Source organism: Flavobacterium aurantiibacter, assembly GCF_002251775.1.
Classification (GTDB): Bacteria; Bacteroidota; Bacteroidia; order Flavobacteriales; family Flavobacteriaceae; genus Flavobacterium; species Flavobacterium aurantiibacter.
In genome coordinates this window covers 1-49,805 of record NZ_NOXX01000198.1, presented here as the reverse complement: position 1 = coordinate 49,805, position 49,805 = coordinate 1, and the positions used below count along the sequence as shown (strand labels likewise).

The following is a 49,805-nucleotide window of genomic DNA, read 5'->3' as shown; positions in this document are numbered from 1 at the left end:
TTGATTTTTAATCAATTATGTTTTTTGTCGTGTACTAAACCTTTTGTTCATAAAATCGCGGTTGAGTGAAATATCGAACTGTTGAATTGGTTCTGTAACTTTATAAATTTCCCAAATTCCTGTTGGAACATAGAAATAATTAAGCGTTGAAACGATATCATACGGCAATTGAATTTGCGCTTGACCGCCGTACGTAAATACTCCGTCGTTTTTAAAACCTGTTGAAAATCCGTCGGTTGTAGTTTTCTGATACGCGATATTGGCGTAGATGTAGTTCATTTTATCCGGATTTGCCATTCGGGTATTGAACTCGTTTTTACCTTTAAAGATATAATCAAGTGGGATGGGGAAATTTAGATAGGAAGAGAAGGTTTTAAAGCGATCGATTTGCACGAACGTTCTGTTGGCAACGAGTTCGCCGGGTTCGGCAGCAATTACAAACTGATTGGCGTCTTTCGAAACGCTGTAGTTTACACCTAATTGAATGTAGTTGAAAGCCGAGAATGTAGCGCTGTAGTTGTCGAAAAACACAGGTGCGAGCAGCAAGTTTCCTTCGCTGGCGTTGTAACGGTTAAAGAGCGAGTTGTTGTTTGGATCGATGTTGGTATATCCGGGCTGGTTCACTTTTCGGTTGTACGACGAGTTGAGGTTTAGCTGATCGGTAAAGCGGTAGTTCAGGGAAATACTCGGAAACAAGTTGGTGTTGGTAAACTTAATTTCGTTGGCAACGGTTGAAGCGTTTCGGGTTACGTTAAAATCTTCGAAACGAATACCTGCTGTAAATGAGAATTTCTTGATGCTTTTGGTGACTTGGGCGTAGAAAGCGAGGTTGGTTTCGAGGTAGTCGAAATCGATCGCATCGGTGAAAGTTCCGTTATCAAAAATGTCTTCGTTGGTGCTTTCAAAATTGTAGCGTCCGAAGTTTGTAACCTTTAGGTGATTGAATTTACCTCCGGTTGCGAAATTGAGTTTTAGTTTGGTAATAGGAAGGTTGAAATCGTACTTAAGATAATAGTTGTATAGATCGAAGTTAAGATCGCTGTTGTTAAAGGTACGCGCGCCGTCTTCTTGAGAAACCGACTTGTTCATGGGTGTTCTTCCGAAATAATTTCCGTAGGCGATAACATCGACGGTACTTCCGATGGTGTCGAGTTTGAGTTTGTACTGCGTACTGGCTTCGTGGAAATTGGTTTTTTCCTTAGTAAAGCCGTTGTTTAGGAAGTCGATTCCGTTGCCTGTAGCTGTATTGGTTGTGTTGTTGTCGTCTTTAGAGGCCGACATGTTGTAATTGAACAGCAAGTTTGATTTATCGTTTATGCGGTAATTCAGACCGGTTCTCCAATACAGATTTCGGTTAATGGTTTGCGTAAAGTTTTTCTGATCGAGCGTAACCGGTGGCGTTAAAGTGGTGAAGGTTTGCGTGCTGTTATTTTGGTTTTCGCTTTCGATGTAGTTTACACCGAACATGGTTTGCCAGCTTACTTCTTTAACTTTTCCATTAAGTAGGATTTGCGGGCTGGGTTTTTGATACTCGTTGAAGTTGTAATTGATGTTAAAGCTTGCGTTAACGCCTTTCATTTTGCGTGAAGCGGTAACGATATTGATGATAGATCCGCTTGCATTTGCGTCGAATGCAGCGCCCGGGTTGTAAATAAGTTCGATTTTTTCGATAGCGCCCGCTGGCAAACTGTTAAGGTAGTTTTCTAAATCCTGGCCCGTTAAGGTGCTTGGCGCTCCGTCGATGTAAATTTGCACGCCGCGTCCGTTAAGTGTGAGTCCGCCGCCGGGCGATTTCACCACACCGGGAATACGTCGAACCGCGTCCATGGCATTACCAGAATTGAGCATGCCGTTGTCTTTTACGTTGACGGTTGTTTTATCGGGATCGATTTTAATGAACTTCTTTTGTTTAGCGGTGATGGTAACTTCGGCGAGTTGCTGTGTTTTTGTTTCGAGTTTCAAGTCGGGCAAAGCGATGGTAGTTTCGCCGGCTTTGACAGCAAATTTTTGCGACTGAATGGGACTGTCGAGTGCAGTAACGTCGATTACGTAGTTGCCTGGTTCGAGATTTAGTTCGCGTTCGATTTTACAGCCGAGCACATTAAAAATAATGGGCGAAGAACCGTCGGCTCGCGCGAGCGTTACGGTTCGAAGTTCTTCGTCTTTTTCACAAGAGCGGTTAGAAAGCGGTGCGTTAACCGTAATTTTAACCGGCGTTTTCTGTGAAAACACACTGGCCGAAACGAGCAAAAATAGCCCTAGTACGAGTGATTTCATGAGGATTGATTTGATTGATGATGTGGAATAGACGCTGCGCTTTAGAAAATGTTACAGCTATTTTGAGATTTTTTTAGGAAATTTCCTCGATAGCGAATTTTGCGCAAAGTAGGCTACTGCAGCAGCCTAAGCTATTTTTTGAATATCTGAAGATTGATTTGAAGAATAGATCGCTGAATTTTAAAACCTACGAGCTAAATCAGATCTGCGTAGGCGAAAACATGTGCCCTTTTTAAAATTCTGAGGGCATGGGTGGTTGCCAAAAGACACTTTCGAAATTTTGTACTTGATTATCTACGACGCGAATTCCTTCGTTTTCAAGCAATTGTTGCATGAGATTGGATCCTGGAAAATGATGTTTCCCGGTGAGTAAACCAATGCGATTTACGACGCGATGGGCAGGAACGTTGGGCAGATTGTGCGCGGCGTTCATGGCGTAACCGACAACACGAGCCGACTTGGCCGATCCTAAACATTTGGCGATAGCGCCGTACGTACTTACCCGACCTTCGGGAATTTGACGTACAACTGCATACACACGTTCGAAAAAAGGATCGTCTTGACTCATCCGAAATAATATTCCAATATATTTATGATGGTAAAGATGGAAACCAAACCTGTTACCGAGCCAATGATGTAATTCATGTTTTTAAGAATTACTGCTGTTTTGCTTTCCAACTTCGAAAACAAACTGATGTAGCAATAGAAAGCCATAAAAGAACCAACCGCTGCTCCGGTAACAAAATTTCCAATCTCGGAGTTTTCAAAGTCAAAATACCCAAAAGACGACAAGCTAACGCTAACAATTACGTAGAACGGTATCGGAAAGAAATTGATGGCCGAAAGCAACATACCAAAAAAGAATCGGCCTTTTTTTGAACGCACTTTCACCTCTTTAGCCGATTTTGGTTTGTGCGTTCCACGACTAAAAAAATAGATGGTTAGCAGAATAAAAATAGCCAACCCGATTTCGCGCAACAGGATGACAACTTCGGGATGTGCATCGATAAAGCGTGCAAAAATCAATGCAATTACCGTTTGGAAAATCACTGTGAGTGTAGCTCCAAGCGCAAACATAACTGCACGTACTCTTCCTTCATCGAGGGCAATACGCGCTGCGGTCATGTTTATGAGTCCGGGTGGAATGATACCAATAACTGCCGCTGCAAAACCGAAAGTAATGGGTAAGACTATTTGTTGTGCTACAAATGCCGGCAATAAGAGAGGGAGTGCGGCGTACAAAATTATTGGTTATTAATGGGTTACAAGCTAAACCGAAGATACGTAATTGCTTTGTTAATTTCCAAATATTGTTGCTCGTAAAACGTCTGAATTTCAGTAACCTCTGCCGGAGCACCTTCGTTTTTATAGATATTGTGGTTGGCGTAGTGTACTGGTAAGCCGAGACCATGGAGCAAACCCAAGGTATATCCGTGCATAAACTCAGAGTCGGTTTTTAGGTTTACAAAACCGTCTTTCACGAGCACTTTGCGGTATTTTTCGAGGAAATCGCTGTTAGTCATGCGGTGTTTGGTTCGCTTGTATTTTATTTGAGGATCTGGAAAAGTAATCCATATTTCGGCGATTTCGGCTTCAGCAAAAATCTGATCAATTAATTCGATGTGTGTTCGAACGAAAGCTACATTCGGAAGGTTGTTTTCGATTGCCGTTTTAGCACCACGCCAAAACCGTGCTCCTTTCACATCTATTCCAATGTAATTCACTTCCGGATTTCGTTTGGCCAAACCAATCGTGTATTCACCTTTTCCGCAACCTAATTCCACTACAATCGGATTGTCGTTTCCGAAGAAATCTCTACTCCATTTTCCTTTCAAAGGAAAATTTCCTGCAACTACTTCTTCTCTTTTTGGCTGTAGTACATTATTAAATGTTTCGTTCTCTTGAAATCGCTTCTGTTTATTTTTGCTTCCCACGCTTTTGCTTAAAGTTTTGATAAGATTAAAGAAATGCAAAGTTATCAAAGCAAACCTACCTTTGCACAAAAATAAAGATGCCAAATACCGTAATTGTTGCACCGTTAAACTGGGGATTAGGACATGCCACGCGCTGCATCCCGATAATTAAAGCTTTGCAAGCGCTCGATTACGAACCAATCATTGCCTCCGACGGCATGGCTTTGGAACTACTGACCAAAGAATTTCCCGACTTGCAAAAGCTGGAACTCCCTTCCTACAACATTGAATACGCCAAAGAAGGAAGAAATTTCAAATGGAAAATGCTAGCGAATTTACCCGCGATGATCGACGCTATTTTAACGGAGAAGAAAATCATTAAAGCTTTTCTGAAAGAAAATGAGGTTTCGGGGATTATTTCCGACAATCGATTAGGAGTATACAGTAAAAAAATTCCGTCGGTTTTCATCACGCATCAACTGAATGTTTTAAGCGGTAACACCTCGTGGTTGAGCACGGCCTTACATAAAAATGCGATTAGAAAATTTACGGAATGCTGGGTTCCCGATTTTCAACACGGGCAAAACCTTTCGGGGAAACTCGGCAAAAGCAACGACCGTTCGCTGCGCGTAAAACATATTGGCGTTTTGAGTCGATTTGAAAAAGTGGATACTGAAAAAATCTACGATTTAGGCATAGTGCTTTCGGGTCCGGAACCGCAGCGCAGCTTACTTCAAGAACATTTGGAAAAGCAGCTTCCGGATTTCAACGGTTCGGTTTTACTCGTACGTGGCATTATTGAAGCCGAGCAAAAAACACAGATTGCCGGAAATGTGACAACCTATAATTTTATGACTTCGGAACAGCTCGAATTTGCGTATCAGCAATGTAAATTATTGATTTGCCGTTCGGGTTATACTTCGCTGATGGATTTGGCGAAGCTTGAACTTTCGGCATTTTTAATTCCAACGCCTGGGCAATTTGAGCAGGAGTATTTGGCAAAGAGATGCAAACGTTTGGGAATGGCGCCGATGGAAAAACAGGAACGCTTCGAGCTTAAACAGCTCAACGAAATAAAGTTATACGCTGGGTTTCCGAAGGTTGATGGCGACGTAAATTGGAAAAAATTATTCCGCCTTTTCGATAGTAAATGAGAACTCGGAACCTTTTCCGAATTCGCTTTCAATGTAAATTTTCTCGTCGTGTGCTTCGATGATGTGTTTTACAATCGACAAGCCCAGACCCGAACCGCCTTCGGCACGTGCCCCGCTTTTATCTACGCGGAAAAATCGTTCGAATAAACGCGGAATGTACTGCGGTTCAATGCCCTCACCATCATCCTTGATGCGAACAATAATTTTATTGTCGGTTAGGCTTTCAATGCCTACTTCGGTCGAACCGTTGACTTTTCCGTATTTGATGGAATTCACAATTAGGTTTACGAGAACTTGTTGAATTTTCTCTTGATCGCCAAAAACACGAATCGGACGCAGATATTTTCTGTCGAAAGACAAAAGAATATTCTTTTCTTCAGCTTTCATTTCCAACAGATCAAACACGTTTTGCACTAACTCGACAATATTGAACTTACTGAGATTGAGGTTTAAATCGCCCGACTCCAACTTCGAAATCATATCTAAATCTTGCACGATAAAAATGAGTCGTTCGACCCCTTTTTCGGCGCGTTCGAGGTATTTTTTGCGGATGTTTTTATCGTTCATAGCGCCGTCGAGTAGCGTGAGTAAATACCCTTGTACAGTGAACAGCGGCGTTTTTAGTTCGTGGGAAACGTTTCCGAGAAATTCGCGTCGGTATTCTTCGCGGACTTTCAAAGTTTCGATTTCCATCTTTTTGTCCATGGCAAATTTCTTCACTTCGCGCGTAAGCGTAGCCATATCGGTAGTGATGGGTTGGTTTCGAAAAGAACTCGACTCGAGAAACGACACGTCGTCGTAGATTTTTTTTACTCTTCTATAGATAAAGACTTCAACGCGGTATTGAATAACAAAAAACGAAAACGTATAAACGGCGAGTGCAAACAATAGCAAAAACCACAGAAACGGCAGCGCTTTTGGAAGGAAAAAAAACCAACTGAGAAAACCTACAAAACCGGTTGCAAATAAGGTGATGTACAAGGACGACTTACCTGCAAAGCGATACGTTTTCTTGAAAGTAAGATTCATGCTGTATTAAAAGAGTTGCTGCAAAGGTGCGAAGTTTTATTAAACCTCGAACTTGTACCCTACTCCTTTTATGGTTTTAAAGAAATCTTCGCCGATTTTTTCACGCAGTTTTCGGATGTGCACATCAATGGTTCTGCCACCAACAATCACTTCGTTACCCCAAACTTTATCGAGAATTTCTTCTCTTTTAAAAACTTTACCTGGCTTGGATGCGAGAAGGTAGAAGAGTTCGAACTCTTTTCGTGGAAGTACAATTTCTTCGCCGTCTTTCACAATTTTGTATTCCTCGCGATTAATTTCGATTCCGCCTACGTTGAGTTTTTCCGAATTGGTATCGCTTTCCTTCAATCGGCGTAACAAGGCTTTTACTTTCGAAACGAGCAATTTCGGTTTTATGGGTTTTGTGATGTAATCGTCGGCACCTGCATCGAAACCAGCTACTTGCGAGTAATCTTCGGAACGCGCGGTAAGAAAGGTAATAATTACATTGGCGAGTTCGGGAGTTTTGCGAATGATTTCGGTGGCTTCCATACCGTCCATTTCGGGCATCATCACATCCATGATAATTAAATGTGGCAACTCTTTCTTGGCTTTTGCAACAGCTTCTTTTCCGTTGGCAGCCGTACTAATTTGATATCCTTCTTGCGATAAATTGTAGCCTACAATTTCAAGTATATCTGCCTCATCATCAACGAGTAAGATTCGAATATCTTTCTTTTTCATACGTGAACTTTGGTTTTAGCGATTGTAAATGTAAAGATAAAAAAGAGCTCAGCAGAAGGCTTTACTGTAATTTAAAGACTTAACATTCTGTTAATATTTAACAAATGTATTGGTAACGCTGTCTTAACGTGGAGCTAAAACGATAAGCATTCCTTTGCACCAAATTTAAACAACACTTCCATGAGGAATTTTTTAAGCGTATTTTTTCTGTTAGTTGGAACTGTGGCTTTTGCGCAGAAAGGAACTATTGCAGGAAAAATAACCGACAAAGATGTTAACAACGAACCGATGTCATTTGCCAATATTATACTTAAAGGAACAACAATTGGAACGGCCACGGATATCGACGGAAATTTTGAATTAGCTGTTGACCCGGGAAACTATACTGTAGAGATTAGTTTTGTGGGTTACGAAACAATATTAGTTCCGGTAACTGTGGTTGCCAACCAAACGGTAACGATAAATCGCGCAATGAGTACAGGCAGCGTTAAGTTAGAGGATGTGGTACTCGTTCAGCAGGTTAATAAGCAGAAAGAAAATGCTTTATTGTTGGATCAAAAAAACGCAGTAGAAATAAAACAGAGTATTGGAGCGCAGGAATTGGCGCGAAAAGGAGTCAGCGATGTGGCTACTGCGGTTACTAAAACAACAGGGATTACTAAACAGGAAGGAAGCGGAACCATTTTTGTTCGCGGTTTGGGAGATCGTTATAACGCTACTACACTTAATGGTTTGCCTTTACCTTCGAGTGATCCAGAGCGCAAAAACATCAGTCTTGAGATTTTTGGAACCGATATTGTGGAATTCATTTCGATAGATAAAGTCTATAACTCAAAAATTTACGGCGATTTTGCGGGAGGAAACGTTGATATTGTTTCTAAAGAACACAAAGGTGCTGGATTTTTAAAATTTGATATCGGTGGTGATGTAAACTCGAATGCATTGAGTAACGAGGATTTTAGGGTGCAAAACGGTTATAACAAGAGCGGTTTTAACGATAAATCGCGTCCCGGAGGAACATTAAACAACTACAATTTCTCCACTTTAAGCAGCGAACAACCCACAGCAGTTGCCAATAGTTTTGGACTAACTGGCGGAAAATCATTTAATATTGGCGAAGTTGGAAAATTAAGTCTCTTTGGAACCGTTTCGTACGACAATGATTTTGCAGCGAAAGCCGATGGTGTTGCTCGTGGTGGCGTTAATGGAGCAGGCGTTGTTTTTAGAAATTTTCCAAGATTTTCAGAAGTTACCTATAGCACAAATACAACTGCCATGGGTAACATAGGTTACAAAATTAACTCAAAAAACAAAATCAACTTTAATTCGTTGTTTATCAACGCATCGTCGTTGTCTACACAAGAATACAGCGGCTTAATTATCGATATTGCGGATAATGGCAATGGACTTTTAAAACGATACAAATACGACCAGAACCAACTCTTTGTAAATCAGCTTTTGGGCGAGCACAAATTTACTGAGCGTATTAAATTAAATTGGGGTGGATCATTCAGCACCATTTCAGGAAACCAGCCCGATCGAGTACAGAACATTTTCCGTCAAGAAGCAAACGGATTCTTGTTGTCTAATGTTTCCTCTGCCGACAATCACCGTTATTTTCAAGAATTAACTGAGGATGAAATTGCCTTTAATGCTGCTGTAGATTATAAAATTGGAAAAATTGAGGATGGTGAATACAAAGGTAAGATAACTGTTGGGGCAAATGCACGTCAGAAAAAACGTGAATTCGAAGCGGTTCAATACAATTTAGACATCAATAATGATTTTGTTGAAACTATTGTTGACCCAAATAATCTTGACACGTTTTTCAATCAATCAAATTTGAATGCAGGTGTATTTTCACTTTCTACTTTCCGAGGAAACGCTCAAGTTCCGAGTGCTTTAGATCCGCAGTTCTATAACGGCGATTTGAACATCCTTGCAGGTTATGTTAATGCAGAATACCAATTCGGAAAACTTACCGGAGTTTTTGGTTTACGCGTTGAAACACTTGAGCAATTTGTAGAATGGAATACTTCAGTAGATCCGGCAGGTGGCGACAATACATTGGATAAATTTGCATTTTTACCTTCCTTAACATTGAAGTACGAACTGAACGAAAAACAAAATCTGCGTTTCGGCTTCAGCAAAACGTATACATTGCCTCAATTCAAAGAGCGCGCCTTCTTTGTTTATGAAGATGCTATCGAAGCAAAATTTGGTAATCCAGACTTATACGAGTCTGATGAATACAATTTCGATTTGAAGTGGGAACTTTTTCCAAAAGCGGATGAATTAATTTCGATCACAGGTTTTGGAAAACTCATTCAAAATCCGATCAACGAAATTAGTGTACTGTCTTCGACAAACGACGTTTCGTATGCCAATACTGGCGATCAGGCGTATGTAGCTGGAGCTGAACTTGAGTTGCGAAAAAACATATTTAGTATTGGAGAAACTAATGCTCGTAAATTATCGGCAGGTTTTAATGCTTCGTATTTGTATTCTCACCAAGACTTAGACGAAGATAAAGTACGTCGAGAAAACAGAACCGTAAACTTGCAAGCTGATTTTACCGACGATTCTAGCAGACTTACTGGCGCATCTGACCTATTAATGAATGCCGACATTACCTTTTCTACAGATTGGAACGACAAACAAGGTAGCTTTATGACTACGTTGGCCTACACGTATTTTTCAGATCGCGTATACTCTCTAGGAACGGTACAGCGCGGAAATCAGGTAGATAAATCATTTGGCGTTTTAGATTGGGTAACTCGAACCAAACTCACAAAGAACTTCGGAATCAATTTTATTGCACGCAATTTACTTGATCCTAAAATCGAACGCGTACAAGAAAACAAAAGTGGCGATGTAACTGTACTTAGCTACAGAAAAGGAATGAACTTTAGCTTAGGCATGAGCTATCAGTTTTAGTAATTTGAGGATTAGTTACTTAGAAAGCTGTCGGTTTCTCGACAGCTTTTCTTTTTTTCTTAACATTGGAAACATTGCCTTAATATGTTCATAGCAATTTGATAAAGAACCAATGACCTTCTGTTAACTTGGTTTTGAAGATATAGAGTCAAATTTGCAGCAACAAAATAACTATTAATAAAATCAACATGAAAAATGTATTTTTAAAGTCGGCATTAGCTCTTGCAGTTTTCGCTGGACTTTTTACAAGCTGCTCGAGCGACGACAACAACGGGCCAACTTCAACATTTGTGGTTACACCGGAAGATTTCAGAGGAAATATCAATGATGGTGAAGTAGTTTTGAACGCTAACACCGTGTATACACTAACGGGACCTCTAGTAGTAAACGACGGTGCTACACTTACAATCCCCGCGGGTACTGTAATCGAAGCAACTGGTGGTACCGCTGCTTATATTGCTGTAGCGCAAGGCGGTAAAATCTTTGTTAACGGAACAGCGTCAAACCCTGTTGTAATGACTTCGGGCTTAGCTACGCCTGCGGCAGGTAACTGGGGAGGTTTAGTAATTTGTGGAAAAGCACCAATTAACACGGTTTCAGGAGGCGCTTCAACGGCACAGTCGGAAGTAGCTGGTTTAACATACGGTGGATCTATTGCTAACGACAATTCAGGTTCGGTTCGTTACTTAGTAATCGAATACGCTGGTGCAGCATTCTCTTCTACAAAAGAATTTAACGGTGCATCCTTATTCGGTGTAGGTTCAGGAACTACATTTGAATACGTACAAGCTTTAAATGGTGCCGACGATGGTTTCGAATTCTTCGGAGGAACAGTAAATACATCTAATCTAGTTTCTTTTGGAAACCAAGACGATCAATTCGACTGGACAGAAGGTTGGAGTGGAACGAACAACAACTGGTACGGAAAAATTTCTTTTGGTCAAGGAAACCGTGGTATCGAAGCAGACAACTACGAATTTGGCTTTGCTAATACTCCTGTTTCGAATCCTACTATCAACAACATTACTTTAGTTGGTGCTGGGCCAAACGCAAGCTCACAAAGTTATGCTGAGAACCAAGCAATGAAACTACGTCGTGGAACTCGTGCTAGCTTTACAAATGTAGTTTTAGCAGATTGGGCTACAGGAATCGACATCGAACACAACGAAACTTTAGCTAACATTCCAGGTTCACTTTCGTTAACTACAGTTTTATTTACAAACATCACAACTAAATCTAAAGGAAAAGACACTGCTGGTGCTACTGTATCTGTTACAAATGCTTTTACAGAGGGAGCGGCAACGGGTGCTGGAAATGGCGCTGGAATTCCAACTTGGGCTCAAGGATGGACCAACGGTCTTAACTAAGACACATAAAATAATAATATAAGAATGGCTGCTCTCGGGCGGCCATTTTTTTTGCATACACCTTAACACGATTGCGCGCACAAACGATTGCAGTGGAAATCTTACCACGAGCAGTAGCTGCCGAGCGCTACCCCGACAACTATCTAAGGCAGTAAAAAGCGCAGTAACTCGACGCAACAGAGCGGCATGTGTCCAAAAAAACAATCAATTATTCTAAAAAATTATTTTTGGAACGGATTTTGAAATAAAAATTGTAGTTTTACATTATCTTTTACGTGATGAAAAAATTTTACTTCATATTCGTTTTCTTTTTACTTCTTGCTGCGGGCAATGTGCAGGCGCAAGATGGTAAATCGGCATTGACCAATATCGAAGGTTTGAATTTTTATCCGAACCCTGTAAGCAATGGCAAAATTTACATTACTACTGCCAAACAAAGCTTAGAGAAAGAGGTAACTATTTTCGACGTGCTAGGAAAGAAAGTGCTTAACACTACACTTACCACTAAAGAACTTAACGTTTCGTCGTTAGCACCTGGCGTGTACATCATCAAAATCAGAGAAGCTGAGGCTACTGCCACAAGAAAACTGATCGTCAAGTAGTTAGCCAACCCCTCCAAAATCATAAATAACGATTCTTTTACACGGCTTTTTTGCAGTATTGCGAAAATCGTCGTTATCTTTGCAGCATAAAATATTAATAAGTTTAAAATGAAAAAACTTTACACTTTATCTTTAGTGTTGTTTGCGGGTTTGACATCGTTTGCACAAGTTTTCTTTTCTGAAAACATGGGAACACCAACTTCAACTACAGCCATTGCAGCACATACCTTTCAAAATGCTGCACCAATTGTCTTTTCCGGTACAGCAGATGCTCGTGCTACAGTAGTCTCGACAGGATATTCTGGAGCATCGGGTTCAGGAAACATATTTTTTAATGGCGATGCTGAATTCTTTCAAATCGATGGGCTAAACACAGCTGCTTACAGTCAAGCAAACATAACTTTATCGTTTGGCTACACAGGAACTAGCGCATTGATCTTAGAGCAATCGACTAATGCAACAGACTGGACTCCTATAACCTACACATTGGCAACTGGAAGTGCTTGGCAACTTGTTGTAGCTGATGCAAATCAAATCATTCCTTCTGCTACTCTTTCACTACGATGGAGAGCTACATCAACAGCTCAAATCCGAATTGACGACGTAAAACTTAGTAACGGTGGTTCAACTTGTACGTTAGCCTTAGGAGCAACTGCTGTCAACTGCGATGATAACACTTCTGGAGTTGATACCTATACAGCGACTCTAGCCTTTACAGGTGGAGGAAGTACAGCAGTAACAATCAGCACAAACGCTGGAACGGTAAGTGGAGATAATCCTTCAACTGCTGCTACAGGAACTATTACCGTTTCTGGAGTGAACGAAGGTACTGCTCTTGTAGTAACAATTACTGGAGGCGATTGTAATTTAAGTGCAACAATTGCTAGCCCACAGTGTAAACCAATCTTAAACCTACCAGTAAATGAACCTTTTGATTACCCTGCCAATGTTGACTTAAATACAGTAGGTGCATGGTCTACATTTAATACAGGAGACAATCCAACCATTCAAGCTGGAAGCTTAGCGTACACAGGTGTTGCACAAGTTGGTAATTCAGTAACATTCGCTGGTACCGGAACTGAAGCGGATTTGCGTTTTCAACCAGTTACGACTGATTTCCTATATGCGTCATTCTTGTTAAATGTAACCGACTATTCTAACGTACCTGATACTGCAACTTCTGGAAATCCAACTTATTTTGCAGCTTTAAGCCCATCAGGAACAAACTACGTTGCTCGCGTTTTCATCCGCAAGGCCGGAACTCAGTTCAACTTAGGAGGTTCAAATTCAGGAAATATCGCTGATGGACAATGGGATGCCAACAACTACGATTTAAACAATCCTGTTTTAGTTGTTGTAGGTTACGACTTTGCTAATAACGTTATCAAGTACTGGTTTAACCCAACTGTAGCTGGTTTCAATGCGAATACGCCAGCAACTTTTGAAATCACTCCCTCTAGTGCAATAACAACTTTGAACGGATTTATCTTAAGACAAGATGGTGCTTCTTCAACCCCAACCATGACTATCGATGCACTTCGTATTGGTTTAGCTCCTGGCGATGTTCTTACAAGAAATGAGCAAACGGCTATCTCTGGCTTAAAAGTATATCCAAACCCAGTTACAAACGGTATCTTAAACATCGAAACTGCTGCTAACGCTGAGCGTAACGTACAAATTTTCGATATCGTAGGAAAACAAGTAGTAAACCTTACTACAGCTACAAACAACATCAACGTATCGGCGCTTAGAAGCGGCGTTTACGTAGCAAAAATTACCGAAGAAGGTAAAACAGCTACTGTGAAGTTCGTAGTGAAGTAATTCCTTCCCTCATAATATTTAAAACTCCGGTACGAAAGTATCGGAGTTTTTTTATGTACCCACTTAAACTTTTATAATTTTACCAGGTGAAAGAATTCCAAGGCAATCCGTTTACCCTTCGCAGCAAAAAAGAGTTCGATAAACTCGCGCTCAAAGTATTTCGGTATCAGTTCGAAAACCAGCCCACCTACCAGCAATTTTGTACGCTACTGAAACGAACACCCGATGTGGTAAAAAACGTCGAGCAAATTCCGTTTTTGCCCATTTCATTCTTTAAATCGCACCACATTATTACAACCGATTGCCAGCCGGAAATCGTTTTTGGCAGCAGCGGAACCACGCAAACCGGCCAAAGCAAACATCCGGTTGCAAAAGTCGAGATCTACCGCGAGAGCTTTCTACAAGCCTTTCAGCTGCAATACGGAAATCCGGAAGATTACATCATCCTCGCCTTGCTTCCCTCCTACCAAGAACGCCAAGATTCATCGCTCATTTTTATGGTCGACGAGCTTATCGCACGTTCGCAACAACCCGAATCGGGCTACTACCTAAATCGAAATCAGGAGCTTATCGAAAACCTATTGGCGTACGACCGTTCCGGGAAAAATGTTCTACTCATTGGCGTTACCTATGCCCTGCTCGACCTCATCGAAACGCAAACGTTCAGATTACAAAATACCATCATCATGGAAACCGGCGGCATGAAAGGTCGGCGTAAAGAGCTTGTGAAATCTGAACTACACGAATTACTCTGTGCCGGATTTGGCGTTTCGAACATCCATTCGGAGTACGGCATGACCGAATTACTGTCGCAAGCCTATTCTCTCGGAAAAGGCATTTTCGAGTGTCCGCCCTGGATGGATGTGCACATACGCGAAGTACAAGATCCGTTGCAGTTAGTGCCCTCAGGGCGCAGTGGCGGCATTAACGTCATCGATTTGGCTAATGTGTACTCATGCTCGTTCATTGCCACACAAGATCTGGGAAAAAAATTCGAAAACGGTTCGTTCGAAGTATTAGGTCGGTTCGATAACGCCGACATCCGCGGTTGCAATTTACTGGTTCAATAACCCTCAAAATCTGTGCATTCAAGGTGTTATCCATTATCGACTTTGAAAAGCGTAGAATTTTCGTGCAAACAATAAACATGTAAAATTTACGACAATTTAAAGTTGATTTGCGAACGTTCTAAAACATCGAGTAACTCGTTGGTTAGTGCGATTTTGTGACGGCGGCAACCTAAATTAACCTTGGTGTTTTCGACAATTTCGGAAACTTCGGGTTTCACATAAACGGGCGTTTCGGGTGCTTCTTCCAAGCCGTCGGATTCGATGGTGTCGTCTACAAAAACCTCGGTTGCAGCGGCAACAGCGACAGGTTCTTGTTCCATAATTTCGGCAATTTCAAAATGTATAGTTTTATCGCCGCGATTGTCGCGTACTAACTGGACGATAAAATCGATTAGCTCGTCGGTGAGTTGATTTACGTTTAGTTTAAACGTGATGCTGCTGCAAATTTCGCTGATGACATTTGCCAAAAGCGAAAAATTAAGGAAGGTAACTCGAGGTTCGCCGCGCGTGTTTGTTTCTTTACGCAGGTAACCTTCGACGATTTTGACCTTAAAGAAAACGAATTGCCCCGGAGTGAGAAAGTGTCTGAATTTCAGATACTCTTCGCCAAAAATCCTAAAATTGTAAGATGTTTCGTAGCATTCTAAATTAAACATCCCAAAACCGCGTCCTTTGCCGTCGGTACGGTGTTCTGCGGAGGCGATAATTCCGCCGAAACTCAGCGTTTTACCGATATGTGGCGTGAGTTCGTCGAGTATGCCGGCTTCGGTTTTGCAAAACGACTTTATGACTTGCTTGTAATCGTCGAGTGGATGACCGGAGATGTAAATTCCCACGACTTCTTTTTCTTTGGAGAGCTTTTCCAGCGTATTCCATTCTTCGCAAAAGGGCAAGGTGGGTTCGGGAAGTTGAATTTCGGCGGCATCGCCAAACAAACTCACTTGAGCTGCGTTTTCGTTGTCTTGGTGGCGCGAACCGTAGCGTAAGGCTTTCTCGATAACGGTGGAATTTTCGTTTTTATCAATCGTGAAATACTGAGCACGGTGCGTTCCTTCGAACGAATCAAATCCGCCGGCGAGCGCCAAGCTTTCGAAGGCTTTTTTGTTAGCTGATCGCAAATCGATTCGTTTGGCGAGATCGAACACCGACTTGTATCGTCCGTCTTTTCTTTCGGCGACTATTGTATCCACGGCATTTCGACCCAAACCTTTGATTGCGCCCATACCAAAACGAATCGCTTGATTGGCGTTTACGGTAAATTTGTAGAACGATTCGTTGACATCCGGACCCAAAACACGCAATCCCATGCGGCGGCATTCTTCCATAAAAAACGACACTTGTTTGATATCGTTCATATTGTTAGAAAGTACGGCAGCCATGTATTCGGCTGGATAATTGGCTTTAAGGTACGCGGTTTGGTAGGCAATCCAGGCGTAGCAGGTAGAGTGCGACTTGTTAAAAGCGTATTGCGCAAAAGCCTCCCAATCTTTCCAGATTTTTTCGAGTGCTTCTTGTGGATAGCCGTTTTTTACGGCGCCGTCGATGAAATCGGTTTTCATTTTCGCCAGCGTATCAATTTGCTTTTTACCCATGGCTTTACGCAGAACGTCGGCTTGACCTTTGGTGAAGTTGGCCAATTTTTGGGAAAGAAGCATTACCTGCTCTTGATAAACGGTAATTCCGTAGGTGTCTTTTAGCAATTCTTCGCAGGCATCGATATCGTACACGATGGGTTCTTTTCCGTTTTTTCGATTGATGAAAGACGGAATATACGCCAACGGTCCGGGGCGATACAAGGCGTTCATGGCAATCAAATCTTCAAAGACCGTAGGCTTGAGATTTTTCATGTGCTTTTGCATACCGGGCGATTCGTACTGGAAAATACCTACAGTTTCACCGCGTTGAAAAAGCTCGTAAGTTTTCACATCGTCTATCGGAAAGGCATCAGGATCGAGATCAATTCCGGTGCGATACTTCACTAATTTTACCGTGTCTTTAATCAGGGTTAGGGTCTTCAAACCCAAGAAGTCCATTTTCAGCAAACCTGCACTTTCCACAACCGAGTTATCGAATTGCGTGACGTACATATCTTCTTCCTTTGCTGTAATTATCGGAACGAAGTTGGTGATATCGTCGGGCGTGATAATTACTCCACAGGCGTGAATTCCGGTATTTCGGAGTGTTCCTTCGAGTTTACGCGCTTGGTTTAAGGTTCCGGCGACCGGATCGTTATTTCCCGATATCTGGCGTAAAGCTTTTACTTTTTCGAAATCTTCGGCACGTAAATCGGCTTTAAGCTTTCCTTCATCGCCGTTGAAGATTTTCTCCAGATTGAGGTTTGAAGGAATCATTTTCGCCAGACGGTCGGCTTCAAAAAGTGGTAAATCGAGTACGCGAGCGGTATCACGAATCGCCGATTTCGCTGCCATAGTACCGTAAGTTACTATTTGTGCAACCTGTTTCTTTCCGTATTTGTTGATTACGTATTCAATTACTTTGCCTCGACCTTCATCGTCGAAGTCGATATCAATATCGGGCATCGACACACGCTCCGGATTGAGGAAACGCTCAAAAAGGAGGTTGTATTTCAGCGGATCGATATTGGTAATTTTAAGGCAATACGCAACAACCGACCCAGCTGCGGAACCACGACCGGGACCAACTGCTACGCCCATTTTTCGGGCTTCGGCAATGAAATCTTGAACGATGAGAAAGTATCCCGGGTAACCGCTGTTGGCGATTGTTTGCAATTCAAAATCGATACGTTCGCGGACTTCATCGGTAATTTCGGTATACCGTTCATTGGCGCCTTCGTAGGTAAGATGCCTCAAATAGGCGTTTTCTCCGCGCTTTCCGCCGTCGGCTACATCTTCGGCAACTTGAAACGATTCGGGGATATCGAATTTTGGAAGTAAAACTTCGCGCGCTAATTGGTAGGATTCGACTTTATCTAAGACGTCTTGAATATTTAGGATGGCTTCGGGAACGTCGCGAAACAGCGTTTTCATTTCGTCGGCCGATTTCAAGTAGTATTCCTGATTTTCGAGTCCGTAGCGCGAGCCACGTTCGTTGCCGATGGGCGTACTTTTCTTTTCGCCGTCGCGAACACAAAGTAAAATGTCTTGTGCGGCGGCATCTTCTTTACTGACGTAAAATGTATTGTTGGTGGCTACGATTTTTATCTCGTGCTGTTTTGCGAATTGAATGATTTGTTCGTTTACTTCGTCTTCTGCCGGATGGCCGTGTCGACAAATTTCGAGGTAAAAGTCGTCGGCATAAAGCTGTTTCCAAGCGAGCACTGCTTCTTCGGCTTGGCGTTGGCCCACAGAACGCAATTTTGCAGCAATTTCGCCGGTCATTCCGCCGGAAAGCACTATTAAATCCTGACCGTATCGGTTGAGTAATTCGCGATCGATTCGAGGCACGTAGTAGTAACCGTCGGCGTGTGCGATTGAAGAAAGCTTAGCCAAATTATGGTACCCGCGTTTGTTTTTTGCGAGGAATACCATTTGGTAACCGTTGTCTTTCACCGATTTATTGAGGTGGTTGTCGCACACATAGAATTCGCAGCCAACGATTGCTTTTAAAGGACGCTCAGTGGCTACAGCTCCCAACTCTTCGGCTTGTTGGTTGCGAGCTTTCACTCCTTTGTTGTGATTTTCTACTTCTTGAATGAGGCGAAACGACCCCATAAGATTCGAATAATCGGTTAGCGCAATTGCGGGCATTTTGAGCTGAATTGCAGCTTTAACCAGCGCCGAAACACTGGAAGTTGATTGCAGAATACTAAACTGACTGTGATTGTGAAGATGGGCGAATTCGGCTGCTATAAATTCTTCGGAGACTTCGGTGGTAGTATGATCTACAACTTGTTTGTCGGAACCTTTTAGCTTTTTGGATTCGGTTTTGAAGTTTACGTGTTTTAACCCCAGTAGTTTTATACCTTCTGCGTTAAGCGCTTTAAAGTCCTGAAGTTCGGTTTCAGAAATTTGCAACGCATCGGGTGTAAAAAGATCTATAAAAACGAGTTGGAAGAAGCAACGCGCAGTGGCTTCAACGTCGGCAGTTGCGTTATGTGCTTCGGCAAAACTATCTGCGAAAAGGTAGTTATAGAGTTCGGATAGTGTCGGGAATTTGTATTTGGATCGACCTCCGGGAAGTTTCAGCAATTCGGCTGTTTTTTCGGTACAGGTATCTAGAACGGGTTTGGATTCGAGTACATTGGTTCGATTGGCGCGCACAAATTCGGCACCCATGATATTGAGGTCGAACTTCAGGTTGTGTCCAACGAGAAAGTTAGCTTGTGCCACAGCGTCTTCGAAGGCATCGAGTACGTTGTCAAGAGGCTTACCGTCGCGTTGTGCAAGCGCTGTTGATATACCGTGAACGCGTTCGACATCGTATGGAATATTGAATCCGTCGGGAGTGATCAGGAAGTCGCCTCGCGAGATTAGACTTCCATTACTTTCATGGAGTTGCCAAGCGAGTTGAACGCAGCGTGGCCAGTTTTCAACGTCGGTAATTGGGGCGTCAAAATTCTTAGGAAGTCCGGTGGTCTCGGTATCAAAAATGAGGTACTTCATTGAAATTTAGCAAATAAGGCTGTGAGGTGACAAAAAATATCGAACATCAAAAATACGCAAGAGTTTGCGTTGAGATTGTTAAAGAAGATTTACCTGAGTAAAAAGTTGTAAACAAAAAAACCGTTTGATTGCTCAAACGGTTTTAGATAACTTCTGAAGTAAGTTTTAGTAACCTCTATCGTTTCTGTTACCTCCGCCACGGTTAAACCCGCCACGATCGTTTCCGTAACCGCCACCTGAGCGACCTCCACCAGTTCTGTTACGATCAAAAGAGCGACGTTCTCCTTCCGGACGTGGTTCTGATTTGTTCACAACAATAGTGCGTCCCGATACATTTGCACCGTTTAATTCGTTAATGGCATTTTGTGCTTCGTCGTCATTAGGCATTTCGACAAAACCAAATCCTTTACTTCTACCGGTCATTTTATCGGAAATGATTTTTACCGAATCTACTGCCCCGTAAGCTTCAAAGGATGCTCTTAAATCTGCTTCCTCTATACTCCACGGAAGACTACCAACAAAAATGTTCATAAGAAAAAAATATTAATTCGAGGTAAATGTAGTCTATATATTCTCGGAAAACATCAAACAACTGTTATTTATTTGCAAATAAAAAAAGCGCTTGTAAAAAGCGCTTCGTAGTTTATATCCGTTAATGATTAAAAAACAGGGATGTTGTAAAAATTCCCTTCTTGGAAATTAACGTTGTCAGGAGCTAAAGTACTTTCTCCTTGATACTTAGCATTAAATTTAAAAGTTCCTGAAATAACTCTCTTTTCGGGATCCCATTTATTAATTACAATTTCCAAATTACCTGGATCTTCGCGCTCGGTGTTGAATCCCAAGCCAGTAACATACTCCAAAGCAGTTCCTCCATCGGTGAACGTATAACTTGCACTAATTTCGTCATCCAAAGAAGGTTCTGTTGGATTGTAACCGTATGTATATGTTTGTGCATTAAGACTCGTAATTGGAATTGTAAGCACTATTGGAAAAGTAATCGTAGTGGTTTCGAATCCTTTGAAAGAAGTAATCGTCACTGAACCCGTATTAGGCACAGCTGGATCGGTTGGATTGTAATCACCTGAAGTCAAATCGCCTCTCCAAACACGATTGTCTTTGCGGGCTTGGAAACCTGGATCGTTAAAAACTACTTCGTTCTCGCAAGCAATTGCCACTAAAGCGAAAACCAATATTGAAAAAATTTTCTTCATTTGAGTTAATCGGTTAATATGACTTTGAGAAGTCGGTTACAAAAATAGTTTTTAAAACGAAATAGCAATCATATCCGCTCATAAAATCAAAAAATTACGCCAGAAATAGAATTTTTATAACAAAGAACAAATTTAAAAGACCCGCTTACGGTATTTCGGAAATTTATAGTACTTTTGCAACCTTAATTAACAGAGGTCGAGTACCTCGCAATTTAATCAATAAGATTATGGCTGTAAAAATCAGACTACAGAGACACGGAAAGAAAGGTAAACCATTTTATTGGGTAGTTGCTGCCGATGCACGCTCTAAGCGTGACGGTCGTTACCTAGAGAAATTGGGAACTTACAATCCGAACACAAACCCTGCAACAATCGACCTAAACATCGATAATGCTGTGCAGTGGTTACACAATGGTGCACAACCAACCGACACTGCGCGTGCTATTCTATCTTACAAAGGAGTGCTTTTAAAGCATCACTTAGATGGCGGCGTTAGAAAAGGTGCTTTAACTCAAGAGCAGGCTGATGCGAAATTCGCTGCTTGGTTGGAAGAAAAAGCTGGAAAAGTTGACGCTAAGAAAGACAACCTATCAAAAGCAAAAGCAGATGCGAAAGCAAAAGCACTTGCTGCTGAAAAAGCTGTAAACGAAAAACGTGCAAATGCTGCTGCGGAAGCGGAAGCTGCTGCAAAAGCTGAGGCGGAAGCTGCTGAAAACGCTGCTGCTGAAGAAGTTGCCACTGAAGCTGCTGCTGAAGAGCCTGCTGCTGACGAAGCTACTGAAGAAACTCAGGCTTAATTTTTTCTGCAAATGCGAAAAGCTGATTGTTTTTACTTAGGCAAAATCGCGAAAAAATTCAGTTTTAAAGGCGAGCTCTTATTGTATCTCGATACCGACGAACCTCACCTTTACCAAAATTTGGAATCAGTTTTTGTTGAATGCAACAACGAACTGATTCCTTTTTTTATGGAAAATGCGTCTTTACATAAAAACGACTTCCTGCGCGTGAAATTTGAAGACGTAAACTCTGAAGCCGAAGCCGACGAACTCATCGGAAATGCGCTTTACCTCCCACTCTCTTTCCTCCCAAAACTCAGCGGAAACAAATTTTACTTCCACGAAGTAATCGGATTCACCATTGTCGATCAAACTGAGGGCCGCGTGGGCATAATTCAATCGGTGAACGACACCACCGCACAACCCTTATTTGAAGTTCTCGATGGCGAAACGGAAATGCTTATTCCGATGATCGATCAGTTTTTAGTGAAAGTGGATCGCGCCAAAAAAGAAATCATCATGAATTTGCCGGAAGGCTTAGTTGATATGTACCGCTAATACATGTCTGTTTTTTCATTCAAACAATTTGACATTCGGCAAGAACATGCCGCTATGAAAGTTGGCACCGATGCTGTAGTTCTCGGAGCTTTTTCAGACATCTCTAACCAACCGCAAACTATTCTGGATGTTGGCGCCGGTACCGGAATTATCGCGCTCATGCTCGCACAACGCTCTGGAGCCGAAATTATTGATGCCATTGAAATTGACGAGGCGGCCTATTTGGAATGCGTCGAAAATTTTGAAAACAGTCCGTGGGGCGACCGCCTCTTTTGCTATCACGGCGACTTTGCCGAGCTCGTCGAAGATTCGGACTATGGATACGATTTAATTATTTCGAATCCGCCTTTTTATCTCAACCAGCACTTCGCAGAAACTGAAAGTAGGACGACGGCTCGTTTTGCCGACAAGTTACAACCCGAGTTCTTTTTTGCTTGCGCAGCCAACTTGCTAACCGAAACTGGAACCGTACAAATTATTGTTCCCGAAGCCGATTATCAGGTTTGGGTGAACGCCGCAAAAAAGGCAGAATTGCAACTGCAACACCGCAAAATTATTTACCCGATGCCCGGAAAAGCAGCTAAACGAACGGTCTTGCAGTTCGGATTTGAAGCGGTAGCCGTAACCGAATCGGAGTTAACCGTCGAGGAAAGTCGCGGAAACTATACGACACAATACCGCGAAGCCACAAAAGATTTCCATCCTAAATTTTAACGACACTGCTTGACATGTGGGCGGTCCGGCGGCAAACGTTCGGTGGAAATACCTAGCCGCCGTCAGGCCATACGCTATATCTTTTGCCTGCGTTCCTTCGGCAAAAGGATACCGCTGCTGTCCTTACCGCGTAAATCGTTATCAAAAAACGAACGTTGTATTTTTTGGTTTTTAAACGATTGAAATTTTCGGATTTTAAAAATTACTTAATGATTTGCTCTACAGTATTTTGACCCGTGGTAATATTGCAATATTACGTTCAATTTTTAGCAAAGGCGTATCAACTTTATTTTTGCTTTGTAAACCATCTCTTCGACAGAAAACTAGAGTCAGAATTCGAATAAACAACCAATAACTATTGTTCTAATACCAGACAACTTTTTAAAGCGATCGAAAACATCCAAATCCCGCAGTCTTAATACTCAATACATCCGTCTTAATACTTAATACATCCGTCTTAATACTTAATACTCGATACAATTGTCTTTATACGTACAAACACGTATTTCCGTGTGAGCGAGCGGAACGGCATCCTTTGGGCGCTACGGAATTTCCACTAGTGCTTTGCCAAAAGATACAGTGTAGCGCGCGACGGCGCCAAGGAAAGGCTAAATTGGTTTGATTAGAGCAGCGACGTTACATTAGTTGGAGCAGCTCGTATGTGTAGTTAGTTGGTTTGCTACGTTAGGCGCCGGCACACCCAAATAAAAAAAATCAGATTAACTTTTCTAGATTTCGTTTCAAACCTGCATAACCGGGGCGTTCGAGTGGCGATTTACGGAAAATCTCATTAAAGGTTTCTTCGGTTAGTTCGAGCCATTCCTTCTTCGACATTTCGAGTAGCTTGGCGTTAGGCGTAAAAAGTGGTTCGTTGTGAGGTTTACTGAACTTGTTCCACGGACAAACGTCTTGACAAACATCGCAACCAAAAGCCCACTGATCTAGGTTAACTTCCTCCGAAATGGGCAAGTGCGCCTTTAATTCGATAGTAAAATAAGAAATACATTTGCTGCCGTCGACCACATAAGGCGCAACGATTGCTTGGGTCGGACACGCATCTAAACAGGCGGTACAGCTTCCGCAATGATCGGTTACAGGCGTATCGGGTGGAAGCTCGAGATCTACAATCAGTTCCGCGATAAAATAGAAGGAACCAACGCTTTTGGTAATCAGATTACTGTTTTTGCCGATCCATCCCAAACCCGACTTTGCCGCCCAGGCTTTGTCGAGCACGGGCGCCGAATCGACGAATGCGCGTCCGTTTACATCACCGATTTCCGCGCGCATAAAACGCAACAGCTCTTTAAGCTTGTCTTTTATCACAAAATGATAATCGGTTCCGTAAGCGTATTTAGAGACCTTAAACGAATCTGAAACCTGTGTTTTCTCGGGAAAATAATTGAGTAATAGTGAAATCACCGTTTTCGCGCCAGCAACGAGCAAACGCGGATCGAGGCGCAGGTCGAAATGATTATTCATATACGACATTTCGCCTTGGTAATTGTTTTTGAGCCACGATTCGAGGCGGGGTGCTTCGGCTTCCAGGAATTCGGCACGTGAAAAACCACAGGACAAAAATCCAAGCTCTGCGGCTTTTGTTTTAATAAGTGCGCTATAATCCATGCAAACCGACTTTAAAACAAATTAAAAAAGGCTGCCTTGCGCGTTTGGACGCGATTTTCCCAAATGCTGGAATGCTTTATCGGTGACTTCGCGACCGCGTGGTGTACGCATGATAAAACCTTCTTGAATGAGAAACGGCTCATATACTTCTTCGATGGTTTCGGCGCTTTCACTAACTGCTGTAGCGAGCGTTGAAAGTCCGACCGGACCACCTTTGTACTTGTCGATGATGGTCGATAGAATTTTATTGTCCATTTCGTCGAGACCGAACGCATCGACATGCAAAGCTTTTAGTGCGTAGCGTGCGATTTCGATATCGATGGTGCCGTTTCCTTTGATTTGAGCAAAATCGCGAACACGACGTAGAAGTGCGTTTGCGATACGTGGAGTTCCGCGACTTCGGCCGGCGATTTCGATAGCGGCATCCGTGGTAATAGGCGTTTTTATAATACCGGCGCTACGTTCGATGATCGTACTCAGCAACTCTTTATTATAATACTGCAATCGACTTTGAATCCCGAAACGGGCACGCATAGGCGCGGTAAGTAAACCCGAACGTGTGGTGGCACCCACAAGCGTAAACGGATTAAGATTGATTTGAACGGAGCGTGCATTAGGACCCGATTCGATCATGATATCAATCTTGAAATCTTCCATGGCTGAATACAAATATTCTTCAACCACTGGACTTAAGCGATGGATTTCGTCGATAAAAAGCACGTCGCGTTCTTCGAGATTTGTTAGTAAACCTGCTAGATCGCCGGGTTTATCAAGTACAGGACCTGAAGTGATTTTTATACCCACACCAAGTTCGTTGGCTAGGATATTAGCCAAAGTCGTTTTCCCTAATCCGGGCGGACCGTGAAAGAGGGCATGATCGAGCGCTTCGCCGCGCAAATTCGCGGCTTTAACGAATACTTTCAGGTTTTCGAGCACTTGATCTTGACCCGCGAAATCATCGAAACTAAGCGGACGCAGTTTCTTCTCGAGGTCGAGTTCTTCGGGCGAGAAATGATTGTCGGTTGGGTCTAAGTTGTGATTCATAAACTATAATCGAACTATTAATGAAGTTTTGGCGCTATGATATCTTGAAACTCGTCTGTTTTCTTAAGATACGCGACTATAAATGGACATAGTGGAACGATTTTGTATTCGAGCTGGCGAATGAGTTTCAAAGTTTCTACGACTAGTTCTGTACCAACACCTCGACCAGAAATTTGCCGTGGAACGCAGGTATGTGTAAGTAGCAATACTGCGCCCGGCTTTTCGACATATTCGATGAAAGCCGTTACGCCATCGATCGAAGTTTCGAAACGCGAAGCTCCCTTATTCTGTAGTACTTGCATACTCGTCGGTATTCATGTAATAAGAAAGTGCTCCTGAAGGACACCGTTTTACTTGGTTAACAATATCGGCTGTGCTTGCGTTTTCGGGTTGGATCCAAGGTTTATCCTTAGGCTTGAATACAGCTGGTAGTTCTTTAGCGCAAAACGCCGCATGTATGCACAATTTCGGTTGCCATAATATGGTGACTTCGCCGTTGGTATATTTCTTTTGTTCCATAGCTAAAATGAAATAAATATACAGAAAAAAGGCCTTTCAAATGAAAGGCCTTTGTATTAGTGATTCAGAACTTGTTCACCTGGTTTCATAGGAACGTTTTGCGGTACGAAATCGTCGTCGTGTCCAGGCTTACTATAATCGTAAGGCCATCTGTGTACTTCAGGAATTTCACCTGGCCAGTTTCCGTGCATGTGCTCGACAGGTGCAGTCCACTCAAGCGTGTTTGATCTCCATGGATTTTGCTCGGCTTTCTTACCATAAAACATGGAGTGGAAGAAGTTGTACAAGAACACCAATTGGAAGGCTCCACCAACTAGAGCGAAGACTGTAATAAGTACGTTTACGTTTTGTAGGTCGTCGAATAATGGGAAGTTTGTGTTTGTGTAGTAACGACGTGGTAAACCAGCCATTCCTATAAAGTGCATCGGGAAGAAAACACCGTAAGCACACACTGCAGTTACCCAGAAGTGAATGTAACCTAAATTTTTGTTCATCATACGACCGTACATCTTTGGGAACCAGTGATACACACCCGCAAAGAGACCGTAAAGTGCAGAAATACCCATTACCAAGTGGAAGTGCGCAACAACGAAATACGTATCGTGAACGTTTATATCGAGCGTACTATCTCCAAGAATGATACCTGTAAGACCACCCGTAATGAATGTAGATACAAGACCAATAGAGAATAACATTGCTGGATTAAACTGTAAGTTACCTTTCCATAATGTGGTTATGTAGTTAAATGCTTTTACTGCAGAAGGAATAGCAATCAAAAGAGTCGTAAACGTAAATACAGATCCCAAGAATGGATTCATACCTGAAATAAACATGTGGTGACCCCAAACGATTGTTGATAGGAATGCGATTGCTAAAATCGAAGCAATCATAGCACGGTAACCAAAAATTGGTTTACGTGAATTTGTTGCAATAATTTCAGAAGTGATACCTAAAGCTGGCAACAATACAATATATACCTCTGGGTGTCCGAGGAACCAGAAAAGGTGCTCGAACAATACTGGTGAACCGCCTTGGTAGTGAAGTACTTCTCCAGCGATGTAAATATCAGATAGGAAGAATGATGTTCCGAAACTTCTGTCCATAATCAACAATAAAGCAGCAGATAAAAGAACAGGGAACGAAATAATACCGATCACAGCTGTGATAAAGAATGCCCATATGGTAAGCGGCAAGCGTGTCATCGACATACCTTTAGTTCTAAGGTTGATTACTGTTACGACGTAGTTCAATGAACCCATCAAGGAAGAAGCGATGAAAATTGCCATCGAAACTAACCATAATGTCATACCAGTTCCTGAACCAGGAATTGCTTGTGGTACTGCAGAAAGCGGTGGGTAAATTGTCCAACCGGCAGAAGCTGGCCCTGATTCAACAAATAAGCTCGATACCATGATTACACTCGATAAGAAGAATAACCAGTATGAAATCATATTCATAAAACCGGACGCCATATCTCGTGCTCCACATTGCAGTGGAATAAGTAAGTTACTAAACGTACCACTTAAACCAGCGGTAAGAACAAAGAATACCATAATAGTACCGTGAATGGTAACTAAAGCCAGATAGATGTCATTTCGCATAACACCGTTTGGTGCGAAATCATCACCTAAAAAGAAACTAAAAACTTTAAAAGATTGCTCAGGCCATGCTAACTGCATTCTGAACAATAAAGACATTCCAATACCTATTACACCCATAATGATACCAGTAATCAGGTACTGTTTGGCGATCATTTTGTGGTCAATACTAAAAATGTATTTTGTAATAAAAGTATCCTTGTGGTGGTGCTCATGGTCGTGAGCGTGATCCAATGCGTGGTCGTGTGCGTGCGCTGCTGACATAATATTATACTTTTAAATTATTTTCTTAAAACTTGAGCCATTGTTTTTGGAGCATCGGCTGGAGCCGCAGCTGGTTCTGTTGCGGGGGCAGCACCTTCAGCAGGAGCTTCCTCAGCAGCTTTTGCTTCTTTCACAGCTTGCGCTAAAGTAGGCTTAGCATCAAGCCACTGTTTGAAGTCGGCCGGCGTGTCTACAACAAGTTTAATTTGCATGTTATAATGCGAAGCACCACAAATCTTGTTACACAAAAGCAAGTAATCAAAGATATAAGGATCAAGAGGCGCTTTACCCTCAGCCTTTAATTCATTACTTTTTTGGATTCGGATTTTATTGATGTTAGCAACTTTCTCAATCATTTTTGGATCGTTGCGCATTTCGTCCGTGGTTAGCGTTGGCGTAAAGGCAAACTGCGTCACCATACCTGGAACACAGTTCATCTGTGCTCTAAAGTGTGGCATATATGCTGAATGCAATACATCCTGACTTCTAAACTTGAACAAAATTTTCTTTCCTTTTGGAATATGGAATTCACCCGTTACGGTTTTGTCATCTTGAGCATTTGGATCAGACATATCAACACCCATACTGTTTACGCCTTCGATGTAACGAACGTTTGCTTTTCCAAGCTCGTTATCATTTCCAGCATAACGAACTTCCCAACCGAATTGCTTTGCATATACTTCAACAATCATAACGTCGTCTTCTTCATCAACGAACATGATGTTGTTCCAAGCGTAAAGTCCGTATAAAATAAGACCAGCCAAAACAATCGCAGGAATAACAGACCAGATGAATTCTAAGCGATCGTTATCTGCAAAATAAAGAGCTACATTGCCTTTTTTGCCTCTGTACTTGAAAGCAAAATAGTGAAGTAACACTTGAGTCACTGCTTGTACGATAAAGATAACCACCCAAGTTATGTTCATCAACTGGTCGATGTCTTTACCGTGCTCTGAAGCTGGGTTAGAAAGTACTAAGTGACCCCATTTTAATAAACCGTAAATTGTAAAGATATAGATGAACGCCAAGAAACCAAACATGAGGTAACCTTGGATATTGTTGTCTTTGTCATTTGCGATTTGAGAATCGTCGTAACCACCTTTCCTGGCCTGTGTTAATTGAAATATCTTTGTCAGTTGCCAAACAGCAATCCCCAACAAGGCTACGACAATAATTACCAACAAACTTTGCATCTGTTTAAATCTTTAAAATTAATAATGAAAATGCTTACTTTCTTCAATAAATGGATTGCGCTTCACAAGTAAATCTGCCTTTCCAAGCGCTGTAAATACCACCAAAAGGAACAAACCTACAAAGAACATTAGTGCTCCTATTTCTGGAATTCCGATGAACCACTGGTCGCCCACAGCCGACGGCATGATCATGTTAAAGAAGTCAACGTAGTGTCCTAATAAGATTACAATACCTGCCATTACGATAACCCACTTAATACGTTTGAAATCAGTATTGATAAGAATCAACAATGGGAAAAGGAAATTCATCACGAGCATTCCGAAAAATGGAAGGTTGTAATCTTCAATTCGCTGAACGAAGTAGGTAACTTCTTCTGGAATGTTTGCATACCAAATCAACATGAATTGCGAGAACCATAAGTATGTCCAAAAAACGCTGATACCAAACATGAACTTGGCTAAATCGTGAACATGGCTGCTATTGACAAATTTCAACTCTCCAACTGATTGTAGGTAAAGTGTTACCAGCGCAATTGTAGTAATTCCACTCACGAAGAAACTTGCGAAGACATACCAACCAAATAGTGTACTGAACCAGTGTGGATCGAATGACATAATCCAATCCCAAGCCATAATCGACTCACTTACGATAAAGAACACTAAGAAACCGGCTGATAGTTTGAAATTCTTTTTATAGAAACTATCGTCAGAGGCAGCATCTTGTGCTAAACAGTTCTTTCTTGACAGATAACGATAAAGATTCCAACCGATTAAGAAAATAGCCGCACGAATCAACCAAAATGTTGGATTCAAATATCCAGACTTTCCTTGGATCAGTTTATCATTCTTCACTACCTCTTCATCCATCCATACGAACAGATGGTTAAAATGCATTACTGATAACACCAATATGACAAAGAAAATAATAGAACCAACTGGTAAATATGCAGTGATTCCTTGCATTACTCTAAACAAAACCGGAGACCATCCAGCCTGAGCTACTTGCTGAATTGCGTAGAATACTAGAACCCCTAACGAAATTAACATCACAAAGATACACGCAACATACAACGCTGCCCAAGGCTTGTTTTGCAATTGGTGGAACTGGTGTTCTAGGTGCGCTTGGTGTGCTGCATGATCGTCATGTGCGGCATGAACGTCTTTTTTAGCTGCTTCTTCATGGACTACTGGAGCCACAGGAGCTACCGCGGTATCTTTTGCTACAACGCTTTCAGAAGACTTCACGTCCGCTGCAGCAACTACTGCAGTATCGACGGCTTTCTTAATAGTATCGTTTTTGTGTGCCACATTTTCGTGTGCAACACCCTCATGTTTAGCTTCCTCAGTTTGAGCGGCGTCTTTGTGAGCTTCCACTTTTGAAGCAGCATGAGCATCCCCATGTCCTGCAGTATGCGCGGAACCATGAGCTTCACCATGACCACCATGCTCGCTATTTTTTGCAATAATTTCTTGAGCCTGTTCAATAGTCTTTGGAGCTTGCATAAAGCCCACTGCAATACCTATTCCTCCGAGTATAATCAGGAGAATTGCTGTTATTCTAAGATTGCGTGATATAGTGTACATAATCCGTAGTTCAGTAAATTAAGATATTACAGTTCGCTTTTTAATTTCATAACATAGGCAGCTACCATCCAACGCTCTTTGGCATCTAGTTGGTTCGCGTAAGATCCCATTGAATTCAAACCAAAAGTTTGAACATGGAACACACTACCCACAGTGATAACTCTATCTTTATAGCTCGGAATACCCAAAAGCTTTTCCCTTTTCACAAGGTTTCCTTGTCCGTTTCCTTTTTCGCCGTGACAAATGGCACAATACACGTTGTAAAGTTCCTCAGCTTTTTTCATATCCACCTGCGTAGAGTCTAGAGGTGAAGTCACAACTAATTTTGATGCATCGTAGCCTGCAGTCGTATTTGGCAAATCGTAAATTTCTGCCCCTCTTTTCAAGGTACCGTTTGGTGGAAGCTGCGCTTCTTGACCATTTTTAAAAGCACTAGACTCAGAATAAGTTTCGTAGCCAACAGACTCGTACATGTTAGGAAAGTACTGGTAGTTCGGACTCTTCTTATCATGACAAGAGGTCAACAAAACAACCAAAGCAAAAATGGAACTAATCTTTAATATATGTTTCATGGCTGAATTAGTGCTTTTCTATAACTTTAACTTCGACAGCTCCAGTAGATTTAAAGAAACTCACGGCTTCTTCTTCTGAACCTTTTAATTCAACTTCCATAAGGAAATGATCATCGGTTGTTCTAACATCTGGATTTTCAGCTTCCTTAAAAGGCCACAATTTACTTCTCATGTAAAATGTTATTACCATTAAGTGTGCAGCGAAAAATACGGTCATCTCAAACATAACAGGCACAAAAGCCGGCATATTCTCGATATAACTAAAACTTGGTTTACCACCTATATCTTGCGGCCAGTCAACAATCATGATGTTGTTCATCATCCAAGTTGCGAAACTGATCCCACAAACTCCGTAAAGAAAAGCACAGATTGCTAGTCGAGTTGGAGCCAATCCCATCGCTTTGTCTAGTCCGTGAACAGGGAAAGGTGTGTAAACTTCTTCTATATGATGATGCGCCGCACGGGTTGCTTTTACTGCATCCATTAAGACATCGTCGTCGTTATAAATGGCGTGGATAACTTTATTAGTCATGGTGTACGTCTTTATTAGCTTCTCTTCTCTTTTTGTAATATTCTCCAGATGACTTCAAAATTGTCTTAACTTCTGCCTGAGCGATAACAGGGAAAGCGCGAGCATACAATAAAAACAACACGAAGAAAAATCCTATTGTACCTATAAATATTCCAATATCAACGAAAGTCGGAGAGAACATTGTCCAAGCTGAAGGCAAATAATCTCTGTGTAGCGAAGTAACGATAATTACGAAACGCTCGAACCACATACCGATGTTTACTACAATCGAAATAACGAATGAGAACATGATGCTCGTTCTTAATTTCTTAAACCACATGAACTGCGGTGAAAACACATTACAAGTCATCATCGACCAATATGCCCACCAGTAAGGTCCAGTTGCACGGTTCAAGAAGGCATATTGTTCAAATTCTACACCTGAATACCATGCGATAAATAACTCAGTTATGTAAGCAACACCTACAATCGAACCAGTAATCATGATGATGATGTTCATCAATTCAATATGTTGAATAGTAATGTATGCCTCGAGGTTAGATACTTTTCTCATGATTATAAGAAGCGTATTAACCATCGCAAAACCGGAGAATACTGCACCAGCCACGAAATACGGTGGGAAAATCGTAGTATGCCATCCTGGAATTACCGAGGTAGCAAAGTCGAATGATACGATTGTGTGTACGGAAAGTACCAGTGGAGTAGCTAAACCTGCAAGTACCAAAGATACCTCTTCAAAACGTTGCCAATCTTTAGCTCTACCTGACCAACCAAATGACAGTATTGAGTAGATTCTTTTATTGAATGGCGTTACAGCGCGGTCGCGAATCATAGCAAAGTCAGGAAGTAAACCTGTCCACCAGAAAACTAATGAAACAGAGAGATATGTTGAAATCGCGAATACGTCCCAAAGAAGCGGCGAATTAAAGTTAACCCATAACGAACCAAATTGGTTTGGAATTGGAAGTACCCAATATGCCAACCATGGACGACCCATGTGGATGATTGGAAACAAACCTGCTTGCACAACCGAAAATATGGTCATCGCTTCCGCAGATCGGTTGATTGCCATTCTCCATTTCTGACGGAACAAGAGAAGTACGGCCGAGATAAGTGTTCCTGCATGACCAATACCAACCCACCAAACGAAGTTGGTGATATCCCAAGCCCAACCAATTGTTTTGTTCAATCCCCAGGTTCCAATACCTGTAGAAATGGTATAAGTTATACAACCAACTCCCCACAGAAAAGCAGTGAGTGCAATAAGAAAGACAGTCCACCATTGTTTGTTAGCTTTACCTTCAACAGGCGCAGCAACATCAACAGTCACGTCGTGATAAGATTTATCACCAATTACTAAAGGTTTTCTGATGGGTGCTTCGTAGTGAGACGACATATTTCCTTTATGATATTACTTAATAGTCAATTAAACGTTTCTAACCTTAACATGATACATCACGTTTGGTTTTGTTCCGACGTGCTCTAACAAATGATACATACGCTCATCCTTCAAAAATGAAGCAACTTCGCTGTCTTTGTTATTTACATCTCCAAACTTCATAGCACCTGAAGAACATGCTGCCGAACAAGCGGTTTCAAATTCGTCTGCACGAACTTCTCTGCCTGAACGTTTAGCTTCTAAAATAGTAGCCTGAGTCATTTGGATACACATCGAACATTTCTCCATAACTCCACGAGAACGAACATTAACGTCTGGATTTAGAACCATTTTCCCTAAATCATCGTTCATGTGGAAGTCAAACTCGTCGTTGTTATTATACAAGAACCAGTTAAATCTTCTTACTTTATATGGACAGTTATTGGCGCAATAACGCGTTCCAACACAACGGTTGTAAGCCATGTGGTTTTGTCCCTGACGGCTATGAGATGTTGCGGCAACCGGACAAACCGTTTCGCAAGGCGCGTGATTACAGTGCTGACACATAACAGGTTGGAAAGCTACCTGTGGATTCTCCGAAGCAGATTCTAATTCTAAGAAACCACCTAACGATCCTTTATCACCAGTTAATCCGTCGAAATTTTCTTTCTTCTCGTTATCACCTTCGAAAGTCGTTTCACTTGAGTAGTATCTGTCAATACGAAGCCAGTGCATATCGCGGCTTCTTCTCACCTCCGACTTTCCAACAACTGGAACATTATTCTCAGCATGACACGCAATAACGCAAGCACCACAACCTGTACATGCATTTAAATCGATAGACAAGTTGAAGTGATGCCCGGTAGAACGATCGAAAGAATCCCACAAATCAACTTCAACAGCTTTAACTGGACTGTGATCTAGAGAAACCATCGGAGCAACGTTCCATTTAGAAGCGTCTTCCGTTCTGAAGATTTCAAGTGTAGTTTCCTTAACAATATCGCCACGACCCATCAAAGTTTTGTGCAACTGAACGCAAGCAAATTCGTGCTCACCGTCGGCTTTTGATATACTTACAGGTAATGAGGATTTAAAATTTTGGTACAACACAAATGCGTTGCTACCTATTTGCATCTCTTCTTTTAATCCTTCTTTCTTACCATAACCGAAAGAAAGCCCAATTGTACCTGGAGCTTGACCTGGCTGAATGATAACAGGAACTTTCTCCAATTTAGCAGATCCTACAGTTAAGTTAACATAGGAACCGTTCAAACCACCGTTTGCAACATTTACATTAACCAAACCTAATTTATCAGCGTCGGCTTTTGAAACAGTTACGTAGTTATCCCAAGACACTCTAGTAATTGGATCTGGGAACTCTTGTAACCACGGGTTATTGGCATGTTGACCATCGCCCATCCCTACTTTAGAATATAAATTCAATTCGTAAGGACCTTCGCTTTTCGCAGCAGATAAAGCAGTAACAGCATCTCCAACAGCAACACCTGTTGACTGACCTATTGCATACGTTCCGCTTACACCATCGTGTAGAACTTTACCCCAGCTTAATCCACCAGAAACTACCGGGAAATTAGCTTTAAGATAATCGTAATATGAAAGATTTTTGCGACCTGTTAAAGCCAATAAAACATCTTCAAACTGTTTGTTAGCAGAAAAAAGTGGACGAATAGTAGGCTGTGCTAAAGCATAGCTTCCTTTCAACAATGAGTAATCACCCCAAGATTCTAGGTAGTGATTTGAACCAATAACAATCGAAGAAGCAACAGCAGTCTCATCAGATCGTAAACCTATGAATACTGAAGTCGGAACTTTCTTCATCGCAGCTTCAAAGCCGTATGATTTTGGTAATGAATAAACTGGATTTACGTGTGATGTAATCAATACACCCACATTTCCGGCATTCATTTCTTGTAATACTTGTGCTATTGCAGCATTTGAACCTTGGCGAACTAATCTAGTTCCCGCAGTAGTGTAAGCTTCAGAAGTAAGCGCAGCATTTATAGCTAATGCTAATAATTGTGCATTTTTATCGTCGATTCCACACAATAAAACACCTTTAGAACCAGCTGCTTTTAATTGTTGAGCTGCTTTTGAAACAGCGTCTTTGTATTTTGCATCAACGTTACCACTCACTCCTGTTCCAGTAACTACACCGTAAACAGTTAAAAGTGCTTGAATTTGCTGGTAATTTGACATTGGTACACGCTTGTCTGCAGATGCACCTGACAAAGTCATGTTCGCTTCAAACTGGAAATGCTTTGACATTTTTCCATTTTTCGGAACACGTTTTGATGCGTATCCTTTGTCGTAACCTCCACCTTGCCAATCGCCAAGGAAATCGGCACCAATTCCCACAACTACATCTGCTTTCGACAAATCGTAATCAACCAAACCTCTTGTTCCGAAGGCTTGCTGATAGGCGTCTAGAGCTGCCGAAGAAGAAACAGCATCGTACATTACGTGTTTTGCTGTTGGGTTTGCAGCGATAAATTCTGCAATAAGTTTAAAAGTTGTCGGACTAGCGATTGTCGGAGTCAACAAAACAACCTGTTTTCCAGCGCTCTTGGCATCAGCTAAGGCTTTCGAAATGGCATTACTAACCTTATCGAAATCGGCAGTTTTACCTTTAATTGTAGGTTGTTTGATTCTATAATTATCGTAAAGACCTAAAATCGACGCATGAACACGCGCATTTGCCGAAAAAGTAGCACCTGCCGTTTTATTGTTTTCGATTTTGATTGGTCGGCCATCTCTCGTTTTCACCAAAACGTTGGCAAAGTCGTAACCATCGAAAACAGTTGTAGCATAATAATCTGCTACACCTGGAATCACTGATTCTGGTTGCACAACATAAGGAATCGATTTGTGAACCGGACCTTCGCAAGCTGCCAATGTCGCCGCTGCAGTAGAGAAACCTACGAACTTTAGAAAATCTCTTCTAGAGGTTCCGGTAGCATTTAGTTTATCTGCATTTCCTAAAAACGAATCTGTTGGAATTTCTTCTACAAACTCATTGCTTCTCAATGCGTCAACAATAGAACTATTTTCATTTAGTTCTTCAACACTTTTCCAGTATTTTTTATTTGATGACATTCTTTTCGATGTTAGGCTAGAAACTTTATTATTTTACTCTGTGTATCGGACTAGTAGTGACACTTACCGCACTCTAATCCACCCATTTGTGCAGCAGTTAATTTTGTTACACCGTACTTTTTAGACAATTCTTTGTGTACTTTGTCGTAATACGCGTTCCCTTCCATTTTCACTTCTGTTTCGCGGTGACAATTAATACACCAACCCATTGTTAGTGGAGCAAACTGCTTTTGAATTTCGTATGTTTCAACTGGACCGTGACACTTTTGACATTCGATGCCCGCTACGGTTACGTGCTGAGAGTGATTGAAGTATGCGAAGTCGGGAAGATTGTGGATACGTACCCACTTAACTGGTTTCGTTTTCCCTGTATATTTCTGATTGGTTTTATCCCAACCCACCGCATCGTATAATTTTTGAATTTCAGCAGTGTAAAACTCTTTTGAATATTCTGTATATGTTGAATCTTTATCACCAACGAATTCAGCGATGTTTTTGTGACAGTTCATACATACGTTTAGTGATGGTATACCAGCGTGTTTAGAAACTCGAGCCGATGAGTGACAGTATTTACAATCGATACCGTTATCACCAGCATGAATTTTGTGAGAGTAGTGTATTGGTTGAATTGGCGCATAATCTTGATCGACACCTATCTGCATTAAATATCCATACACGAAGTAAGCACTCGAAAGCAATAAGAAAATAGCCGTCACCAATACTAAGAATTGGTTTTTAGCATAAGCTTTCCATATCGGCGTACCTGCTGCTTTAGGCTCTGGAAGTGTTCCGTTATTCTTAGCGATTTGTGTCAGTACCGAATTAACTTTAACAAGCATGAAAATTAATATCGCTAGAACTAGAATAAGCGCACCTAAAATAATTGCGTTTGTGCTTCCATCTTCAGCTACTGGACCCCCGGGAACCGCACCAGCAACGGTAGCAGCAGGAGCTTCAATTGGCTGCGAAGTATACGCCAAGATGTTATCAATATCGGCATTTGTTAACTGCGGAAAAGCAGTCATCACCGATTTATTGTACTCGTTAAAAATTTTTAAAGCGTATGCATCGCCAGATTTAATTACCTCAGAACTGTTTTTGATCCACTTGTAAAGAAATTCTTTGTCAAGACGCTCAGCCACACCGCGAAGTGCAGGTCCGGTCATCTTGGCATCTAATTTGTGACAAGCAGCACAATTGGCATTAAATAAAGCCTTGCCTGCAACAGGATCACCAGCACCAGCAGGAGCAGCAGCTGCAGCGGGAGCAGCAGCGGCCGGCGCAGCAGCAGGAGCAGCTGCCGCAGGAGCCTGAGCCTGTGTCGCAAATTGCGCCACGACCAATAGTAATAAAGTAAATAATGATGTTTTTGAAATCAGAGGACTAATACCCGGTAGTTTCATATCAGAGTTGATTATCGTCTTTTGCGTATAATTATTGAGAAATCACCAAAACACAGCGCTTCCTCAAAAATTTGAGCAAAAATACGACGAAACACCAATTTGAAAAACCTTAAAATTATGATAATTTATAATTTATAATGACTCTAAATAACAGCTATTTTCAAGTTAAATTTAATTTTTACATTTGTTTAAACTCAATATTGATGCAAGTAAAGACGTTTCAGATTACACTCATCGCGCTAACATTCGCATGTTGTTTTAGTTACGGACAAAACCAAAGTTCTTCCACCGAAGAGAGTGTGAACAAAATCTTAAAAGAAAGACAGAAAATAGCGAGCGTTATTAACTTTTCTGACACCTATCGCATTCAAATTTACACGGGCACAAGCGAGGAATTGAAGAAAAAAATGTCGGAATTTAAGAAGCAATTCCCCGATTTAGATGCCGTGGTCTCGTTTAGCGCACCTTTATACAAACTTTGGGTTGGGAATTTTCGAACTCGTATAGAAGCGGAACGACAGCTTCTCGCACTTAAAAAGAGCTACAAACAAGCTTTGGTTATTAAACCTAAAAAGTAATACACAGCCTTATAGCGACTTCCGCACTATTAGTCGGCTTGGATTCTCAATCTTTACTCGCTCTTGGTCCCATACCATTTCCGCCAAACGTTTTCCCATGGCAGCAAAATCGGTGGAAATAGTGGTAACTCCACTGGCAACTACCCGCTTTAAGGCCGTGTCGTTATAAGAAATCAGTCCGACATCCTCTGCTATTTGGAAGCCTTTCTCCAAACAGCTTTCAATAATAAACACCAAATCTTCGTCATTAGGCACCACGTAAACGCAGCGCACTTCTAAACGAAACTGCGCTATATCTGTCACTATTTCATAAGAAAAGTCGTTTTCTTCACAAAAACGCTTAAATCCCCGCACCATGCCAATCGGCTCTTTATAACTAGTGAAAATCAATTTTATTTTCTGATATTTCATAAGTGCTCCTTTTGCTTCCGATAGAGAATTATACATGGCAGCTGAAAAATTTTGATAGATTGCCGGATAGCCTTCCAACGAATCGCGAATCTGATCTAAGATAAAAACGTCGGACACCGGTAATGTAGCTATAACATCTTCGATATCCGTTAAATTCGACGGCATCAAAATATACTTGGCGTAATTTCCCTTTGCATCGCGAATTAACTTCCGAAACATATTTGCATCGAAATGATGAAAGAAAAAATCTATTTGCGCCTTTCCGCCTAAAGCAGAAATAAAAGCTTGAAAAAGCTGCTCTTTAAATGCATTCAATTCGTCAAACAACAAGAAATAACGAAGTCCTTGCTGGAAATCGACCGTCTTAACAAAATAGCCTTTACCCATTATGGCATAAATAATTCCGCGCCGCTTCAGCTCATCGAACGCTTGAAATACCGTATCTCGCGAAATACCATTTTCCAAACAAACCTTATTTACCGACGGCAAACGCTCATCTTTAAACAAGCGCTTACTCAAAATCGCCATTTCTACCTGAGAAACTATCTGTTTATACGCCGGCACTACCGACCCCTTATCTACTTGTATGATTCGCATTGTTCAAAAAACCGGTAACGTTTTTATGTAAAACCGGTAGGTACTGGTCTGCAATTTAGCAAAATGTGTCTATTTTTGAAAATAGTTGAAAAAAACAGCCATGAAAAATTACATTTCGCAATTTAATTCCGAAATAATTACCAGCTCATTTGGTTTGCTTGCCGACGGCCGAGAAGTTTTCAAACACAAGATAACGAATGCAAACGGCTATGAATTAAGCGCTTCTACCTACGGCGCTGCAATCACTCATTTATTGGTTCCCGTTTCAGAATCTGAAAAAATGGATGTTGTCTTGGGTTTTGATTCGGCTGCCAACTATGAAAATTCATTTTCGCTACCCAATGCACCTTATTTAGGAGCTGCCGTTGGTTTATATGCCGGAAGAATCGATCAGGCCTCATTCGAACTCGATGGAAAAATCGTTCAGCTCGATCAAAATCACGGACCGCACCAGCTTCATGGCGGTTTTAAAAATCTGAGCAACCAAATTTGGAATTTTGACTCAGAAAAAAGCAACAAACAGCAATTAGTCTTTAATATAGGTACAAAACTCAACAGTGCTAATTACAACGCCGAGGTAAGCGTTACTGTTTCTTATGTCTTAACCGACGATAATGCACTAAAAGTTCGATTTTCTGCAACAACAGACCAACCAACAGCCATAAACCTCACACAACACAGTTATTTCAATTTAGATGGCGATGGACGGTCGGTTTTATCTCAAAAACTAAAAGTATTTTCGGAATCCTATCTCGAAACGAAACCCGACGGTATTCCTACAGGAAAGATTGTGCCAACAATAAATACCGCCTTAAATTTCACTGAGATTCAAAATTGTCCGCGTTCGATAGACAATACATTTACGCTCGCTCAACCTCTAGCAGCAGTGCTACACAGTCCGTCTACAAAAATTAAGCTGAGCGTGTTTACCAATCAACCCGCAGTACATATATATGTAGGAGGAAATTGCTTTAATACCCTTGCTGGGAAAAACTTTGCTAAGTATGGCGAAACGTCGGGTATTTGCTTTGAAACACAAAACTATCCAGATGCACCCAACCAAAAGCACTTTCCAAACTCAATAATTCAACCAAACGAAACCTATTTCCACGAAAGTATATTTCAATTTGAAACAAATAAAACTGAATAGAATATGAAAAAGATCGCCATTTTTTGTTTTGCTGCACTACTTGCGGCTTGCTCTTCCGACAACAATTCAACCACCACGCCACCCGATGTTGTAACCGACGAATTCATTCGCGGAGCCGACATGTCGTTTTTACCACTCATTGAAAGTGAAGGAACCGTTTTTAAGAATAATAACGTACCTGAAGATCCGATCATTACCTTAAAAAACGCAGGCTGTAACTACATTAGAATTCGTATTTGGAATAATCCTGAAACCTCGAGTAGCAGTTTTCAAGAAGTAAAAACGTTTGCAGACCGCGTACATCAAGCTGGTTTAAAAGTTTGGTTAACTGTGCACTATTCCGACACTTGGGCAGATCCCGGACATCAAACCAAACCACAAGCGTGGCAAAACATGAATCTCGAAGCACTGAAAACGGCCGTTGCAAGTTACACAACCGAGATTATGACGCAAATTAAACCCGACCTTATTCAATTTGGAAACGAAACCAACGACGGTATGTTGTGGCCCGAAGGACGCTTATCGACAAATGAAGCAAATTTTAAAGCGCTAGCATCGGCGGGTATTGAAGCGGTTCGTGCGCAATCAACACAAACTAAAATTATGCTGCACTTCGCTGGTATGAACGGTTCCGATTGGTTTTTTGATAAAGTTAAAGATTTAGATTACGACTATATCGGACTCTCCTACTACCCTATTTGGCACGGAAAAAGTTTAAATCGACTTAAAGAAACAATGGATGCATTAGGCAGTCTTTACAATAAAAAAGTTTTAATTGCTGAAACCTCGTATCCTTTTACACTAGGATTCAATGATTATACAAACAATATAATGGGTTTGGACGAGCAATTACACCCTGGTTTCTCTGCTACCGCTGAAGGTCAGCGCGCGTTTTTGTCATCGATACATAACACCGCAGAAGTCGCAGAATTTGGCATTGGCTTTTGTTATTGGGGTGCTGAATGGGTTGCGTTCCGCGGAAATACTGCAAGCAATGGCTCAACTTGGGAAAACCAAGCGCTTTGGGATTTTAACAACAATGCACTGCCTGTAATGACACAATTTAGAGACCGTAATTAATAGCTATGAAAAAGAAATATTGGTTGCCGGTACTGTTGTTTTTGAGCTACTTTTCTAGTTCAGCACAAACGAACAATGAATTTGCAAAAGGAGCAGACGTGAGCTGGCTTCCGCAAATGGAAGCAACTGGATTTGTTTTTAAAGATGCCAATGGAAATCCGGCGGACTGTCTTCAAATCCTAAAAGATCTCGGCATGAACACCGTTCGACTTCGCGTGTTTGTAAACCCAAATGACAACCCACAAAGCGGACATTGCAGCAAAGAAGAAACTGTCGCATTGGCTTTGCGCGCAAGCAAATTGGGTTTTAGAATTATGATTGACTTTCATTACAGCGATTCCTGGGCAGATCCTGCAAAGCAATTCAAACCAAAAGCATGGGAGAAATTAGCGTTCCCTAAACTAAAAAAAGCCGTTTACAATCATACTTACGACGTCTTATCCGCTATCAAAAAAGCAGGCGTTACTACCGAATGGGTTCAAATAGGAAACGAAATTCCCGGAGGCATGCTTTGGCCAGACGGTTGTACGCACAACTGGCCACAATTGGCGCAACTTTTAAACGAAGGCTATAAAGCTGCAAAAGCTGTAGACGCCAACATGGGCGTTATTGTACATGTCGATGAAGGAAACAACATCGATAAGTTCAATGCTTTTTTCGATCAGGCTACCAAACACGGAGTGCAATACGACATCATCGGGCTTTCATACTATCCGTTTTGGATTAAGAAAGATTATACAGAAACGATAACAGACTTAGAAACCAACATGATCAACCTCAGCAAAAAGTACAATAAAAAGGTTTTTGTTGTTGAAGTTGGTGGCGAAGTTTCTCAAGTTGAAAACACCTACAAATTACTCGAAGCCACAATTAAAGCCACACAAAACGTTCCGAATAACAACGGCTTAGGTGTTCTTTATTGGGAGCCGCAAGGTGCCGAAAGTTGGAGCAAATACAAACTATGCGCTTGGCAAAACGACGGCCGACCCTCACCGGCATTAAACGCATTCAAAAACTAAACTTATGTCGAAACTTAGCTCAATAGTACTCCTTTTTACAGTACTTACTTGGACCGGATTTTCACAAAAACGAACATCTTTAGACGACGACTGGCGGTTTCATTTCGGACACGCTGCTAATGCAGAAAAAGACTTCAATTACAGCATAGCCACAATTTTCTCGAAATCGGGTGGCGCAGCAAAAACAGCTATTGATCCGAAGTTTGTTGATACAACATGGACCAAGGTGCAGCTGCCTCACGATTGGGCTGTGAAACTCCCCTTCGTGTATTCCGACAACTTCGATGTGATTTCTCACGGCTTTAAACCTGTTGGCGGATTGTATCTCGAAACCAGTATTGGCTGGTACCGCAAGCGATTCCAAGTAAGCAACAGTTCAAAAAACAATCGGTTTGAGATACAATTCGACGGTGTTTTCAGAAATGCGTCGGTTTGGCTAAACGGCTTTTACTTAGGAACAAACCAAAGTGGCTACCTCGGCTTTTCGTACGATGTTACCGATTATCTGAAGTACGGAGAAGACAATGTACTCGTAGTTCGCGTTGACGCTACACAATATGAAGGTTGGTTCTATGAAGGCGCCGGCATTTACAGACGCGTGTGGCTACATGAAACGAATAAACTGCACATTCCACAGCATACTGTATTTGTAACTGCTACGCCTTCCGGCAGAAAAGCAAACGTCTCTGTGGCACTCGAGGTAGAAAACAAAAATCTAACTTCCGATAATTGCTCGGTGTACACATACATTACCGATCGCAACGGAAAAGAGTTAACGCGCTCTTCGAAAAAGAACTTACAGATTGGTGCACCCCGAAAAACCGACGCCAGCTTTAATCTTACGCTCAACAATTGTACACGCTGGGATTTAGAAAATCCGTACCTCTATCGTGCAGTTGTTGTCGTTGAAAAAAGCGGACAAAAAATTCACCAAGAAAAAGTGAAATTTGGGATTCGCAGCTTTGAATTCGACGTAAAAAAAGGCTTTTCGCTGAACGGAAAACGATTCAAGATTAAAGGTACAAACAACCACCAAGATCATGCAGGTGTTGGTGCTGCAATGCCCGACGATTTACAGTACTACCGCATTCGCTTACTAAAAGAAATGGGAAGCAATGCCTATCGCGCCAGCCACAACGCACCTACACCCGAGCTTTTAGAAGCCTGCGACAGCTTGGGCATGCTTGTTGTCGACGAACAACGATTGCTAAACAGCAGCCCGGAGTATTTAGACCAATTTGAACGTTTGATTAAGCGCGACCGCAATCATCCGTCGGTGATTCTTTGGTCGATTGGCAATGAAGAAGGTTGGATTCAGAAAACAGAAACAGGGAAGAAAATCGCCCAAACCTTATTAACACAACAGAAAATTTTTGATCCGACGCGAACTTCTACCTACGCTGCCGATATGCCGAACGAGTTCAACGGAGTAAACGAAGTAATTCCGATTCGTGGGTTCAACTACCGCCAAAACGCCGTTGCCGATTACCACCGCGATCATCCGAATCAACCGCTTATCGGAACTGAAATGGGAAGCACCGTAACTACTCGTGGAATTTACGAAGCAGATAAACAACGTGCTTATGTTCCGGATCAAGACATCACAGCACCTTGGTGGGCAAGCCGCGCCGAAGAATGGTGGGTGCTTGCCGCAGAAAACGACTTTTGGCTAGGCGGATTTATCTGGACCGGTTTCGATTACCGAGGCGAACCAACACCCTACCAATGGCCAAACGTTAACTCGCATTTTGGCGTTATGGATGTTTGCGGATTCCCAAAAAACATTTACTACTATTACAAAAGCTGGTGGACTGATGAAGATGTACTTCATATCTCACCGCACTGGAATTGGCCTGATAAAGTAGGTCAGGACATTGATGTTTGGGTGAATTCAAACGCCGATGAAGTTGAACTTTTTCTAAATAACAAATCGCTCGGCAAACAAGTAATGCCTCGAAACCGACACTTGAAATGGAAAGTGCCCTACCAAGCCGGAACATTAGAAGCAGTTGCGATCAAAAAGGGTAAAACCATTCGTGCGCAAGTAAAAACAACCGACACACCGTTTGCCATAAAACTCGCGCCTAGTGTTGAAAAAATGCGCGCCAACGGAACGGATCTCGCCATCATCAATGTATCGGTTGTTGACAAAAACGGATTGGAAGTTCCGGTTGCCGATAACGTGATTAAATTCCGCGTAAGCGAAAATGCCAAAATATTGGGTGTGGGTAACGGCGACCCAAGCAGCCACGAACCCGACCAATGCGCTCCCGGAACTTGGCAACGAAGCGCCTTTAACGGTAAATGTCAGCTGATCATACAAGCGGGAAAAACAGCAGGTGATATCACCGTTGAAGCATACTCAAATACATTACAAACCACAAAAATCACCCTAAAACAACTACCCTAAGTGCTCTTATCGATGAAGAAAAAACTCATCCGAAATACGGTTTCACAATTTAAAATCCAATTTCATCAAGAACCCGACGCCGTATTCCTTTCGCCCGGACGCATCAACATAATCGGCGAACATATCGACTACAATAACGGATTTGTCCTGCCTGCGGCAATTAACAAATACGTTTGCTTCGCTGTAAAAAAATCGTCGGGAACAACGATACGGCTTTTTGCTGCCGATTTAAACGACTACTACGAATTTGAAAGTAATACAAAACTCCAACCCATAGACAAAACGTGGGTGAACTACCTGATTGGTGTCATTCAAGAATTAAAAAATCGCGAATTGCACTTCTCTGGCTTTGATGTGGTTTTGAGCAGCAGTATTCCCATGGGAGCGGGCTTGTCGTCGTCGGCTGCGGTTTCTTGTGGAATGGCGTTTGCCCTAAACGAATTATTCGACATGGGTTTAACACGCGAAACGCTTGCGCGGATGGGACAAAAAGCCGAGCACGAATTTGCAGGTGTGAATTGCGGAATCATGGATCAGTTTGCCTCTGTTTTCGGAAAGAAAAATCAAGTTATCAAACTCGATTGCGATGATCTTTCCTACCAATACTACAACGCCGAACTCGACGAAAACTGCTTGCTGCTGATCGACAGCTGTGTGAAACATACGCATTTAACCTCGGGCTATAACGACCGCCGACAAGAAGTTGAAAGCAGTTTTGCGATTATCAAGCAGCATTTCCCCGACATTCAAAATTTTAGAGATTGTACTTCAGAACATTTAGCTGTTGTTGCGGAAGAATTAGGCGCCGTTCGATTGAAAAGATGTGCCTTTGTGATTGCTGAAATTGCTCGCGTGGGCAAGGCTGCTGAAGCTTTAAACGAAAAAGACTTCGAAACGCTTGGAAGTTTAATGTCGGAAACGCATCGTGGATTATCGACCGATTACGAAGTAAGTTGCCCGGAACTCGATTTCCTAGTTGCCGAAGCGCAAAAAAATACTGCGGTTTTCGGAGCACGCATGATGGGCGGTGGATTCGGTGGCTGCAGCATCAACCTAATAAAGAAAGCGGCTGTACCCGATTTTATCAATCAGCTGAGAACTGCCTACAGCCGAGAATTTGGAATTGAGCTCAAATACTACCCCGTAAAAATTTCTAAAGGAACTGCGAAAATTAAGAAAACATGGTAGCATTCGACAAACTGCAACACCCACACCGACGATACAATCCGTTGCTCGACGAATGGATTCTAGTTTCTCCACACCGAGCCGGACGCCCCTGGCAAGGACAAACCGAAACGCAAACGCAAAGCGAACGCAAACCTTATGAGCCCGATTGTTACCTCTGTGCCGGAAATACCCGTGCAAATGGAAAACAAAATCCGATGTACGAAAATTGTTACGTCTTTGAAAACGACTTCCCCGCGCTACTTAACGAAAGTGTAGAACCGACAAAATCGACACGCTTTTTTAAATCGGTTCCCGAACGGGGTGTAAATCGCGTAGTCTGTTTTTCTCCAAACCACGCGCTAACTTTAGCAGAAATGACGGTTACCGATATTTCCGAAATCAGCAAAACCTGGCAGCAACAATATATAGAGCTGGGCAATTTGCCATACATCAACTACGTACAAATTTTCGAAAACAAAGGAAGTGTCATGGGTTGCAGCAATCCGCATCCACACGGACAAATCTGGGCACAACAGTCTATTCCTTCCTTAATAAAACGCACGCAACACCAACTAAAGGAATACTTCGTTGAAAACAGAACGAACTTACTTTCGGATTATCTAAAAGAAGAATTGAAAGCCGGCGAACGCGTATTATTTGAAAATAATTCGTTCGCAATAGTCATTCCGTATTGGGCAACTTGGCCATACGAAACGCTTTTGCTTTCCAAGAAAAATCATAAATCGATTGCCGAGTTTTCAGAATTCGACCACTTGGCTTTCGCGGAAGCACTAAAACTACTTACAGTCAAATACGACAACTTATTTCAAACTTCGTTTCCATACTCGGCGGGCATTCACCAAGCTCCAACCGACGGCGAAACGCACGAAGAATGGTTGTTTCACATGCACTTTTATCCGCCATTGTTGCGAAATGCACAAGTAAAAAAATTTATGGTAGGCTACGAGATGCTAGCTGAAGCCCAACGCGACATCACGCCGGAGCAAAGTGCAAAGATTCTAAAATCGCTTTCCAACCAACACTACAAAGACCAAAAACCATGAACACCCTCTCGTTTCAAGATTATGCCGTTTTTATCCTCTATTTTTTCATCATAGTAGGCTACGGATTGTACATCTACAGAAAGAAAAAACAGAAAACGGCCGATAGCAAAGATTACTTTCTTGCCGAAGGATCGCTTACGTGGTGGGCCATTGGCGCTTCGCTGATTGCAAGTAACATCAGCGCCGAGCAATTTATCGGAATGAGCGGATCGGGTTTCAAAATGGGACTGGCCATTGCTACCTACGAATGGATGTCGGCTCTTACACTTATTATTGTAGCGGTTTTCTTTATTCCCGTGTATCTCAAAAACAAGATATACACCATGCCGCAGTATCTGAACCAACGCTACAACGCAAATGTTGCCATGATCATGTCTATCTTTTGGTTACTGCTGTACGTTTTGGTAAACCTTACATCGATTTTATATCTGGGCGCATTAGCTATTAATGCAATTTCAGGTTTAAACCTCAATCTGTGTATGTTCTTTCTGGCATTTTTTGCGATAATGATTACCCTCGGAGGCATGAAAGTAATTGGATTCACCGACGTGATTCAAGTATTTTTCCTCATTCTCGGCGGACTCATCACTACTTACCTCGCACTCGATTTAGTGGCAACGCATTTAGGTGGCGAAGGTATTGTGAGCGGTTTCCAACTCATGCAAAAAGCTGCTCCCGATCACTTTCACATGATTTTCGAGAAAACCAACCCAAACTACATCGATTTGCCAGGCTTATCAGTTTTAATTGGCGGTATGCTTATCATAAATCTCAACTATTGGGGTTGTAACCAATACATCACGCAACGTGCGCTCGGCGCCGATATGAAAACAGCTCGCAACGGTATTTTATTTGCTGCCTTCCTAAAGTTGCTGATGCCGCTTATCGTGGTTATACCCGGAATTGCGGCTTATGTGCTCTACCAAAACGGCTACTTTGGTGCCGAGTTTCTACAAGACGGTAGCGTAAATCCCGACAAAGCCTATCCAACGCTGCTGAATTTGCTACCCAGCGGATTAAAAGGTTTGTCCTTTGCCGCGCTAACTGCCGCAATTGTAGCCTCGCTTGCCGGAAAAGCCAACAGTATTGCCACCATTTTTACGCTCGATGTGTACAAAAAAAGCTTGAACAAAGCCGCCGACGAAGCCAAATTGGTAGCCATCGGAAAACGCACGGTTGTCGTAGCCATGATTATTGCCGTTATCGTTGCGCCTTTGCTGGGCATCGATAAAAAAGGAGGCTTTCAATACATTCAGGAATACACCGGTTTTGTAAGTCCCGGGATTTTTGCGATGTTTTTCCTCGGCTTCTTCTGGAAAAAGACGACAGCCAACGCTGCATTGTTTGCTACTATCGGCGGATTTATCTTATCTGTATTGTTTAAGTTTTTACCGGGTGTCGTTTCGTTAGAATTCCTGTATCCGTATGGTTTTGCCGTTCCAAATGCGTCGGGTGTGTACGAGATTCCGTTTGTTGATCGTATGGGGTTTGTATTCCTGATTTGCATTTTCGGCATGTGGATCATTAGTTTGTACGAAACCCGCAAAGGTGTTGAAACTAAAGGTCTGGATATCGAACCGGGCATGTTTAAAACCTCGACGGCCTTCAACGTTTGGACGCTCATAATCCTAGGAATACTCGCCGCACTTTACGCTATTTTTTGGTAGCCAATAGGGTTCAAATAGAAGGCGTGAGAGCATCCAAAAACAAATTCCCCTAATTTACAGACTGGGGTTGAAGATATCTTTTACAGCAATCTGGTATTATTTTTTATCGAACTCACGAATAAATTTTAGTTGAAATGCGTCGTATCTTTGTTGTTTAGTGAATTTCTGCTACCTCTCAAACACAGGTTAATGTTGCGTAATATTTAATTAATTCAAGAAATGAGTTTCAACTTCAAAGAGATTAAAGAATCTATTCGAATTAAAGACAAAGAGATCAAATTAAAGGTGCTTACATTTTCGGGTAAAGACGGAGATTATTATGTTGTCGTTTCGCCAGCTCTGTTGGTTAGTGGCTACGGCAACACAGAAGAGGAAGCTGAAGAATCTTTCAAAGCAAACTTGGAGACATTTTGTCGAGATCTTATGGTTTTAGACTCCGAACAAAGAGACTTAGAACTCAAAAAGCTGGGATTCCTTAAAGAAAAATACCACACTAAAAATTTTTCGAAGGCCTATATCGATGAAAACGGCGTGCTCCACGGGCTTGAAAAAAGCTCTATAAGAACTTCTATGCTTGAAGCAACGGTCTAAGTTTTTTGGAAAGTTACAGTCATGGGAAACAATAGGCCTGTAAAAACAAAAGATTGGGTGGCTTTTTTAGAAGCTCATGGCTGCAAATACTTACGAACAAAATCATCGCACGATCATTACAAGTGTCCAGGCTGTTTTAGAACAATAACGCATCGCGAAAAAGACAAAGAAATTCCTGCTTTACATGCTAAAACAAACTTAGCAACGTTGGGAAAAACACTACAAGAATTGTACGATTGGATTGACAAAAACTGCTGATTTCCGGGAAAGGAAAAAACGAATTACACATTTAAATACCGTTAAACAACTCTTTGCTCACTGTTTTAGCTTAGATTTTTCGGGGCACATCCTGCCGCTCATTTAGTGGGAAATCGGGTTTGCGGCAGGCCGGGCGTTATACCAATTAGACCTATAAAAAAGTCCAATAAAAAAATGTTTTTAAGCCATAACTGCTTTAAAAAAAGCTTCCGTAGCGCTGCTATGCAACATTTTTTTGCATTGTTCTGCCT

Annotated in this window: 41 protein-coding genes; 19 read left to right on the top strand and 22 right to left on the bottom strand. The window is 41.9% G+C overall.

Annotated elements, in window-relative coordinates:
• Positions 1 to 15 precede the first annotated feature (15 nt).
• The 4 genes from CHX27_RS08965 to trmB all read right to left on the bottom strand — a co-directional run bounded on the left by CHX27_RS08965 (position 16) and on the right by trmB (position 4,211).
• Positions 16 to 2,277, bottom strand: a complete 2,262-nt coding sequence (locus tag CHX27_RS08965; RefSeq protein ID WP_094486433.1) for a TonB-dependent receptor domain-containing protein — start codon at positions 2,275 to 2,277, stop codon at positions 16 to 18.
• Between the two features lie 232 nt (positions 2,278 to 2,509).
• On the bottom strand, positions 2,510 to 2,845 hold the full coding sequence (locus CHX27_RS08960; protein WP_094486432.1) for an MGMT family protein: 336 nt from the start codon (positions 2,843 to 2,845) through the stop codon (positions 2,510 to 2,512).
• On the bottom strand, positions 2,842 to 3,495 hold the full coding sequence (locus tag CHX27_RS08955) for a LysE family transporter (protein WP_243388980.1): 654 nt from the start codon (positions 3,493 to 3,495) through the stop codon (positions 2,842 to 2,844). Before CHX27_RS08955 ends, CHX27_RS08960 begins: the two co-directional genes overlap by 4 nt.
• 44 nt (positions 3,496 to 3,539) lie before the next feature.
• Positions 3,540 to 4,211, bottom strand: a complete 672-nt coding sequence (gene trmB, locus CHX27_RS08950; RefSeq protein WP_094486434.1) for a tRNA (guanosine(46)-N7)-methyltransferase TrmB — start codon at positions 4,209 to 4,211, stop codon at positions 3,540 to 3,542.
• A gap of 77 nt (positions 4,212 to 4,288) precedes the next feature.
• On the opposite strand from trmB, the gene CHX27_RS08945 reads away from it, so the two are divergent.
• Positions 4,289 to 5,344 (top strand): glycosyltransferase, encoded by a 1,056-nt coding sequence (locus CHX27_RS08945; RefSeq protein WP_094486431.1) that lies wholly within the window; start codon positions 4,289 to 4,291, stop codon positions 5,342 to 5,344.
• On the opposite strand, the gene CHX27_RS08940 is transcribed toward CHX27_RS08945, so the two are convergent.
• Positions 5,318 to 6,373 (bottom strand): sensor histidine kinase, encoded by a 1,056-nt coding sequence (locus tag CHX27_RS08940; RefSeq protein ID WP_094486430.1) that lies wholly within the window; start codon positions 6,371 to 6,373, stop codon positions 5,318 to 5,320. The genes CHX27_RS08945 and CHX27_RS08940 overlap by 27 nt on opposite strands.
• 39 nt (positions 6,374 to 6,412) lie before the next feature.
• Positions 6,413 to 7,096 carry a response regulator transcription factor gene (locus tag CHX27_RS08935; RefSeq protein WP_094486429.1) on the bottom strand — a complete coding sequence of 228 codons (684 nt, stop codon included), beginning with the start codon at positions 7,094 to 7,096 and terminating at the stop codon, positions 6,413 to 6,415.
• A gap of 180 nt (positions 7,097 to 7,276) precedes the next feature.
• On the opposite strand from CHX27_RS08935, the gene CHX27_RS08930 reads away from it, so the two are divergent.
• From CHX27_RS08930 to CHX27_RS08910, 5 genes are all read left to right on the top strand, one after another.
• Positions 7,277 to 10,033, top strand: coding sequence for a TonB-dependent receptor (locus CHX27_RS08930; RefSeq protein ID WP_094486428.1), 2,757 nt, complete (start codon positions 7,277 to 7,279; stop codon positions 10,031 to 10,033).
• 188 nt (positions 10,034 to 10,221) lie between these two features.
• Entirely contained in the window at positions 10,222 to 11,400 is a 1,179-nt protein-coding gene (locus tag CHX27_RS08925; RefSeq protein WP_094486427.1) for a hypothetical protein, read from the top strand.
• 278 nt (positions 11,401 to 11,678) lie between these two features.
• Complete coding sequence (locus CHX27_RS08920; protein ID WP_094486426.1) at positions 11,679 to 12,002, top strand: T9SS type A sorting domain-containing protein; 324 nt, start codon at positions 11,679 to 11,681, stop codon at positions 12,000 to 12,002.
• A gap of 108 nt (positions 12,003 to 12,110) precedes the next feature.
• Positions 12,111 to 13,823 (top strand): T9SS type A sorting domain-containing protein, encoded by a 1,713-nt coding sequence (locus tag CHX27_RS08915; protein ID WP_094486425.1) that lies wholly within the window; start codon positions 12,111 to 12,113, stop codon positions 13,821 to 13,823.
• A gap of 86 nt (positions 13,824 to 13,909) precedes the next feature.
• The gene (locus tag CHX27_RS08910) at positions 13,910 to 14,893 is read left to right on the top strand and encodes a LuxE/PaaK family acyltransferase (protein ID WP_094486424.1); all 984 of its coding nucleotides are present in this window, start codon (positions 13,910 to 13,912) and stop codon (positions 14,891 to 14,893) included.
• A gap of 86 nt (positions 14,894 to 14,979) precedes the next feature.
• Here CHX27_RS08910 and dnaE read toward each other — a convergent pair whose 3' ends face one another.
• The 3 genes from dnaE to CHX27_RS08895 all read right to left on the bottom strand — a co-directional run bounded on the left by dnaE (position 14,980) and on the right by CHX27_RS08895 (position 20,690).
• Positions 14,980 to 19,476 carry a DNA polymerase III subunit alpha gene (gene dnaE / locus CHX27_RS08905; RefSeq protein WP_094486423.1) on the bottom strand — a complete coding sequence of 1,499 codons (4,497 nt, stop codon included), beginning with the start codon at positions 19,474 to 19,476 and terminating at the stop codon, positions 14,980 to 14,982.
• Between the two features lie 165 nt (positions 19,477 to 19,641).
• Positions 19,642 to 20,007 carry an RNA recognition motif domain-containing protein gene (locus CHX27_RS08900; protein ID WP_094486422.1) on the bottom strand — a complete coding sequence of 122 codons (366 nt, stop codon included), beginning with the start codon at positions 20,005 to 20,007 and terminating at the stop codon, positions 19,642 to 19,644.
• Positions 20,008 to 20,135: 128 nt separating this feature from the next.
• Complete coding sequence (locus CHX27_RS08895; RefSeq protein WP_094486421.1) at positions 20,136 to 20,690, bottom strand: DUF6252 family protein; 555 nt, start codon at positions 20,688 to 20,690, stop codon at positions 20,136 to 20,138.
• A 227-nt stretch (positions 20,691 to 20,917) separates the two neighbouring features.
• On the opposite strand from CHX27_RS08895, the gene CHX27_RS08890 reads away from it, so the two are divergent.
• From CHX27_RS08890 to CHX27_RS08880, 3 genes are read left to right on the top strand one after another with little or no spacing between them, the layout of a single operon-like run.
• Positions 20,918 to 21,487 carry a 30S ribosomal protein S16 gene (locus CHX27_RS08890; protein ID WP_094486420.1) on the top strand — a complete coding sequence of 190 codons (570 nt, stop codon included), beginning with the start codon at positions 20,918 to 20,920 and terminating at the stop codon, positions 21,485 to 21,487.
• A gap of 12 nt (positions 21,488 to 21,499) precedes the next feature.
• Positions 21,500 to 22,024 (top strand): ribosome maturation factor RimM, encoded by a 525-nt coding sequence (rimM, locus tag CHX27_RS08885; RefSeq protein ID WP_094486419.1) that lies wholly within the window; start codon positions 21,500 to 21,502, stop codon positions 22,022 to 22,024.
• 3 nt (positions 22,025 to 22,027) lie between these two features.
• Positions 22,028 to 22,738 (top strand): tRNA1(Val) (adenine(37)-N6)-methyltransferase, encoded by a 711-nt coding sequence (locus tag CHX27_RS08880; protein WP_094486418.1) that lies wholly within the window; start codon positions 22,028 to 22,030, stop codon positions 22,736 to 22,738.
• A gap of 714 nt (positions 22,739 to 23,452) precedes the next feature.
• Here CHX27_RS08880 and queG read toward each other — a convergent pair.
• The 12 genes from queG to CHX27_RS08820 are packed head-to-tail and all read right to left on the bottom strand — an operon-like array spanning position 23,453 to position 37,562.
• Positions 23,453 to 24,361, bottom strand: coding sequence for a tRNA epoxyqueuosine(34) reductase QueG (gene queG / locus CHX27_RS08875; RefSeq protein WP_094486417.1), 909 nt, complete (start codon positions 24,359 to 24,361; stop codon positions 23,453 to 23,455).
• Positions 24,362 to 24,382: 21 nt separating this feature from the next.
• Positions 24,383 to 25,405: a Holliday junction branch migration DNA helicase RuvB gene (ruvB, locus tag CHX27_RS08870; RefSeq protein ID WP_094486416.1), complete on the bottom strand. Its 1,023-nt coding sequence runs from the start codon at positions 25,403 to 25,405 to the stop codon at positions 24,383 to 24,385.
• Positions 25,406 to 25,422: 17 nt separating this feature from the next.
• On the bottom strand, positions 25,423 to 25,707 hold the full coding sequence (locus CHX27_RS08865; RefSeq protein WP_094486415.1) for a GNAT family N-acetyltransferase: 285 nt from the start codon (positions 25,705 to 25,707) through the stop codon (positions 25,423 to 25,425).
• On the bottom strand, positions 25,688 to 25,924 hold the full coding sequence (locus CHX27_RS08860; protein WP_094486414.1) for a (4Fe-4S)-binding protein: 237 nt from the start codon (positions 25,922 to 25,924) through the stop codon (positions 25,688 to 25,690). The genes CHX27_RS08865 and CHX27_RS08860 overlap by 20 nt, the downstream gene beginning before the upstream one ends.
• A gap of 56 nt (positions 25,925 to 25,980) precedes the next feature.
• A complete protein-coding gene (locus CHX27_RS08855) occupies positions 25,981 to 27,786 on the bottom strand; it encodes a cytochrome c oxidase subunit I (RefSeq protein ID WP_165764477.1) in 1,806 nt (601 codons plus the stop codon).
• Between the two features lie 17 nt (positions 27,787 to 27,803).
• A complete protein-coding gene (locus tag CHX27_RS08850; protein ID WP_094486412.1) occupies positions 27,804 to 28,979 on the bottom strand; it encodes a cytochrome c oxidase subunit II in 1,176 nt (391 codons plus the stop codon).
• Between the two features lie 18 nt (positions 28,980 to 28,997).
• On the bottom strand, positions 28,998 to 30,563 hold the full coding sequence (locus CHX27_RS08845) for a quinol:cytochrome C oxidoreductase (RefSeq protein ID WP_094486411.1): 1,566 nt from the start codon (positions 30,561 to 30,563) through the stop codon (positions 28,998 to 29,000).
• A gap of 26 nt (positions 30,564 to 30,589) precedes the next feature.
• Positions 30,590 to 31,135 (bottom strand): c-type cytochrome, encoded by a 546-nt coding sequence (locus CHX27_RS08840; protein ID WP_094486410.1) that lies wholly within the window; start codon positions 31,133 to 31,135, stop codon positions 30,590 to 30,592.
• A gap of 7 nt (positions 31,136 to 31,142) precedes the next feature.
• Positions 31,143 to 31,667, bottom strand: coding sequence for a DUF3341 domain-containing protein (locus tag CHX27_RS08835; protein ID WP_094486409.1), 525 nt, complete (start codon positions 31,665 to 31,667; stop codon positions 31,143 to 31,145).
• Entirely contained in the window at positions 31,660 to 33,063 is a 1,404-nt protein-coding gene (nrfD, locus tag CHX27_RS08830; protein WP_094486408.1) for an NrfD/PsrC family molybdoenzyme membrane anchor subunit, read from the bottom strand. The genes CHX27_RS08835 and nrfD overlap by 8 nt, the downstream gene beginning before the upstream one ends.
• A gap of 30 nt (positions 33,064 to 33,093) precedes the next feature.
• On the bottom strand, positions 33,094 to 36,159 hold the full coding sequence (locus tag CHX27_RS08825; protein WP_094486407.1) for a TAT-variant-translocated molybdopterin oxidoreductase: 3,066 nt from the start codon (positions 36,157 to 36,159) through the stop codon (positions 33,094 to 33,096).
• 50 nt (positions 36,160 to 36,209) lie between these two features.
• Complete coding sequence (locus CHX27_RS08820) at positions 36,210 to 37,562, bottom strand: c-type cytochrome (RefSeq protein WP_094486406.1); 1,353 nt, start codon at positions 37,560 to 37,562, stop codon at positions 36,210 to 36,212.
• Positions 37,563 to 37,765: 203 nt separating this feature from the next.
• On the opposite strand from CHX27_RS08820, the gene CHX27_RS08815 reads away from it, so the two are divergent.
• Positions 37,766 to 38,140, top strand: a complete 375-nt coding sequence (locus CHX27_RS08815) for an SPOR domain-containing protein (RefSeq protein WP_165764476.1) — start codon at positions 37,766 to 37,768, stop codon at positions 38,138 to 38,140.
• A 9-nt stretch (positions 38,141 to 38,149) separates the two neighbouring features.
• Here the strand turns inward: CHX27_RS08815 and CHX27_RS08810 are convergent, their stop codons facing one another.
• Entirely contained in the window at positions 38,150 to 39,148 is a 999-nt protein-coding gene (locus tag CHX27_RS08810) for a GntR family transcriptional regulator (RefSeq protein WP_094486404.1), read from the bottom strand.
• Positions 39,149 to 39,248: 100 nt separating this feature from the next.
• Between CHX27_RS08810 and CHX27_RS08805 the strand changes: the two genes are divergently transcribed.
• From CHX27_RS08805 to CHX27_RS08765, 9 genes are all read left to right on the top strand, one after another.
• Positions 39,249 to 40,298, top strand: coding sequence for an aldose epimerase family protein (locus CHX27_RS08805; RefSeq protein WP_094486403.1), 1,050 nt, complete (start codon positions 39,249 to 39,251; stop codon positions 40,296 to 40,298).
• Between the two features lie 3 nt (positions 40,299 to 40,301).
• Positions 40,302 to 41,378, top strand: coding sequence for a glycoside hydrolase family 53 protein (locus CHX27_RS08800; protein WP_094486402.1), 1,077 nt, complete (start codon positions 40,302 to 40,304; stop codon positions 41,376 to 41,378).
• Positions 41,379 to 41,383: 5 nt separating this feature from the next.
• Positions 41,384 to 42,397, top strand: coding sequence for a glycoside hydrolase family 53 protein (locus CHX27_RS08795; protein WP_094486401.1), 1,014 nt, complete (start codon positions 41,384 to 41,386; stop codon positions 42,395 to 42,397).
• Positions 42,398 to 42,401: 4 nt separating this feature from the next.
• Complete coding sequence (galA, locus tag CHX27_RS08790) at positions 42,402 to 44,807, top strand: beta-galactosidase GalA (RefSeq protein WP_094486400.1); 2,406 nt, start codon at positions 42,402 to 42,404, stop codon at positions 44,805 to 44,807.
• A gap of 12 nt (positions 44,808 to 44,819) precedes the next feature.
• Positions 44,820 to 45,995, top strand: a complete 1,176-nt coding sequence (galK, locus tag CHX27_RS08785; RefSeq protein WP_094486399.1) for a galactokinase — start codon at positions 44,820 to 44,822, stop codon at positions 45,993 to 45,995.
• The gene (locus tag CHX27_RS08780) at positions 45,989 to 47,038 is read left to right on the top strand and encodes a UDP-glucose--hexose-1-phosphate uridylyltransferase (RefSeq protein ID WP_094486398.1); all 1,050 of its coding nucleotides are present in this window, start codon (positions 45,989 to 45,991) and stop codon (positions 47,036 to 47,038) included. The genes galK and CHX27_RS08780 overlap by 7 nt, the downstream gene beginning before the upstream one ends.
• The gene (locus tag CHX27_RS08775; protein ID WP_094486397.1) at positions 47,035 to 48,705 is read left to right on the top strand and encodes a sodium/sugar symporter; all 1,671 of its coding nucleotides are present in this window, start codon (positions 47,035 to 47,037) and stop codon (positions 48,703 to 48,705) included. Before CHX27_RS08780 ends, CHX27_RS08775 begins: the two co-directional genes overlap by 4 nt.
• Positions 48,706 to 48,924: 219 nt before the next feature.
• Positions 48,925 to 49,296 carry a hypothetical protein gene (locus CHX27_RS08770; RefSeq protein WP_094486396.1) on the top strand — a complete coding sequence of 124 codons (372 nt, stop codon included), beginning with the start codon at positions 48,925 to 48,927 and terminating at the stop codon, positions 49,294 to 49,296.
• Positions 49,297 to 49,317: 21 nt separating this feature from the next.
• A complete protein-coding gene (locus tag CHX27_RS08765; RefSeq protein WP_094486395.1) occupies positions 49,318 to 49,554 on the top strand; it encodes a type II toxin-antitoxin system HicA family toxin in 237 nt (78 codons plus the stop codon).
• Positions 49,555 to 49,805 lie beyond the last annotated feature (251 nt).

Coding starts and splice junctions, on each gene's coding strand:
- CHX27_RS08800 (WP_094486402.1), top strand. CDS start 40,302: ATGAAAAAGATCGCCATTTTTTGTTTTGCTGCACTACTTGCGGCTTGC.
- CHX27_RS08825 (WP_094486407.1), bottom strand. CDS start 36,159: ATGTCATCAAATAAAAAATACTGGAAAAGTGTTGAAGAACTAAATGAA.
- CHX27_RS08880 (WP_094486418.1), top strand. CDS start 22,028: ATGTCTGTTTTTTCATTCAAACAATTTGACATTCGGCAAGAACATGCC.
- galK (WP_094486399.1), top strand. CDS start 44,820: ATGAAGAAAAAACTCATCCGAAATACGGTTTCACAATTTAAAATCCAA.
- CHX27_RS08805 (WP_094486403.1), top strand. CDS start 39,249: ATGAAAAATTACATTTCGCAATTTAATTCCGAAATAATTACCAGCTCA.
- CHX27_RS08810 (WP_094486404.1), bottom strand. CDS start 39,148: ATGCGAATCATACAAGTAGATAAGGGGTCGGTAGTGCCGGCGTATAAA.
- CHX27_RS08865 (WP_094486415.1), bottom strand. CDS start 25,707: ATGCAAGTACTACAGAATAAGGGAGCTTCGCGTTTCGAAACTTCGATC.
- CHX27_RS08925 (WP_094486427.1), top strand. CDS start 10,222: ATGAAAAATGTATTTTTAAAGTCGGCATTAGCTCTTGCAGTTTTCGCT.
- CHX27_RS08960 (WP_094486432.1), bottom strand. CDS start 2,845: ATGAGTCAAGACGATCCTTTTTTCGAACGTGTGTATGCAGTTGTACGT.
- CHX27_RS08795 (WP_094486401.1), top strand. CDS start 41,384: ATGAAAAAGAAATATTGGTTGCCGGTACTGTTGTTTTTGAGCTACTTT.
- CHX27_RS08895 (WP_094486421.1), bottom strand. CDS start 20,690: ATGAAGAAAATTTTTTCAATATTGGTTTTCGCTTTAGTGGCAATTGCT.
- CHX27_RS08940 (WP_094486430.1), bottom strand. CDS start 6,373: ATGAATCTTACTTTCAAGAAAACGTATCGCTTTGCAGGTAAGTCGTCC.
- queG (WP_094486417.1), bottom strand. CDS start 24,361: ATGGATTATAGCGCACTTATTAAAACAAAAGCCGCAGAGCTTGGATTT.
- CHX27_RS08930 (WP_094486428.1), top strand. CDS start 7,277: ATGAGGAATTTTTTAAGCGTATTTTTTCTGTTAGTTGGAACTGTGGCT.
- CHX27_RS08945 (WP_094486431.1), top strand. CDS start 4,289: ATGCCAAATACCGTAATTGTTGCACCGTTAAACTGGGGATTAGGACAT.
- CHX27_RS08815 (WP_165764476.1), top strand. CDS start 37,766: ATGCAAGTAAAGACGTTTCAGATTACACTCATCGCGCTAACATTCGCA.
- CHX27_RS08850 (WP_094486412.1), bottom strand. CDS start 28,979: ATGCAAAGTTTGTTGGTAATTATTGTCGTAGCCTTGTTGGGGATTGCT.
- CHX27_RS08765 (WP_094486395.1), top strand. CDS start 49,318: ATGGGAAACAATAGGCCTGTAAAAACAAAAGATTGGGTGGCTTTTTTA.
- CHX27_RS08835 (WP_094486409.1), bottom strand. CDS start 31,667: ATGACTAATAAAGTTATCCACGCCATTTATAACGACGACGATGTCTTA.
- CHX27_RS08770 (WP_094486396.1), top strand. CDS start 48,925: ATGAGTTTCAACTTCAAAGAGATTAAAGAATCTATTCGAATTAAAGAC.
- nrfD (WP_094486408.1), bottom strand. CDS start 33,063: ATGTCGTCTCACTACGAAGCACCCATCAGAAAACCTTTAGTAATTGGT.
- CHX27_RS08900 (WP_094486422.1), bottom strand. CDS start 20,007: ATGAACATTTTTGTTGGTAGTCTTCCGTGGAGTATAGAGGAAGCAGAT.
- CHX27_RS08780 (WP_094486398.1), top strand. CDS start 45,989: ATGGTAGCATTCGACAAACTGCAACACCCACACCGACGATACAATCCG.
- CHX27_RS08915 (WP_094486425.1), top strand. CDS start 12,111: ATGAAAAAACTTTACACTTTATCTTTAGTGTTGTTTGCGGGTTTGACA.
- CHX27_RS08965 (WP_094486433.1), bottom strand. CDS start 2,277: ATGAAATCACTCGTACTAGGGCTATTTTTGCTCGTTTCGGCCAGTGTG.
- galA (WP_094486400.1), top strand. CDS start 42,402: ATGTCGAAACTTAGCTCAATAGTACTCCTTTTTACAGTACTTACTTGG.
- CHX27_RS08775 (WP_094486397.1), top strand. CDS start 47,035: ATGAACACCCTCTCGTTTCAAGATTATGCCGTTTTTATCCTCTATTTT.
- CHX27_RS08920 (WP_094486426.1), top strand. CDS start 11,679: ATGAAAAAATTTTACTTCATATTCGTTTTCTTTTTACTTCTTGCTGCG.
- CHX27_RS08935 (WP_094486429.1), bottom strand. CDS start 7,096: ATGAAAAAGAAAGATATTCGAATCTTACTCGTTGATGATGAGGCAGAT.
- CHX27_RS08860 (WP_094486414.1), bottom strand. CDS start 25,924: ATGGAACAAAAGAAATATACCAACGGCGAAGTCACCATATTATGGCAA.
- CHX27_RS08820 (WP_094486406.1), bottom strand. CDS start 37,562: ATGAAACTACCGGGTATTAGTCCTCTGATTTCAAAAACATCATTATTT.
- CHX27_RS08890 (WP_094486420.1), top strand. CDS start 20,918: ATGGCTGTAAAAATCAGACTACAGAGACACGGAAAGAAAGGTAAACCA.
- CHX27_RS08845 (WP_094486411.1), bottom strand. CDS start 30,563: ATGTACACTATATCACGCAATCTTAGAATAACAGCAATTCTCCTGATT.
- rimM (WP_094486419.1), top strand. CDS start 21,500: ATGCGAAAAGCTGATTGTTTTTACTTAGGCAAAATCGCGAAAAAATTC.
- CHX27_RS08840 (WP_094486410.1), bottom strand. CDS start 31,135: ATGAAACATATATTAAAGATTAGTTCCATTTTTGCTTTGGTTGTTTTG.
- CHX27_RS08855 (WP_165764477.1), bottom strand. CDS start 27,786: ATGTCAGCAGCGCACGCACACGACCACGCATTGGATCACGCTCACGAC.
- ruvB (WP_094486416.1), bottom strand. CDS start 25,405: ATGAATCACAACTTAGACCCAACCGACAATCATTTCTCGCCCGAAGAA.
- dnaE (WP_094486423.1), bottom strand. CDS start 19,476: ATGAAGTACCTCATTTTTGATACCGAGACCACCGGACTTCCTAAGAAT.